Source organism: Mycobacterium sp. VKM Ac-1816D (genome assembly GCF_000416385.1).
Classification (GTDB): Bacteria; Actinomycetota; Actinomycetes; order Mycobacteriales; family Mycobacteriaceae; genus Mycobacterium; species Mycobacterium neoaurum_A.
The window spans coordinates 1-56,164 of record NZ_AOHQ01000132.1 but is presented as its reverse complement, the minus strand read 5'-3'; the positions used below and the strand labels follow the sequence as shown (position 1 = coordinate 56,164).

The following is a 56,164-nucleotide window of genomic DNA, read 5'->3' as shown; positions in this document are numbered from 1 at the left end:
TAACTCGGAATGGGTTGTCCGCCCGCGGTTTTGTGCAGTGTCAGTCGCGACGAGGCGAATCCGACGGCGCCGGCGCGGACGGCCTCCTCGGCCAGCTTGCGCATCATGGCCAGATCCTCGGGGGTGGGAAGCTCACGGTTCACCCCGCGCTTGCCCATCACGTAGACCCGCAACGGGGAGTGCGGCAGGAAGGCGGCGACATCGATATCCCGCTGTCGCGAATCCAGCGCGTCGAGGAACTCGGGGAAGGTCTCCCACGTCCAGGGCAGGCCGTCGACCATGACCACGCCCGGGATGTCCTCGACGCCGGCCATGACGTCGACCAGCGTGTCGTGGTCCTCGGGCCGACACGGCGCGAACCCGACACCGCAGTTGCCCATCACCGCGGTGGTGACACCGTGCGCCGAGGAGGGTGTCATACGGTCGCTCCAGATGGCCTGCCCGTCGTAATGGGTGTGCAGGTCGACGAATCCGGGCGTGACGTGCAATCCGGTGGCATCGATCTCGCGGTCGCCGGGGCCGTCGACGGCACCGATCGCGCGGATGATGCCGTCGGCGATGGCGATGTCCCCGACATAGGGCTCACCGCCCAGCCCGTCGACGATGGTGCCGCCGCGGATGACCAGATCGAATGTCTTCGCGTCGCCCTCATATGTCATACCTCGAATGTACGGTCACCTCGTGATAGATCACTTTGGAATCAACTGCGCGGATTGGGAGCGGTCGAAGGCCTTCTACGACAAGGTGCTCGGCGTGCTGGGGTTCACCCGGCAGATGGATTTCGATGTCGCGATCGGCTACGGCGTCGAGGGCAAGCCCGACTTCTGGATCTCCGATATGAACTCGGGGGAGGCGACGGGCCCGAACCGGGAGACACATATCGCGTTCCAGGCCGCCGACATCGATGCGGTGCGCGCGTTCCACGACGCGGCACTGGAGGCCGGTGCGGAGTCGCTGCACGCACCCCGGCTGTGGCCCGAGTATCACCCCGGTTACTTCGGGGCGTTCGTCCGTGATCCGGACGGCAACAACGTCGAGGCGGTGTTCCACGGTGCCGCTTAGGGCCGTGCTGCCGCGGGTACCTTCCCGCTATGTCTGATGCTGCGAGGGAATTGCTGCGCGACGCCTTCACCCGGCTCATCGAGCATGCCGACGAGGTGACCGACGGGCTGTCCGACGAGGTCTCGTCCTGGCAGCCGGTGCCCGGGGCCAACAGCATCGCATGGCTGGTGTGGCACAGCGCCCGGGGCCAGGATCTGCAGGTGTGCGATATCGCCGGCACCGAGCAGATCTGGATCCGCGACGGGTGGCGGGAACGGTTCGCGCTGGACCTGCCCGGCAACGACATGGGGTACGGGCATACGCCGGATGAGGTGGCCAAGGTGCGCGCCCCGGCCGATCTGCTCGCCGGCTACTACCACGCCGTGCACAAGATGAGTCTGGAGTACATCGCGACCGTCGATGACGCCGAACTGGGCCGCATCGTCGACGACGGGTGGGACCCGCCGGTGACGGCATCAGCGCGACTGGTCAGCATCGTCGACGATTGTGCGCAGCACCTCGGTCAGGCCAAGTACATCCGCGGCACGCTCCGGTCGGACTGAGCCAAACTTGACAGGTGTCAACCCCGGTGCGAGATACGTCACAGCCCGGGGCTAGCATGTGCCTATGACTGCAACAGCAGACCGTTCCGACGTGTCGACCATCCTGAATCCAGCAACCGGTGCGGTCGCAGGCCAGGTGCGCTGGACCAATCCTGCCGACGTACCCCAGATCGCCGCCGGCCTGCGCGAAGCCCAGCAGGGCTGGGAGGCGCGCGGCGCCAAGGGCCGGGCCAAGGTCCTGGCCCGCTACGCCGTATGGCTCGACGAGCATCGTGACGAGATCGAGCGACTGCTGATCGCCGAGACCGGCAAATCGACCACCGATGCCGTCCAGGAAGTGCTGTTGATCAGCATCATCCTGTCCTACTACATCAAGACGGTGGAGAAGGCGATGGCGCCCGATCCCCGTCCCGCGCCGCTGCCCTTCCTGTCGGTCAAGAAGATCGCCGTCCACTACCGGCCCCGGGCTGTCGTGGGCATCATCGCGCCGTGGAACTACCCGGTCGCCAACGCCCTGATGGACGCCGTGGGCGCGCTGGCCGCCGGTTGCGCGGTGCTACTCAAGCCCTCCGAGCGCACGCCGTTGACCGCCGAGGTGCTGCTGCGCGGCTGGATCGACTGCGGCGCCCCCGAGGTGCTGGCACTGGCCCAGGGCGCACGCGAGGTTGCCGAGGCGGTCATCGACTCCTCCGATTACATCCAGTTCACCGGATCGAGCGCCACCGGCGTCAAGGTGATGGAGCGGGCCGCCCGCCGGCTCACCCCGGTCAGCCTGGAACTCGGCGGCAAAGACCCGATGATCGTCCTCGATGATGCCGATATCCCGCTGGCGGCCAACGCCGCGGTGTGGGGGGCGATGTTCAACGCCGGGCAGACCTGCGTCTCGGTGGAGCGGGTGTACGTCATGGACACGGTCTACGACCAGTTCGTCGCGGCGGTCGTCAAGGCCGTGGAGAACCTGAAGATGGGTGCGGGTGCCGGATTCGACTTCGGTGCCCTGATCGACGAGTCGCAGGTCGCCGTCACCGCGCGCCACGTCGACGATGCGCTGGCCAAGGGTGCCAAGGCGCTCACCGGCGGCAAGCGCCCCGAGGGCAAGGGCAGCTTCTACCCGCCGACGGTGCTCGTCGACGTCGACCATTCGATGCTGTGTATGTCCGAGGAAACCTTCGGGCCGACGCTGCCGATCATGAAGGTGTCCTCGGTCGGCGAGGCGGTCCGGCTGGCCAACGACAGCCCCTACGGCCTGAGCGCCTCGGTCTTCTCCAAGGATGTCGAGCGGGCCAAGGATGTCGCCGTCCAGCTGGAGTGCGGTGCGGTCAACGTCAACGACGTGATCTCCAATCTGATGTTGCCGACCGCCCCGATGGGCGGCTGGAAGACCTCGGGCATCGGCGCGCGGTTCGGCGGTCTCGACGGGGTGCGCAAGTTCTGCCGTCAGGAGACGGTCGTCGTGCCGCGCACCGCGGCGGGGGCGGGTAGCAACTACTACAACCACACCGTCAAGGCGCTGGCCCGCGGCAACAAGCTGATGACCAAGTTCGCCCAGATCCGTCCACGCCGCGAAGCCAAGTAATACCCCTGCTGTTCACCCGGACGTCACCGTCACGTACGTCCGGGTGGATAGCTTCGGCCGGTGACTCTGGATGCCGCCGGCTACGCCGTCCGCGACGATGACGACGACGACCCCGAACTGGTGCTGCTGCCCAGCGGAGACGTCGTCGACACCTGGCGGGAGAACTATCCCTACGACGAGCGGATGAACCGCGCCGAGTACGAGGAGCAGAAGCGGCTGCTGCAGATCGAACTGCTCAAGCTGCAGAAGTGGAGCCAGGCCAACGGCCTGCGGCACGTCATCGTCTTCGAGGGCCGCGACGCCGCAGGCAAGGGTGGCACCATCAAGCGGTTCATGGAACATCTGAATCCGCGCGGTGCCCGGGTGGTCGCCCTGGAGAAACCCACCGAGAAGGAACGCACCCAGTGGTACTTCCAGCGTTATGTCCAGCATCTTCCCGCCGCCGGTGAGATCGTGCTCTTCGACCGGTCGTGGTACAACCGGGCCGGCGTCGAACGGGTGATGGGCTACTGCACACCCAAGCAGCACGCAGAGTTCATCCGGCAGACCCCGCTGTTCGAGCAGATGCTGGTCAACGACGGCATCAGCCTGACCAAGCTGTGGTTCTCGGTGACCCAGAACGAGCAGCGGACCCGGTTCACCATCCGCCAGGTGGACCCGGTCCGGCAGTGGAAGCTCTCACCGACCGATCTGGCATCGCTGGACAAATGGGGCGACTACACCGCGGCCAAGGAGGACATGTTCTCCTGGACGGACACCGAGACCGCACCGTGGACCGTGGTGAAAAGTAACGACAAGAAACGCGCGCGGATCAACGCGATGCGCCATGTGCTGAGTAAGTTCGACTACGACAACAAGGACTACGAGGTGGTCGGCAGGCCCGATCCGCTGATCGTGGGACGCGCGCTATCGGATTGATCGTGAAAGGGGCGGCATGCGTTCTCTGCTGGCCGCTCTGCTCTGGCTCGTGACCACGGCCGGGCTTGCCGTCACACTGCCGGCGCTGTGGGCCCAGCAGCACGTCGTCAGCGAGGACGGCTACGCCGACCTCGCGGCCACGGCGGCCAAGGACAGCGCGCTGCAGCAGCCGATGGCCGCGGAGCTGACCGACCGGATCACGGCAGCCACCGGAACCTCGGGCACCCAGGCGACCTTGATCGGCGCCGCCGCCAACGGCTACACCTCCAGCGACGTGTTCCCCGGACAATTCGGCGCGATCAACCGGGTCGCACACCGCTGGCTGTTCACCAACGACGCGCAGGGCCAGTGGGTGGTGGACCTGTCCCCGATGCTCGACGACGGTTCGATCCGCCAGACGCTGGCCGATTTCGGCGTACAGCCACCGCAGGATCTGCAGGTCGCGATCACCGAGGACGCCTCCGGCGGACTGCGTCCCGGACAGCTGCGCCCCGCCGCGGTGTGGGGGCCATGGGCGAGCATCGGGGTGGCGGTGCTGACCGGGGTGTTCGCGTTGCTCACGCTGGCCGCGTCACGTCGGCGCGGCAAGATGCTTGGTGCGCTGGGGGTTTCGGGCCTGCTGGTCGGTGCGGCCGGCTGGGCGGGTATCGAGATCGGCCGCCGTTACGTCGCCGACGCGCTGGACCGCACCACCGGCAACATCCGTGAGATCGCCGAGGTCATGGTCGAGCACGCCATCTCGAGCATGCACGTCTGGCTCAATCTCACGCTGACCATCAGCGGCGGCGTCGTGATCATCGGCGTCATCGTGTCCCTGCTCAGCGGGCTCGGTGGAGCTCGTCGGGAAGAGGTGCCGGTCAACCGGAAGCGGTGACGCTCACCGGCGTCCGCGGGGGCGGCACGCGCTTGCCCGTTCGTGGTTCGGCCAGACCGGCGCCCACCTCCAGGTCATACAGTGCCGGTTCGATCAGATCGGCCATCTTGTGGATGTCCGCCGCCACCTCCGGGGTGGTGATGAACCCGAAATCGACCGAGTCGCAGTAACTGAAGCACGTGACGTTGAGCGCCACATCGAACAGCAGCGGCCCCAGTGGCATCAGGCTCTCCACCCGTGCTCCCGCCAGATACAGCGGAAACGGCGGTCCCGGCACATTGCTGATCACCACGTTCATCGGTGCGATAGAACTGCCGATCCCGCTGGCCGCATACGCCCGTGATGCCAGTGCCAGCAGGCCGGGTGGCGTCGTCTCGGTGTAGCCCATGATCTGGTTGGCGGTCAGCGCCTTGGCCATCTCCTTGGCGCCCTGGGTGTAGGCGTAGATCTTCTTGATGCGTTCGGCCGGGTCGGCGATATCGCTGGCCAGGACGACGGTCATCGCCGACACCTGGTTGCCCACGGCGTTGTCGGCATCGGTGCGGGTGGACACCGGCACCTGGGATACCAGCGACTTGTCCGGTAGCTCGTCGCGCTCCTTGAGATAGTCGCGCATCGCCCCGGAAACCAGGGCGAGGACGACATCGTTGAGCTTGACCCCGTAGGCCTCCTTGACCTTCTTCACCCGGTCCAGTGGCACCCGGGCCCCGGCCACCCGTCGGTGCGGCGAGATCGGGGCGTTGAATCGGACTGTCGGAGAATCGAAATAGCGTGGCGGCTTGTTGTCGATGTTGCGCACCGCGATCTGTTGGCGCACCGTCTGTTCGATCAGGCGGGCGATCCGGTATGGCGTCTTCACGCCGATGTTGATCAGATCGTTGATCAGCTGCAGTTCGGGTCGCGGCAGCCGCTTGCCGACCAGGGAACGATCCACGTCGACGGCCGGCGGGCGGGGCTCAGGCGTGACGTCGAAGAGGATCTCGGTCAGACCCGCACCGGAGACGCCGTCGACGACGGAGTGGTGCATCTTGGTGATGATCGCGACGCGGCCGTCGCGAAGACCCTCGATCCACCACAGTTCCCACAGCGGCTTGGACCGGTCGAGCTTGTAGGACATCAGTCGCCCGGCGAGCTCGTCGAATTCCTTACGGCCACCGGGCGCGGGCACCGCGATCCGCCGGATGTGGAAATCGATATCCAGGTCGTCGTCCTCGACGAACCATGGCCGGTCCAATCCCATCGGGGATCCGGTCACGCGCCAGCGCAGCTGCGGCAACTCTGGCAACCGGCTGGCGACCAGATCGCGGACCCGCTCGAAGGTGAAATCCGGTGCGTCCGTTGGATCGCACACTGCACAGGCGCCGATATGCATATGCCAACCGTTCGTTTCAGCGAACCAGAAGGCTGCATCGACGCTGGATAGGCGGCTCATGGGCATCAGCGTACGGAAGCGCTGCGCTTCGCGGATACGTTATGCCTCAGAGCGGCGGGTGATCGCCTCGGTGATCCCGAGCGCGATGAGGATGTCGGCGACGGTGACGACCAGCCCGGCCCAGTACATCCACTTGATCGTGGCATCGGGTTGGGCGGCGAAGTAGACGAACAGGAAGATCGGCCCGACGATGCCACACACCAGCGTCATCGCCTGGATGACGAGGTAGCGCTTGAATACCGCGAGCCCGGACACCGGCGTCAGCCTAGCGCCGACGCCTATGTAGTCGCATACGGGCTGCGTCGTGTTTGCCGTAACCGGGGTTGCGCGATCCTCGCCGGTGGCCCCACAGGTAGCACCACAGCGGGATACCGGCGCCCGCCAGCGAGGCGACCGCAGCGATGCGGAAGGCCAGGCGGTGGCCGCGGGCGTACGGGAAACCGCGGGAACCGTCATCGAGGCCGAGGAACACCGCGAAGCCCGCCCCGATCGCCACGAGCACGAATGACGCGGGCTGCCAACCGGTTGCGATCAATGCGAGGGCCGTCAAGCATGATCCCGCGGCCATCAGGAACCAGGTGTAGGCCGCGGAGTGGCGACCGTCGTAGGTCTCGGATTCTTTGGGCGAGGAGAGATCTGGTTCCTCACCGTCGGGTGGGTCGGGGCGCGCGTGCCGTACTTCGGCGGAGTAGACGCGGCCACCGACCTTGATGAACGGCGTCTCGGCGTAGGCGTAACCGATGGCGACCACGATGCCGAAGATCGTGGAGCCGATGACGTAATGCCAGCCCATCGGGACCATCGAGAGGGCCACACAGCTGACGGCGATGTAGGCACACGTCCAGTACACGGCGCGAGCCATGGATCGGCGTTTGACGCAGTCGGCGAAGATCGCAGCTGCTGCGGCGACAAACGCGCCGATCAGAGCGATCTCCGCCCAGTCGTCAACCGTCATCGTCGGTCAACGACCGATGGTCTGCCACAGATAGCGGTAGATCAGCGCCGAGCGGAATGCCGCCTGCGAGTTGTCCGCCGCGCCGCCATGGCCGCCGTCGATGTTCTCGTAGTAGCTCACCGGGTGCCGGGCCTCTTCCAGCGCCGCGGTCATCTTGCGTGCATGCCCCGGATGCACGCGGTCATCGCGGGTCGACGTGGTGATCAGGATCGGTGGGTACGTCCGATCAGCCGAGATGTTCTGGTAGGGCGAGTATTTGGAGATGAACTCCCAGTCCTCGGGATCATCGGGATTGCCGTACTCGGCCATCCAGGAGGCACCGGCCAACAACAGGTGGAAGCGCTTCATGTCCAGCAGCGGGACACTGCAGACCAGGGCGCCGAAACGATCCGGGTAACGGGTCAGCATGATGCCCATCAGCAATCCGCCGTTGCTGCCGCCTTGAGCGCCGAGGCGATCCACCGTGGTGATCCCGCGCGCGACCAGATCGCCGGCCACCGCCGCGAAGTCCTCGTCGACCAGGTGCCGGCCCTCGCGCATGGCCTGGGTATGCCAGCCCGGTCCGTACTCACCGCCGCCGCGGATGTTGGCCAGCGCGTAGGTGCCGCCGCGGGCGAGCCACAACCGGCCGAGCACGCCGTCGTATCCGGGTGTGCGCGACACCTCGAATCCGCCGTACCCGCCGAGCAGCGTCGGCCCGGTCGCGCCGGGACGGCCGACCACGAAGTACGGAATCGAGGTGCCATCAGCCGACGTGGCGAAGTGTTGGCTGACCTGCAGTCCGGTGGTGTCGAAGAATCCGGGCGCCGCCTTGATCGGGCGGACCGGCCCGTCGGCCGTGCCGTGCAGCAACTGCGATGGTGTCAGGAAACCGCTTGAGTCCAGGAAGATCTCGTCACCATCGGAGTCCGCGCCTGCGATGACGGTGTTGGTGTTGGGTGGCACGCCGGCCAGGTCGACCGCGGTCCACGTCCCCGGCGTGACGATCTGCACGTGGCTGGCCACATCGGCCAGCGTGACGAGCACCAGCTTGTCGCGGGTCCACGAATACTGGTGCAGGCTGGTGCGCTCGTCGGGCTCGAAGACCACCGTGAGATTCTTTGTGCCGGAGACGAACTCGTCGTAATCGGCGGCCAGCAGTGAGCCGGCCCGGTAGTTGTCCCAGTCGGTGCGCAGCTCGATGAGCAGCCAGTCGCGATGCACCGACAGCGAGGCATCGGTCGGCGCGTCGAAGCGCACCAGCTGCTCGCCGCGCAGCTCGTAGATCTCGTCGTTGAAGAAATCGACCGCGCGGCTGATCAACGTCCGCTGGTAGCCGGGTGTGCGGTCCACCGATGCCGCGACGATGACGTCGGTCCGCTCGCCGGCATAGACCTGGGCCGCATCGGCCAACGGGGTACCGCGTCGCCACCGCTTGACCAGCCGTGCGTAACCCGAGTCGGTCAACGAGCCTTCGCCGAAATCGGTGCCGACCAGCAGGGTGTCCTCGTCCTCCCAGCTGATCTGGGTCTTGGCCTCCGGCAGCTCGAAACCGCCGGAGACGAATGCACGTGTGCGCATGTCGAATTCGCGTACGACGACGGCGTCGGCCCCACCCCGGGACAGGCTTATCAGGGCCAGGCTGTGGTCGGGTTCGATGACATCGGCGCCGGCCCACACCCAGTTGGTGTCGTCGGCGCGGGCGAGCTCGTCCACGTCGATGACGACGTCCCAGTCCGGCTGCTCGGTGCGATAACTCTCCAGCGTCGTGCGCCGCCACAACCCGCGCGGATTGGTCTCGTCCCGCCAGAAGTTGTAGAGATACTCGCCACGCCGGCGGACGTAGGGGATGCGGGCATCGGTGTCGAGGACCTCGAGGGCCTCGGCGCGCATCGCCTCGAACTCGTCACCACCCAGCTGTGCCAGCGTGGGTTCGTTGTGGCTGCGAACCCAGTCCAGGGCCGCGTCGCCGGTGACGTCTTCGAGCCACAGGTACGGATCGGCGGGGGAGTCGGCAGAAGTCACACAGACATTCATACCCTGCGCGTAGCCTTGGAATATGACCAGCCGAGCCCTCATCACCGCGCCGGCCGCCGATCTGCTGGCCACCCTGCAGAACCAGCACGGGGCGTTGATGTTTCACCAGTCCGGCGGCTGCTGTGACGGTTCGTCGCCGATGTGCTACCCCGAAGGCGATTTCATCGTCGGCGATCGCGACATCCTGCTGGCCGTGCTCGATGTCGGGAGCGGGGTGCCGGTCTGGATCTCGGGTCCACAGTTCGACGTCTGGAAGCACACCCAGTTGATCATCGACGTGGTGCCCGGCCGTGGCAGCGGATTCAGTCTGGAGTCCCCGGAGGGTAAGCGCTTCCTGAGCCGTGGGCGGGTGTTCAGCGACTCCGAACTCGCCGAGTTGGCCGACCGGCCGCCGATCACCGGTGCCCGCTACGAAGCGGGCGCACGCCCCGACGACGGGCAGACCCGGATCGTGGCCGAAGCGGCCGAGGCTTGCCCGGTGCCCGCAGCTCCACGCTGAACTGCCTCTGACGACCGATCAGATCGTGGTGACGCGCCCGTCAGCCGGCGCGCTTGTGCAGGGTGAACTGCACGACATCGGTCTGGCGTTTGCGGAATGTCTCGGCGCAGCCGGTGAGGTACTTCATGTACCGGTCGTAGACCTCTTCGGACTGGATCTCGATGGCCTGCTCGCGGTGGGCGGCGAGCGCCTGTGCCCATCGGTCCAGCGTCAGCGCATAGTGCGGCTGCAGTGACTGCCGACGGGTCAGCGTGAAGCCGCCGGCCGCCGAGACCTCCTCGACCATCTCGACCGACGGCAGCCGACCGCCGGGAAATATCTCGGTGATGATGAATTTCACGAACCGCGCGAGTTCGAAGGTGACGGGGATGCCCTCTTCTTTTGCTTTCGCCGGGTTGAACGCGCAGATGGTGTGCAGCAACATGACGCCGTCGTCGGGCAGGGCCTCATGGGTCATCCGGAAGAAATCCGGGTAGCGGTCGAAGCCGAAGTGCTCGAACGCCCCGATGGACACGATGCGGTCGACGGGTTCGTTGAACTGCTCCCAGCCCTGCAATAGGACGCGTCGCTCGCGGGTGGAGTCCATGGCATCGAAGCTGGCCTGCACGTGTTCGGCCTGGTTCTTGGACAGCGTCAGGCCGATGACGTTGACGTCGTACTTCTCGACGGCGCGGCGCATGGTCGCGCCCCAGCCGCAGCCGATATCGAGCAGCGTCATGCCCGGCTCCAGACCCAATTTGCCGAGCGCGAGATCGATCTTGGCGAGCTGGGCCTCTTCCAGCGTCATGTCATCGCGCTCGAAGTACGCGCAGCTGTAGGTCTGCGTGGGATCGAGGAAAAGCCGGAAAAACTCGTCGGACAGGTCGTAGTGGGCCTGGACGTCGGCGAAGTGCGGGGTCAGATCCTTGGGCATGAACTGCCTTCCTGGCCGCCCGAGCGGCGGTGACGTATGGGGTAGGCGGGCCGTCGGCTCAGCCTTTCGAACCCTTTTCGAGGGTGAACTGCACGACGTCGATCTGGCCGTTGCGGAACAGGTCGGCGCAGCCGGTGAGGTACTTCATGTACCGGTCGTAGACCTCTTGGGACTGGATCGCGATGGCCTCCTCGCGGCGCGGTTCCAGCGCTTCGGCCCAGTGATCCAGGGTGATGGCGTAGTGCTGCTGCAGGGAATGCTCGCGGGTCAGGGCGAAGCCTGCGTCGGTGGCGTACTGCTGCACCATCTCGCTGGTGGGCAGCCGACCGCCCGGGAAAATCTCATCGGAGATGAACTTCGCGAAACGGACCCCATCCATCGTCAACGGGATGCCCTTCTCCTGCACGGCCTCGCGGCTGAAGTTGCAGATGCTGTGCAGCATCATCACACCATCGGCGGGCAGTGCCTGGTGGGTCATCCGGAAAAAGTCCTGGTAGCGGTCGAAACCGAAGTGCTCGAACGCCCCGATCGAGACGATCCGGTCCACCGGCTCGCTGAACTGCTCCCAGCCCTGCAGCATCACGCGTCGCTCGCGGGTGGAGTCCATGGCGTCGAAGCTGCGTTGCACGTGTTCGGCCTGGTTTTTGGACAGCGTCAGGCCGATGACGTTGACGTCGTATTTCTCGACGGCGCGGCGCAGCGTGGCGCCCCACCCGCAACCGATATCGAGCAGCGTCATGCCCGGCTGGAGGCCGAGTTTGCCGAGGGAAAGGTCGATCTTTGCGTACTGGGCCTCTTCCAGTGTCATGTCCTGGCGCTCGAAGTACGCGCAGCTGTAGGTCTGCGTGGGGTCGAGGAACAACCGGAAAAAGTCGTCTGACAAGTCGTAATGTGCCTGGACGTCCTCAAAATGGGGGGTCATGTTCTTGGCCATGGGATCCAACTTCCTGGTCGAAGAGCGGCACATCTCAAGGTATTCGGTACAGCCCGAGACCCGGATGGGTTTTTGCTCGACTGAACGTACCCATCTTGCCTGGCACCCAATCGCGGTCGCCATTCGACCCGATGGGCAACGGCGATAAGCTGGTGCTCGTGACCCATTATGACGTCGTCGTACTCGGAGCCGGCCCGGGCGGATACGTGGCTGCCATCCGCGCCGCCCAGCTCGGTCTCAACACCGCGATCATCGAACCGAAGTATTGGGGTGGTGTCTGTCTGAACGTCGGGTGCATCCCGTCGAAGGCGCTGCTGCGCAACGCCGAGCTGGCTCACATCTTCACCAAGGAGGCCAAGACCTTCGGCATCAGCGGGGAGGCGAGCTTCGATTTCGGGGCCGCCTTGGATCGCAGCCGGAAGGTCGCCGACGGCCGCGTGGCCGGTGTGCACTTCCTGATGAAGAAGAACAAGATCACCGAGATCCACGGCTACGGCAAGTTCACCGATGCCAACAGCATCACCGTCGATCTCAACGAGGGCGGTACCGAGCAGGTCACCTTCGACAACGCGATCATTGCCACCGGCTCGTCGGTGCGTCTGGTGCCGGGCACCTCGTTGTCCGAGAATGTCGTCACCTACGAGAAGCAGATCATGACCCGCGAGCTGCCCTCGTCGATCATCATCGCCGGCGCCGGTGCCATCGGCATGGAGTTCGCCTACGTGATGAAGAACTACGGCGTCGATGTCACCATCGTCGAGTTCCTGCCGCGCGCGCTGCCCAACGAGGACGCCGAGGTCTCCAAGGAGATCGAGAAGCAGTACAAGAAGCTGGGTGTGAAGATCCTGACCGGCACCAAGGTCGAGTCCATCACCGATTCTGGCGACGAGGTCACCGTCACCGTCAGCAAGGACGGCAAGACCGAGGACCTCAAGGCCGACAAGGTGCTCCAAGCCATCGGCTTCGCCCCCAACATCGAGGGCTACGGACTGGAGAACACCGGGGTCGCGCTCACCGAGCGCAAGGCCATCGACATCGACGACCACATGCGCACGAGCGTGCCGCACATCTACGCGATCGGCGATGTCACCAGCAAGCTGCAGCTCGCCCACGTCGCCGAGGCCCAGGGCGTGGTGGCCGCCGAGACCATCGGTGGCGCCGAGACGCTGACGCTCGGCGACTACCGGATGATGCCGCGCGCCACCTTCTGCCAGCCGCAGGTGGCCAGCTTCGGCCTCACCGAAGAACAAGCGCGGGCCGAGGGCTACGACGTGAAGGTCGCGAAGTTCCCCTTCACCGCCAACGGCAAGGCCCACGGCCTGGCCGATCCGACCGGCTTCGTCAAGCTGATCGCCGATACCAAGTACGGGGAGCTGATCGGTGGGCACCTCATCGGACCCGATGTGTCCGAACTGTTGCCCGAGCTGACGCTGGCCCAGAAGTGGGACCTGACCGTCAACGAGCTGACCCGCAACGTGCACACCCACCCGACGCTGTCGGAGGCACTGCAGGAAGCCATCCACGGCCTGGCCGGCCACATGATCAACTTCTGACGGGGAGCGCGTGCCGACCAGGGCAGTGATCGTCTCCGCCATCGGCGGTCTGGTGCTCGGCCACATCCTGTGGCTGGTGGCCATCTCGCTGGCGATCAACACCAGCGATGTCCCGTTCTGGGTGCTCGTCGTGTCCGGTGTGATCACCGTGCTGGCGGGTGTCATCGCCGCCCTGGGGTGGCGGGCCCACCAACGCAAGGACCGGGTCGCCACGGCGTTCCTGTGGTCGGTTCCCGTCGCGCCGATGTTGCTGACGCTGACAGTTCTGGCCGTCACGTACTTGTAGACGTTTGCTTTCGGTAAGAATGACCCCGTGGGGGATGGCGCGCGGGGGGACCTACTTCTTCAATGGTGGCGTCAGCGTGACGACTACGAGTGGCGGATCGAGTTCCTGCGTAGCCAGGGGATGCTCCCGGTTCTGCGCTACCTGATCGCCGGCATCGGCGCGGTCCTGGGCCTCCTCGGTGCGATCAACGTGTTTTTTCCGCCGGTCAACGACACGACACTGATCCGGGCCGGGTGGGCGGTGGTGTCGATCGGCTCGCTGGCATGGTCGGCGCGCTGGGCGCTGCGCCCCTGGCCCAGCGAACGTGTCTCGGCGCTGCTGGTCGCCTATGTGGACGTCATCATGACGCTGTCGGCGTTGTTGTTCGGTGACGCCAACCTGGCGATGTCGGGCATCCCGATCCTGCTGTGCGCGGGTGGGTACGTCGTCTTCTTCCACGGGCCGAAGCTGCACGTCGCCCACATTCTCTGGTGCGTGGTTTCGGTGTTGGGCATCGCGGTGTGGATGGTGCTGAGCTCTGACGGTTACGGCTTGCAGGTCGCCGTGTCACGTTCGGTGATCGCGCTGGCGGTCACGGTGTGCATATTGCCCGCGCTGCAGTTCGGGTTCTGGCTGCTGCAGAGCAGCTCCATCCAGTCGGTGACCGACCCGTTGACCGAACTGACCAATCGGCGCGGCCTCGATGCCGCGGTGCGCCGCCTCAACGACTCGGCGGCACCTGATACCGATCTGTGCGCGCTGCTGATCGACGTCGACGGTTTCAAGGCGGTCAACGACGATCTCGGCCATGTCGTCGGCGACCAGGTGTTGATCCGCACGGCCCGCCGTATTCGGGCCAGTGTCTGCCCGCACGCGGTGGTGGTGCGCTGGGGCGGGGAAGAGTTCTTGGTGGTGGACCGCATCATGGCCGACCAGGCGCCCTGGGTCGCCGAACGGATCCGAGCCTCGGTGGCCGTGCCCGACGAGCCGCGGGTGACCGTCAGCGTCGGCGTGGCCGTGTGCACCGAGCCGGTCTCCGGGCTCGACGGTGTGATCCCGGCCGCGGACCGGGCGATGTACGAGGCGAAGGCGCTCGGCGGTGACTGCGTGGTGATGGCCGAGAAGGCCCACTAATCGGGGAAGTCCAGGGGGATGCGCAGCGTCTCCATGGTCGCGGCCAGCGCGTCGTACTGGCCGGCCAGCGTGCAGAACTCGATGATCTGCGCGCGGTCGTAGATCTTCGACAGCGCGCTCCAGGTCTCGGGGGACATCGACCGGGTGACGACGAACTCGTCGGTGGCGGCGATGAGCACCCGCTGGTGCGGGGTCAGGCCATCGGCGTCGGGACCCTCGAAGATCGCGGCCTGCACATCGGCCTTGAGGCCGCGGCTGCGCGCCAGCCGCCGGTGTTGCTGCAGTTCGTACTCGCAGTTGCGCAGGTGCCCGACCCGCAGGATCACCAGCTCGGCATCCTTGCGATCCAGCTTGCCCGCATAGAGCAGATACCCGGAGAACGGCAGCCAGGCCAGGAACAACAACCGATGCTGGCCGAGCACGTTGAACAGGTGGAATTTGGGGGCCCTGATGCCGCGCGCGCCGATCTTGGCGATCGCCCAGTTCAACGGGCCGAGCTCACGGAATCCGCCGGGCGGGATACGGGCAGGTGCGGTATCGGCGCTCACGCACCCGAGTCTAGGTAGTGCGCACCAGATACGGGGACACCGTGCTGCGGTGCTCGTCGAGGTCGAGCGCCTTACCGAGGGCGGGAAAGGCGCGTTGGGTGCAGTTGTCGCGTTCGCAGACCCGGCAGCCGGCGCCGATCGGAGTGGCCGTGACCCGATCTCCCGCTAGGTCCAGCCCCTCGGAGTAGACCAGCCGGTGCGCGTGGCGCAGCTCGCAGCCCAGGCCTATCGCGAACGTCTTCCCGGGCTGGCCGTAACGGGCTGCGCGGCGTTCGACGGTGCGTGCCACCCACATGTAGTTGCGGCCGTCGGGCATCTGGGCGATCTGGACCAGGATCTTGCCCGGGTTGGCGAAGGTCTCGTAGACGTTCCACAGCGGACATGTGCCGCCGCTGGACGAGAAGTGGAAACCGGTGGCCGACTGTCGCTTGGACATGTTGCCCGCCCGGTCGACGCGCACGAATGACAGTGGAACGCCGCGCATATCGGGCCGCTGCAATGTCGAGAGCCGGTGTGCGACGGTCTCATAGGACACCGCGTAGTGCGCCGAGAGGCGCTCGACGTCGTAGCGGAATTTGCCCGCGATCTCGTGAAATTGTCTGTACGGCAGCACGATTGCCGCGGCGAAGTAGTTCGCCAGTCCCAGCCGGGCCAGGGTGCGCGACTCGTCGCTGGTGAAATGGCCGTCCTCGACCAGCTTGTCGATCAGATCGCCGAACTCCAGGTAACCCAGTTCGGCGGCCAGCTTGAAGACGAACTGTCCGCCGGACAGGTGGTCACCGACCTGCAGGATGCGGGTCTGTGGGTCGTATCGGTGCAACACGTTGTCGCCGAGATCGGTGCGCCGCACGATGCGCACGCCGTGCACGCGGGTCAGCCGGTCGGAGAGCTCGCGGGTCAGCTCGGCCCGGTGCATGCGCATCCGGATGGTCAGATCTTCTGCGGCGGTGTCGAGTTCGTGCAGGTAATTCTGCCGTTGGTAGAAGTAGTCGCGGACTTCCTCGTGCGGCATGGTGATCGCGCCGGAGCCGGATTCCGACGTGCTGAACCGGCCCTCGGTGGCGGCGGCCAGCTGGGTGGTGGTGAGCCGGTACCGCTGGTGCAGGTTGACCATCGCCCGCGCGATGGCCGGGTGGGCGCTGACCACATCGGCGAGTTCGCCGGCATCGATGTCGATGTCCACATCGCGGTCCAGGGTGACCTCGCGAAGCTCGGCGACCAGCCGGGTGTCGTCCTGGGATGCGAAGAACCCGGCATCCACGCCGAACACCTCGGTGATGCGCAGGAGCACCGACACTGTCAGCGGCCGGACGTCGTGCTCGATCTGGTTGAGGTAGCTGGGGGAGATGTCGAGCATCTGTGCCAACGCAGCCTGGCTGAAGCCCCGTTCCCGCCGCAGCTGACGGATCCGGGATCCGACGAAGGTCTTTGCCACCCGTCCAGGGTAATGACTTGCAAAGGTTGGCTTTGCATTCTTCGCAGGCCATATTGGAGGAATGACCGGCTTGGCCAAGACCATGATGCCCGTGCCCGACCCGCACCCCGATGTGTTCGACACCCAGTGGCCGCTGCGGGTCGCCGACGTGGACCGGACCGGTCGCCTGAAGTTCGATGCCGCCACCCGGCACATCCAGGACATCGGTTCCGATCAGCTGCGGGAGATGGGCTACGAGGAGACCCACCCGCTGTGGATCGTGCGGCGCACCATGATCGACCTGATCAGGCCGATCGAGTTCAAGGACATGCTGCGGTTACGGCGCTGGTGTTCGGGCACGTCGAATCGGTGGTGCGAGATGCGGGTCCGCATCGACGGCCGCAAGGGCGGACTCATGGAATCCGAGGCGTTCTGGATCAACATCAACGCCGATACGCAGGGACCGGCGCGGATCTCCGATGACTTCCTGTCCGGTCTGCGCCGGACCACCGATGTGGACCGGCTCCGGTGGAAGGCCTACCTGAAGGCCGGTGCCCGTGCGGACGCCGAGGAGATCCGGCCGTATCCGGTTCGCGTCAGCGATATCGACATCTTCGACCATATGAACAACTCGGTGTACTGGAGCGTCGTCGAGGACTTCCTCGGCACTCGGCCGGAGCTGCTGGAAAGGCCGCTGCGGGTGACCATCGAGCACGATCTGCCGGTGGCGCTCGGCGACGACCTGGAGATCATCCGGCACACCCACCCCGCGGGTTCGACGGATCGGTTCGGTCCGGATCTTGCCGACCGGACTGTTACAACGCTCACATATGCCGTCGGCGACGAGACCAAAGCGGTCGCGGCGATCTTCAATCGGTGACTCCCACCTTTTAACAGTACGGACGTACTGACCAGCGCAAACCCCCTACCCGTCGGTAGGTTCTGAACCGGTAAAGCGGGGTCACCGATTCGCAAAATTAGCAAAATGGCTGAGCGCATTGGACGAAGTTGGCAAGCGAAACGGGTGGACCTGGGCATATGGCGTGAGGCATGCTCGAAGCATCAGCTCAGTGGAAATCGCTGCAGCGTTAACAAATCGAGTTGCCGAAATCGATAGGAGCAACCATGTCCACCGTTGGCACGCCGAAGAGCCCGGAGCAGATCCAGCACGATTGGGACCACAACCCCCGCTGGAAGGGCATCACCCGCACCTACACCCCCAAGGACGTCGTCGCACTGCAGGGCACGGTCGTCGAAGAGGCGACGCTGGCCCGCCGTGGCGCCGAGGTGCTGTGGGAGCAGCTCCACAACATGGATTTCGTCAACTCGCTCGGCGCGCTGACCGGCAACATGGCCGTGCAGCAGGTGCGTGCCGGCCTGAAGGCCATCTACCTGTCCGGGTGGCAGGTCGCCGGTGACGCGAACCTCTCCGGTCACACCTACCCCGACCAGAGCCTCTACCCGGCCAACTCGGTGCCGCAGGTCATCCGCCGCATCAACAACGCGCTGCTGCGTGCCGACGAGATCGCCAAGGTCGAGGGTGACACCTCGGTCGAGAACTGGCTGGCCCCGATCGTCGCCGACGGCGAAGCTGGCTTCGGCGGTGCGCTGAACGTCTACGAGCTGCAGAAGGCCATGATCGCCGCGGGTGTCGCCGGTTCGCACTGGGAGGACCAGTTGGCCTCGGAGAAGAAGTGCGGCCACCTCGGTGGCAAGGTGCTCATCCCCACCCAGCAGCACATCCGGACCCTGACCTCGGCCCGCCTCGCGGCGGACGTGGCCGACGTGCCGACCGTGGTCATCGCCCGTACCGATGCCGAGGCCGCCACCCTGATCACCTCCGATGTCGACGAGCGCGACCAGCCGTTCATCACCGGCGAGCGCACCGCCGAAGGCTTCTACCGCGTGAAGAACGGCCTGGAGCCCTGCATCGCCCGCGCCAAGGCCTACGCCCCGTACTCCGATCTGATCTGGATGGAGACCGGCACCCCGGACCTGGAGCTGGCCAAGAAGTTCGCCGAGGGCGTCAAGAGCGAGTTCCCGGACCAGATGCTGGCCTACAACTGCTCGCCGTCGTTCAACTGGAAGCAGCACCTCGACGACGACACGATCGCCAAGTTCCAGAAGGAACTGGGTGCGATGGGCTTCAAGTTCCAGTTCATCACCCTCGCCGGCTTCCACGCCCTGAACTACTCGATGTTCGATCTGGCCTACGGCTACGCCCGCAACCAGATGAGCGCCTATGTCGAGCTGCAGGAGCGCGAGTTCGCCGCCGAAGAGCGTGGTTACACCGCCACCAAGCACCAGCGCGAGGTCGGCGCCGGCTACTTCGACCGGATCGCCACCACCGTGGACCCGACCAGCTCGACCACCGCGCTGGCAGGTTCGACCGAAGAGGGCCAGTTCCACTGAGCTTGCGAAGTGGAACCGACAACCTGAGCCACTAAGCCTTCGCAATCAGGGGTTGATAGCGTCAGGCCCCGTCCGTGCATCGCGGGCGGGGCCTGACGGCTGTCCGGAGTCAAGGAGAATCAGTTGAGCATCGAACGGGTGGGTGTCATCGGCGCCGGGCAGATGGGCGCCGGGATCGCCGAGGTGTGCGCGAAGGCCGGAGCCCAGGTGCTGGTCTTCGAGCCCAACGACGATCTGATCGCTGCCGGCCGCACGCGGCTCACCGCGTCGCTGGACCGGGCCGCGGCCAAGGGCAAGCTCAGCGAGGCCGATCGTGACGCGGCCATCGCGAGGTTGGCGTTCACCACCAGCCTGGCCGATATGGCCGACCGCCAGCTGACCATCGAGGCGATCGTCGAGGACGAGAACGTCAAGGCGAAGGTCTTCGCCGAGCTCGACCAGGTCATCACCGACCCCGATGCCGTGCTGGCGTCGAACACCTCCAGCATTCCGATCATGAAGATCGCTGCGGCGACGCAGAATCCGCAGCGGGTGCTGGGCCTGCACTTCTTCAACCCGGTGCCGGTGTTGCCGTTGGTCGAGTTGATCTCGACGCTGGTGACCGACGAGGCCGCCGCGGCGCGGGCCGAGGACTTCGCCGCCAACGTGCTGGGCAAGCAGGTGGTGCGGTGTTCGGACCGATCAGGATTTGTCGTCAATGCGCTGCTGGTGCCGTTCCTGCTGTCGGCGGTCCGCATGGTCGAGTCCGGGTTCGCCACCATCGAGGATGTCGACACCGCTGTCGTCGGCGGGCTGTCGCACCCGATGGGCCCACTGCGGTTGTCCGACCTGGTCGGACTCGACACCCTGAAGCTGATCGCGGACAAGATGTTCGAGGAGTTCAAGGAGCCGCTGTACGCCCCGCCGCCGTTGCTGCTGCGCATGGTCGAGGCCGGTCACCTCGGCAAGAAATCGGGTAAGGGCTTTTATAGTTACTGAGCTTGGCTAACGATCTGGCCGGGCCGCATGGGGTAAAGTCGTCGAATGCGATGCGGGGGCCGCTGAATCGTGAGCGCCTGCCAACGTCATTTCTGATCAACACCAGGGGTTGTGTTCGTATGTCGAAGGTTGAGTCCGGTCTGGAGCCGTATTACGAGGAGTCGCAGTCCATCTACGACATCTCCAACGACTTCTTCGCGCTGTTCCTCGGACCCACGATGGGCTATACCTGCGGCTATTACGAGCGCGAGGACATGACCCTCGACGAGTCGCAGAACGCCAAGTTCGACCTGGCGCTGGGCAAATTGGGGCTGGAGCCGGGGATGACCCTGCTCGACATCGGCTGCGGCTGGGGCGGTGCGCTGGAACGAGCGCTCATCAACTACGACGTCAACGTCATCGGCATCACGCTGAGCAAGGCGCAGTCCGATTACGCCCGTGCCCGGCTGGCCAAGGTCGAGACCACGCGCAATGTCGAGATCCGGCTGCAGGGCTGGGAAGAGTTCAACGAGCCCGTCGATCGCATCGTCTCCATCGGCGCGTTCGAAGCCTTCAAGGCCGAGCGTTACCCGCTGTTCTTCCAACGTGCCTACGACATCCTGCCCGCTGATGGCCGGATGCTGCTGCACACGATCTTGGCCCACACCCAGGAGTTCTTCCGCACCAACGGCATCAAGGTCACGCTCAGCGACCTGAAGTTCATGAAGTTCATCGGTGAGGAGATCTTCCCGGGCGGCCAGCTGCCCGCTGTCGAGGACATCGAGAAGCTGGCCGCCGATACCGGCTTCGACCTGCAGCGCATCCACCTGCTGCAGCCGCACTACGCCCGCACGCTGGACATGTGGGCGGCCAACCTGGAGGCGGCCAAGGACCAGGCGATCGCCATGCAGGGCCAGGAGGTCTACGACCGGTACATGAAGTACCTGGTCGGGTGCGCCGACTTCTTCCGCCGGGGTATCACCAACATCGGGCAGTTCACGCTCGTCAAGTAGACCCATTCGGGCGTCGAGACTACGGTTTCTGGCGTCGAACCGGCTACTAAGCGCCACAAACCGTAGTGTCGGCGCGAGGGTCAGGCAGATGCCAACCGCTTCTTCTCGGCCTCGACGTCGAACTCGGCGGGCGGCCAGCTCAGGTCCAGGCTCTTGAGCGCCTCGATCAGCAGTTCCAGGACCGCCAGCCGGCTGTACCACTTCCGGTTGCACGGCACGATGTGCCACGGGGCGTAGTCGGTGGACGTCTTGTCCAGCATCGCCTGGTACGCCTCCTGATACAGCGGCCATTTCAGCCGCTCGTCGACATCGGCGGGGTTGTACTTCCAGTACTTGTCCGGTCGCTCGAGCCGGTCGGTCAGCCGCTGCTTCTGCTCGTCGAGCGAGACGAACATCGCCACCTTGACGATGGTGGTGCCGGTGTCGACGAGTTCGCGCTCGAAGGCGTTGATCTCGTCGTAGCGCGCACCCCAGACGTCCGGCGGCACCAGATTGTGCACCCGCACGATCAGGACGTCCTCGTAATGTGACCGGTCGAAGACGCCGATGTGCCCGGCCGACGGCAACGCCTTGTTGATCCGCCACAGGTAATGGTGCGAGAGCTCCTCGGGCGTCGGCTTGCCGAAGCTGGTGTACTGGATGCCTTGTGGATTACCTGCTCCCACAACGTGTTTGACGATACCGCCCTTGCCTGCGGTGTCCATGCCCTGCAACACCAGCAGCACCGACCGGTGGTCACCGCTGCGGCTGTTGGCGTAGAGCATCTCCTGCAGACCGGCGAACCGCTCACCGCGCTCGGCGGCCAGGGCCGGGGCGTCGGACTTGGACCCGGTGAACCCCGGGGTGGCCTCGGCGTTGATCTCGGAGACCTTGTCCCCGGGGCGGAATTTCAGATGGGTGTGGGGTTCGTGGCTCCACAGCTTCGACAGTTCGGAGGTGTTGTCCTGGCTCACAACGTCTCAGTCAAGCAGGTGTGGCGGCAGCGCGGGGGACGGATGGGCCTGGGCGTTGAACTTCTCCAGCGATCCGCCGACCTCGACGATGCCGCGCAGCGCGCTCCAGGACAGCATCGTCAGGTAGTCGATCAGCTGGTCGGCGGTCATCCGCTGGTTGGACATCCAGGAGTGGGTGGCCAGCTGCACCCCACCGACGATGTGGAACGCCCACGGCTCGACCCCGCCGGTATCCATGCCTGCCGCCTGCATCCGGCGGCGCAGCATCACCGCCAGCATCCTGGCGATGATCTGCTCGGAATCGTTGATCGCCTTGGTGCGCGCCGACGAGTTGTTGGACATGACGAATCGGTAGGGCTCGGGTTCGGAGGCCACCGTGTCGACATAGACCCGGGTGATCTCGCGGACCAGTTCGTAGCCGTCCAGATCGGTCGACAGCGCGGCGGCCATGTTGGGGATCAGGGTGGTCTGGGCGAAGCGCATCATGACCGCGGTCGTCAGATCGTTCTTGTCGACGAAGTAGCGGTAGAGCACGGTTTTCGACACACCGATCTCCGCGGCGATCTCGTCCATGCTCACGTTGGCGCCACGACGGCGGATGGCCTCCAGCGTGCCGTCGACGAGCTCATTGCGCCGTTCGACTTTGTGCTGATGCCAGCGTCGTTTGCGGCCGTCTGTCTTCACCGCCGCGGAGCCCTGCTGTGCCACCGTCGAGAGTTCCATTCCGTTCACTAGGTCGCCTTGATACTACGGTGGACGAGCCGGCTGCGCGTTGGCGGATGATGGGGGAGTGGTGCAGAGAAGTTTTGCTGAGTCGCTGGCCGGTGCCGATTCGGTTGCCGACGAACAACGCAGGCTGGCGTTGCGCCGGATGAAGGTCGTGGCGACGGGTTTTCTCGTCGGCGCCACCGTGGTGTTCCTGGCGTGCACGTGGCTGCAGTCGCGCGGTGACGCGGCGCCGTGGGTGGGTTATGTGCGGGCCGCGGCGGAGGCGGGCATGGTCGGCGCGTTGGCCGACTGGTTCGCGGTGACCGCGCTGTTCAAGCACCCGCTGGGTATCCCGATTCCGCACACCGCGATCATCAAACGCAAGAAGGACCAACTCGGCGAGGGGCTCGGCGCCTTCGTCCGGGAGAACTTCATGTCACCCGACGTGATCGCCACCAAGTTGCGTGACGCGGACGTCGCCTCGCGCACCGGCAAGTGGCTGGCCGACGAGCGCAACGCCGAGCGGGTTGCTGCCGAGGTCGCGACGGTGCTGCGGGTGCTGGTGGAGATGCTGCGTGACGAGGATGTCCAGCAGGTGCTGGACCGGATGATCGTCAAGCGCATCGCCGAGCCCCAGTGGGGTCCGCCGATCGGCCGGGTGCTGACCAGCCTGCTCGACGAGGGGCGCCAGGAGGCGCTGCTGCAGCTGCTGGCCGACCGCGCCTTCCAATGGTCGCTGAACTCCGGCGAGGTGATCGAGCGGGTGATCGAGCGGGATTCCCCGACCTGGTCGCCGCGCTGGGTGGACCATCTGGTCGGCGACCGCATCCATCGCGAGTTGATGGACTTCACCGACAAGGTGCGCCGCGACCCCAACCATGAGTTGCGCCGCTCGGCCACCAAGTTCCTCTTCGAGTTCGCCGGCGACCTGCAGAACGACGCCGCCACCATCCAGCGGGCCGAGAACGTCAAGGAACAGATCATGGCCCGCGACGAGGTCGCGCGCGCCGCCGAGACCGCGTGGACGACGGCCAAGCGGATCCTGCTCGAATCGGTGGAGGATCCGTCCTCGGCGTTGCGCGGCCGGGTGGCCGACACTGTGGTCCGGATCGGGGAGTCGCTGCGCGATGACGCCGACCTGCGGACCAAGGTCGACGCCTGGATCGTGCGGGGTGCCCAGCACCTCGTTTCGCAATATGGGACGGAGATCACAGCGATCATCACCGAGACGATCGAGCGCTGGGATGCCGACGAGGCGAGCCGCCGAATCGAGCTCCATGTGGGCCGTGACCTGCAGTTCATCCGTATCAACGGCACCGTGGTCGGGTCGTTGGCAGGGCTGGCCATCTACACCGCCGCCCAGGTCCTCTTCTGAGACTGCTAGCAGACTGCTTGCAATAGTTAGCACCTCGTGCCACCGTGGAATACGTCAGCCAAAAGCTACGGATGAAGGAGGCACCATGACGCAGGACGACAACCTCGCCGGCGTCGTGGCAACCGCTGCGCACGACATCGGCAGCTACATCAGAACTCAACGCGAGGCGGCGCAGGTATCGGTGCGCCAACTCGCCGAGAAGGCCGGGGTCAGCAATCCCTACCTCAGCCAGATCGAGCGGGGACTGCGGAAACCGTCGGCTGATGTGCTCAACCAGATCGCCAAGGCACTCCGGGTCTCCGCCGAGGTGCTCTACATCCAAGCCGGGATGCTCGAACCCAGCGAGGGCAACAAAGTGCGCGATGCCATCGTCACCGATACCGCCATCACCGAGCGGCAGAAGCAGGTGCTGCTCGACATCTACACATCGTTCTGTCAGCAGAACGAAGCGGAAGCCGAGGCCGCGCAGAAGGCCGACGCCGAGGCCGAGACCGACCATCTCGACACCGAAGACGCCGCACCGGCGCAACCGTCCACTGTCTGAAAGGAATCGTCATGACCGAGAAGAATCAGCCCACCATCGAAGATCTCAAGGCCCCGCTGCTGGCCGCGGTCGGCGCCGCCGACCTGGCACTGGCCAAGGTCAACGAGATCGTCGAGACCCTGCGCGACCGCGCCGGTGACGCCCGCTCCGACGCCGAGACCCGCGTCGAGGAAGGCCGCGCCCGGCTCAACAAGCTCCAGGAAGAGCTGCCGTCGCAGTTCGACGAGCTGCGCGACAAGCTGACCTCCGAGGAGCTGCGCAAGCTTGCCGACAAGTACGCCGACGAGGCGCAGAGCCAGTACAACAAGCTGGTCGAGCGCGGTGAGGCCGCCCTGGAGCGCCTGCGCAACCAGCCGGCGCTGGAAGAGGCCGCCTCGCGCGTCGAAGAGGTCACCGACCAGGCTGTCGAGCTGACCCAGGATGCGCTGGGCACCGTCGCCAGCCAGACCCGCGCGGTCGGTGAGCGCGCCGCCAAGCTGGTCGGCGTCGAGCTGCCCAAGCGCGCCGAGGCCGCCGAGCCCGCCAAGGCCGCCCCGGCCAAGAAGGCTCCGGCCAAGAAGGCCACCCCTGCCACCGCCGCCAAGAAGGCCGCCGCTCCGGCCGCCAAGAAGGCTCCGGCCAAGAAGGTCACCCAGAAGTAGGTTCGCCAACAAGGTGGCACCCGCATAGGCTGCAAGTGTGATGCTTGCAAACCTGGCGGGTGCCATTCTTTTTGCCCTGGGCATTGTCGTTGCGCTGGTGGGCCTCTACGCGTTCATCCACGCCGCGATGCAGCGCCCGGACGCCTACACCGCCGCGGGCAAGCTCACCAAGCCGGTGTGGCTGTTGATCCTCGGCGCGGGAGTGCTGTTGAGCCTGCTGATCAGCGGCGGGTTCGGTGCCGCGATCGGCGCTTGCGCCGCCGGTGTGTATCTGGTCGACGTGCGGCCCAAACTGCTGGAGATCCAGGGAAAGTCGCGCTGAACCGATGCGTCACCGCGATATCGCAGCCGTCGTCCTCTGCTCGGCGGGGCTGCTGCTGGCCGGCCCGGCGGCCATCTCGACCGCCGAGACCGAACCGGCCTATATCGATCACACCGAATGGGTGCAGTGGGGCGACCTGAAGAGCCTGCGCGTGTATCCCACGGCCCTCGGCCGCTCGCAGGCCGCGATTCCCGGTACCCAGGCCCAGCAGAACCAGGCCTGGTCGCAGGTGCTGTCGCTGGCCCCGGAGGCCGATATCCCAGGTATGCAGTCCCAGTTCAACTGCCACTGGCAGTTCGCCGAGTTCGTCGAGCCCGGTAAGACGAGCTGGAATCTGGAGCCGTGGCGGCCCGTCGTCAGCGACGCCGAACTCGTTGCCGCCGGCTGTAATCCCGGCGGCACCGAAGAACCGTTCTAGCTAGGGCAATCCGGCGAAACACGGGTCGCCGCCGGCGCCGCTGCGGCCCGGGGGCATGACACCGTTGCGGGTGGAGAACTTCGCGACCACGCCGGTATCGGTGACCTCGACGCTGTCGGCGTGGATGCCCATCGGGTAGTTCTCGGTCATCTGCTTGAGGAACGCGTCCAGCGCAGGCTGGACGCTCTCACGCGGGAGCACGAAGCCCAGGCCGGTCAGGCGCTCGACGGTCAGCGTCAGCTCCTGGTTACGCACCACGGGCTTGGCGACGATGCTGCCCAGCGTGCCCTGCAGTTCCACGGTCCCGTCGGCGGGGTTGGTGGTCACACCGTTGACGAAGCTGCCGACCAGCGGAACGGCGTTTTGGATGGTGCGCTTGATGCCATCGGTCGACCACGTGATGGTGGCGTCCAGCGCGCCCACGGTGCCCGGTGACTCGGGGTTTCCGGTGACCCGGACATCGTTGATGACGATCTCGGCCTTCATCCCCTCGGCTTCACGGATGCGGTTGCCCGCCGTGGTCGCGGTGATGTTGTTGTAGTTCTTGGCGAAGTGCTGCAGCAGGAACGGCCGGGGGCCGAACGATACGTCGACGTTGTCCTGCACGACGCAGGAGGTGACCCGCGAGACGGTGTCGTCGGCGATCTTGCGTGCGATCAGCTCGGCGCCGACGACGCCGGCCAGCGCCAGGGCGGCGACGATCACCACCACCAGCACGATCGACAGCGGATCCCGGAAGAGCTTCGTGAACTTGTTCGAGCTCGACGGCGGGGACGGTGGCGGGCTCGAGGGGGGAGTCGATATCGGGGTCGATGTGGACGTCGACACCGTCGGTTCGGCGGGCGCTGCTGCCGGCGCTTCGGACGGCGGCGGGTTCACACCGTCGGTGGGGCGGGCCCAGGGATCGGTCACGCAGTCGATTGTGCCTTAGCGAACCGGACGCGGTTAACCAGCACCGCGATGGCGTCCCGGGCCTTCGCGGCGGCGGCAAGGTCGATATCGGTGACCACCAGCTGCGGATCGGCCTCGGCGGCGGCGATGATCTCGCCGGTCGCCGAGGCGACCAGGCTGCCCCCGACACCGGTCGGGCCCAGTGCGGCGATCTCATTGCCGGGGTAGGCCTGCCCGACGGCCGCCACGATGCCGGTGGTGTCGATGGCCCTGGCCCGGGCCAGCAAGGTCCACTGGTCGAGCTTGCCCGGGCCGGTGCCCCACGACGCGTGCACCGTGATGAGCTGTGCACCGCGATCGGCGAGCTCGAGGTAGAGCTCGGGAAAGCGGATGTCGTAGCACAGTGTCAGCCCGACGCCCACGCCGTCGACGTCGATGACGGTGGGCTGTGAGCCGGGGGCGACGGTCGCGGATTCGGTGAAGCCGAACGCGTCGTAGAGGTGGATCTTGTCGTAGTGCGCGTCGACGCCCGCACCGACGGCCAGCAGGGTGTTGGTGACCCGGCCGGCGGGCGCTTCGTCGGCCGGGCGGAACATGCCGGCCACGACGGTGATGCCGGTGCGCGCGGCGATCCGGCGCACCCCGTCGGCCCAGCGGCCGTCCAGCGGTTCGGCCACCGGCCCCAGTGGCACCCCGAACCGGCACATGGTCGCCTCCGGGAACAACACCAACCGGGCACCGGCCTCGGCGGCCTCGGCGGCGTACCGGTCGACCAGCTCGAGATTGGCCGCCGGGTCGGTACCGGACCGGATCTGAGCCAGGGCAATCCGCATGGGCTCGAGGCTAGCCGTGCCCGGCGACGGTCGCCCACGGCACCGAGAGCACCCCGTCGCGCAGTCGTCTCCGCGGCGGGTCCACGGCGAAACCCTCGGCGCGCAATTGTTCGAGCATCGCCCGCCAGCGCACTCGCGGGCCGAACACCCCGTGCCCGGCCGCGCCGGCCCAGGCCCGGTCGGCGGCCGCCAGCAGGGCGTGGACCGGTTGCCCGTCGACATTGCGGTGGATGAGGATCTTGGGCAGTCGCTCGGCCAGATCCGACGGCCTGTCGATATCGAACGGATCGCACGCCAGGGTCAGGCTGAGCGGCCCGTCGGCGTCCAGGAGCACCCAGCAGCAGCGCCGCCCGAGCTCGTCGCAGGTGCCGTCGACCAGCAGGCCGCCCGGAGCCAGCCGCCGGCACAGCTGCGCCCAGGCCGGCTCGACCTGCTCGACCGGATACTGGCGCAGCACGTTGAACGCGCGCACCAGTACCGGACGCAACCCGGCAAGCTCGAACCCGCCGAGCCCGAATTGCACTGCGGCCGTGGCCGATCGCTGAGCGATGCGCACCCGCTCCGGGTGGATCTCCAGGCCCGTCACCTGCACGTCGGCGCGCACCGTCTGCAATCGCGCGGCCAACTCCAGCGTCGTGATGGGCAGTGCGCCGTAGCCGAGATCCACCACCAGCGGGTCGGTGGCGGCGTGCAGGGCGGCCCGCACCCGCGGCGAATGCACGAGCCAGCGGTCGCTGCGGCGCAGCCGGTTGTACCCCGTGGTGCCACGCGTCGGCGAGCCGACGGGTTTGCCCTGTGGCGAGCCGACGGGTTTGCCCTGTGGCGAGCCGACGGGTTTGTTCAGCTGCGGTCCCTGACCCACGTCTCGGTGAACTCCTGCTCCAGACGGACCATCTCGGCCAGTTGGCCACCGATGAAGCCCTCGATCTTGCCGCCCACCAACGGGATGCGCACCTCGGTCACGACACGGACGTCCAGCTGGGCACCGTCGGCGCTGTCACGCAATGCGGCCTTCCCGGTGACCCGTACCGGTGCACCGGGCACCGTACCGGTGATGGTGCCCGAGGTCCGCCCGTCGACGATCGGTGCCCACGATTCGGTGCGCACCAGTGTCAGGTCGCCGGAATGGAGTTGGCTGACGAAGCCGGGCAGGCGGTGGAACCGCACGATCTGCGTGGTGCCGATGTCCAGGCCGCCGTCGGGGCGGGTGGCCAGCTCGTCGAGGTTGACCGCGTCGCAACCGGACTTCTCCAGCCGCTCGAGCCAGTACGTCCGGTCGGTGAAGGCCTCGAACAACTCCGTGACGCTGCATCCGTACGCGGCCGCCATGTCATGGGTACGCGGCATAGTCGGCACGCTACCGTTAGCGTCCGTGGTCAGTCCGACTTTCGCCGGTGCGGCGGTTGCCGAGAACGTCGCCATCGCCCCGTGGACGACATTGCGCGTCGGTCCGGTGGCGCGGCGTCTGATCACCTGCGATAGCACCGAACAGCTGATCGCCACGCTGACGGCGCTACCGGTCTCCGAGGATGTGCTGGTGCTGGCCGGTGGATCCAATGTTGTCCTCGCCGACGATCTCACCGGACTGACGGTGGTCCGGATCGCCACCACCGGCATCTCGGTGGACGGTGCGGTGCTGCGGGCCGAGGCGGGCGCGCTGTGGGACGACGTCGTGGTGGCCGCGCTGGCGCACGGTCTCGGTGGCCTGGAGTGCCTGTCGGGTATCCCCGGATCCGCCGGGGCCACCCCCGTCCAGAACGTGGGCGCCTATGGCGCGGAGGTGGCCGACACCATCTCCCGGGTGCGGATCCTGGACCGCCGGACGGGGCTGACCGAATGGGTGGGTCCGCACCGGCTGGAGTTCGGTTACCGGCACAGCGTGCTGAAGCACCAGTCGGCCGTCATCGTCGCCGAAGTCGAGTTCACCCTCAACGCCGACGGTCTGTCCGCGCCGATGCGCTACGGCGAACTGGCCGCCCGCCTCGGCGCCGAGCCGGGGCAGCGGGTCGAGCCGGACCGGGTGCGCGCGGCGGTGCTGCAGCTGCGTGCCGCCAAGGGCATGGTGCTCGACGAGGACGACCATGACACCTGGAGCGTCGGATCGTTCTTCACCAATCCGGTCGTCACCGAGCAGGCCTACGAGCGGCTGCGGGACGCCCTCGACCGGCCGGTTCCGCACTATCCGGCCCCCGACGGGGTCAAGCTGGCCGCCGGCTGGCTCGTCGAGCAGGCCGGTTTCGGCAAGGGATATCCCGGCGACGATGGGCTCGCGCGGTTGTCCACCAAGCATGCGCTGGCCCTGACCAACCGCGGCGGCGCCGGCACCGCCGATGTCCTGGCCCTGGCCAGGGCCGTTCGGGATGGTGTCCGCGCACGATTCGGGATCGAACTCACACCCGAGCCCGTACTGGTCGGCTGCGTGCTCTAGGTACTCTTGGTCCACGTGAGACCCCCCGCCGAGTCCGAGAACGCGCCGCTGAGCCGGCGTCGTGCGCTCGCATTGATGGGCTTGGGCGGTGCCGGACTGCTGGCGGCCTGCGCCGGTAAGCCCGCCGGAACTTCCCAAGCCGAGGAATCCGCCGCCGCCAAGGCGCCTACCGTCACGCTGACCCCGGACGATGCGGCCACCGACATCACCCCGACGTCGCCAGCCGGAGTGGTCGTCAGCGACGGCTGGTTCCAGAAGATCGCCCTGACCAATGCCAACGGCAAGGTGGTCGCCGGCAAACTCAACCGCGACCGCACCGAATTCACCGTCTCCGAACCGCTGGGCTACGGGGCCGAATACACCTGGTCCGGTTCGGTGGTCGGCCAGGACGGCCAGGCGGTACCCGTCACCGGCGGCTTCCGCACGGTGAACCCGCAGACCACCGTCAACGGTCAGTTCCAGTTGTCCGACGGTCAGACCGTCGGCGTCGCGGCGCCGATCATCCTGCAGTTCGACGCGGCGATCGCCGACGAGCACCGCGCGGACGTGGAGAAGGCGCTCAAGGTCACCACCACCCCGGCGGTGGAGGGCAGTTGGGCCTGGCTACCGGATGAGGCCGGTGGTTCGCGGGTGCACTGGCGGACCAAGGATTACTACCCGACCGGCACCACCGTGCATGTGGACGCCGACCTCTACGGGGTGAAGTTCGGGCCGCAGGCCTACGGCGCGGCCGACTCGACGCTGGACTTCACCATCGGGCGTCGCCAGGTGGTCAAGGCCGAGGCCTCCAGCCACCGCATCCAGGTGCTCGACGGTGCGGGCGCGGTCATCATGGACTTCCCGTGCAGCTACGGCGAGGGCGACCTGGACCGCAACGTCACGCGCAGCGGTATCCACGTGGTCACCGAGAAGTACGAGGACTTCTACATGACCAACCCGGCCGCGGGTTACGCCAACGTGCGGGAACGCTTCGCGGTGCGCATCTCCAACAACGGCGAGTTCATCCACGCCAACCCGGCCAGCTCGGGCGCCCAGGGCAACAGCAACGTCACCAACGGGTGCATCAACCTCTCGCTGACGGATGCCGAACAGTACTTCCAGACCGCGATGTACGGCGACCCGGTCGAGGTGACCGGCACCCGCATCGACCTGTCCTACGCCGATGGTGACATCTGGGACTGGGCGGTGCCGTGGAGCGAGTGGCAGGCCATGTCGGCGCTGAGCAAGGACAGCCCGCCCTCGGGCATTCCGGTGACCGCTCCGGTCACCCCGAGCGGCGCGCCGACGCCGTCGGGAACCCCGACCTCGACTCCGACATCGACCTCGACTTCGACCGCGGCGCCGACGACGGCGGGCCGTTAGGTCCGGCGATTGATCCGGGAGCCGGTCGCGCCGGTCACCTGATCGCGCGGGCGCACCACGATCAGGTCCAGGTCGACGTGTGACGGCCGGCTGGCGACGAACCCGATGACCTCGGCGATGTCCTCGGCGACCAGCGGGGTCACCCCGGCGTACACCTTCTCGGCGCGGCCCTCGTCACCGTCGAAGCGGTTCAGTGAGAAGTCGGTCTTGACCATGCCCGGCGCAACTTCGGTGAGCCGCACGGGTTTTCCGAACAGCTCGCTGCGCAGGGTGCGGTGCAGCACGCCCTGGGCGTGCTTGGCCGAGGTGTAGCCCGATCCGTTGTCGTAGGTCTCCAGGGCGGCGATCGAGGTGACGGTGACGATGAGCCCGTCACCGGAGTCGATCAGCTTTCCCAGCAGCGCCTTGGTGACCTGCAGGGTGCCCAGCACGTTGGACTCCCACATCCAGCGCCAGTGCTCGATATCGGCCTCGGCCACCGACTCCAGGCCGCGGGCGCCGCCGGCGTTGTTGACGAGCACGTCGACGCGATCCAGCCGCTCGGCCAGCGACGCGACCGCGGCCGGGTCAGTGACGTCCGCCACAATCGCGGTGCCGTCGATCTCGGCGGCCAGCGCCCGGATGGGGGCCTCGCGGCGGGCCACGCAGACCACGTGAAAACCAAGGGAGGCAAGGGTTTTGGCGGTCGCTTCACCAATGCCGGCACTGGCGCCGGTGACCACCGCGACGCGGCGCTTGTCGGTTGAGGTCGTCATGGTGACAACACTAGGCCGCGGTATCCACCCGTCGCGCGGGAGGCGATCCCCGTGTTACCTTGACGCCGTGATCTCGATCAGCCAGGCGAGCCGTCTCGCCGTGCGGAGTGCGTGTTGTTGTTGCGCACCCGCCGCGCCCTGCTGACCCGAGGACCTCGTTCGTCCCGCTGAGTCGCCGGTGTGGCAGAAGCCCACCCCTTCCACGACCCAGCCCAGAGGACACCCATCGTGAGCACCGCCACCGTTGTTCGTCAGACCCCCGCCGCCCACGCCAAGCGCGCCCTGCTGGCCCGCCATCACATCGTCGCGCCGTCACTCAAGGTCGCCGAGGTGGCCGCGGCATCGGTCTTCGGTGCCGCCCGGCAGCGCGGACCGATCGCCCGTGACGCGATCGCCCGGGTCACCGGCCTGAGCATCGCCACGGTGAACCGCCAGGTCACCGCCCTGCTCGACGCCGGTGTGCTGCGTGAGCGGGCCGATCTCGCGGTGTCCGGGGCGATCGGCCGTCCCCGGATCCCGGTCGAGGTGAACCACGAGCCGTTTCTGACCCTCGGCCTGCACATCGGCGCCAAGACCACCAGCATCGTCGCCACCGATCTGTTCGGCCGCACCCTCGATGTCGTCGAGACGCCTACCCCGCGCGGCAGCCAGAGCGCGGCGCTGGCCGCACTGGCCGGCAGCGCGAGCCGCTACCTGAGCCGCTGGCATCGGCGCCGCCCGCTGTGGGTCGGTGTCGCCAGCGGCGGCGTGGTAGACAGCACCTCGGGGTATCTCGACCACCCGCGGTTGGGCTGGGCCGAGGCGCCCGTCGGGCCGGTGCTTGCCGAGACGCTCGGGCTGCCGGTCTCGGTCGCCTCGCACGTGGACGCGATGGCCGGTGCCGAACTGCTGCTCGCCGTGCGCCGCCCGAACACGCAGGCCGGAACCAGCCTCTACGTGTATGCCAGGGAGACCGTCGGTTACGCGCTGTCCATCGGCGGGCGGGTGCACTCGCCGGCCAGTGGACCGGGCACCATCGCGGCGTTGCCGGTCAGCTCCGAATTGCTCGGTGGCTCAGGGAAACTGGAGTCGACCGTCAGCGACGAGGCGGTCCTCACCGCGGCCAGGGCGCAGCGCATCATCCCGGCCGAGGGCCCCACCTCGACGATGGCGACGCTGCTGCGGGCCGCGCGCGGCGGCCACGAGGGAGCCCGCGCCCTGCTGGCCGAACGGGCCCGCGTGCTCGGCGAGGCGGTGGCCCTGCTGCGCGACATGCTCAACCCCGACGACCTCGTCGTCGGCGGGCAGGCCTTCACCGAATATCCCGAGGGGATGGAACTGGTGGAGCGGGCGTTCGCGGACCGCTCGGTGCTGGGTGCGCGCGATATCCGCGTGACGGCGTTCGGCAACCGGGTGCAGGAGGCCGGTGCCGGTGTGGTTTCCCTCGGCGGCCTCTACGCCGACCCGATCGCCGCGATGCGCCGGGCGCAGCAGCGCCGCAGTGAGGCCGCGGTGCTCGGCGCGTCCTGATCCCGCAGGTTCCGCCGGTTTGCCGCAGGTGTAGACATGAGCTTGTGCGTGTCGTACCCGAGCCGTCCGGACTGACGGAGGCCCGCCGCGTTGCGGTCCTGTCGGTACACACCTCACCGCTGTCACAACCGGGTACCGGCGATGCCGGCGGAATGAACGTCTACGTGCTGCAGACCGCGCTCGAACTGGCCCGCCGGGGCGTCGAGGTGGAGATCTTCACCCGCGCCACGTCCTCCTTGGACGAGCCGGTGGTGCAGGTGGCACCCGGGGTTCTGGTGCGCAACGTGGTGGCCGGCCCGTTCGAGGGACTGGACAAGAACGATCTGCCCACCCAGTTGTGCGCCTTCACCGCGGGGGTGCTGCGCGCCGAGGCCACCCACGAGCCCGGCTATTACGACATCGTCCATTCGCACTACTGGCTGTCCGGCCAAGTGGGGTGGCTGGCATCGGATCGCTGGGCGGTGCCGCTGGTGCATACCGCCCACACGCTGGCCGCGGTCAAGAACGCCGCCCTCGCCGACGGCGACACCCCCGAACCGGTGTTGCGTTCGGTCGGCGAACAACAGGTTGTCGACGAGGCCGACCGGCTGATCGTGAACACCGAAATCGAGGCGCGCCAACTGGTTTCGCTGCACCATGCCGACCCGGCCAGTATCGACGTGGTGCACCCCGGAGTCGACCTGTCGGTGTTCACCCCCGGCTCGCGGCGCCACGCCCGCGCAGCACTGGGCCTGGCCGAGGACGACAAGGTGGTCGCGTTCGTCGGTCGCATCCAGCCGTTGAAGGCACCGGACGTGTTGCTGCGGGCGGCGGCCAAGGTCGCCGACCTGCGGGTGCTGATCGCCGGCGGTCCGTCCGGGTCGGGAATGGACACCCCGAACGGGCTTGTTCGACTGGCCGCCGAGTTGGGTATGACCGATCGCGTGACATTCCTCCCACCCCAATCACGTGACGAATTGGTCGGTATCTACCGCGCTGCCGACATGGTCGCGGTGCCGAGCTACAACGAATCCTTCGGGCTGGTCGCCGTCGAGGCCCAGGCCTGCGGCACCCCGGTGGTGGCCGCCGCCGTCGGCGGTCTGCCGGTGGCAGTGCGCGACGGTGTGACCGGTGCTCTGGTCGACGGCCACGATGCCGGGGACTGGGCGACGGCGTTGCGTTCGGTGCTCGCCGGTGACGCCGATCGGCTCAGCGCGGCCGCCGTGGCGCACGCGGCGACCTTCTCCTGGGCACACACCGTCGACGGGCTGATGGACAGCTACGGCCGCGCCATCACCGACTACCGGTCCCGGCATCCCCGATCGGCGGCGCCGACCCGGCGGACCGGCCGTCGTTTCGCGCTGCGCCGGGGGGTGCGAGCATGAGTGTCACCCGCATCATCGAGGAGACGCTGGCCGCCAACGACCTGGAATACACCCAGCACAAAGGCGTCAAGGGCGGTCTGCCCGGGCTCGTGGTGGCCCTGCCGGGGGAGCGCAGGCTCAAGACCAACACCATCCTGAGCGTCGGCGAGCATTCGGTGCGGGTGGAGGCCTTCGTCTGCCGCCGTCCCGACGAGAACTTCGAGTCTGTCTACAAGTTCCTGCTCAAGCGCAACCGCAGGCTCTACGGGGTGGCCTACACGCTGGACAACCTCGGCGACATCTACCTGGTGGGCTGGATGGCCAACAGTTCGGTGACCGCCGACGAGATCGACCGCGTGCTCGGACAGGTGCTCGAGGCCGTCGACAGTGATTTCAACACCCTGCTGGAGTTGGGCTTCCGATCGTCCATCCAGAAGGAATGGGAGTGGCGGGTGGCCCGCGGCGAATCCCTGAAGAACCTCGAAGCTTTCGAGCACCTCATCGAGGACTGAACGGTCATGGCAAGATTCCAGTCATGCCGACCTTGATCCTGCTGCGCCACGGCGAGAGCGACTGGAACCAGAAGAACCTGTTCACCGGGTGGGTCGATGTCGACCTCACCGACAAGGGCCGGGCCGAGGCGGTGCGCGGCGGCAAGCTGCTCGCCGAACAGGGCGTGCTGCCCGACGTGCTCTACACCTCGCTGCTGCGGCGCGCCATCACCACCGCCAACCTGGCCCTGGACGCGGCCGACCGGCACTGGATCCCGGTGCACCGGGACTGGCGGCTCAACGAGCGGCACTACGGCGCGCTGCAGGGCCTGGACAAGGCCGCCACCAAGGAGAAGTACGGCGAAGAGCAGTTCATGGCGTGGCGGCGCAGCTATGACACCCCGCCGCCGCCGATCGAGAAGGGCAGCGAGTTCAGCCAGGACGCCGACCCGCGGTACGCCGGCATCCCGGGCGGGGCCCCGCTGACCGAATGCCTCGCCGATGTCGTCGAGCGTTTCGTGCCGTACTTCGAGCAGGCCATCGTGCCCGACCTCAAGGCCGGTAAGACGGTGCTGATCGCGGCGCACGGCAACTCGCTGCGCGCCCTGGTGAAGTATCTGGACGGAATGTCCGACGCCGATATCGTGGGCCTGAACATCCCGACCGGCATCCCGCTGCTGTACGAGCTGGACGAAAACCTCAAGCCCACGGTGGCCGGCGGGAAGTACCTGGATCCCGAGGCTGCCGCCGCCGGGGCCGCGGCCGTCGCGGCGCAGGGCGCCAAGTAGCGCGCACCAGGTGAGCGTCAGGTAAACGGCCGCCGAATACTGGTCTTTCTGCGTGTGACTTGTCCCGGTTTGGCCGCTTGCTGCTGGGATGTCGTTCACCTGATGCGTACGATTTTCGCGTGAGTGTCGGTTCCGCGCTGCTGTTGGCGGCAGCGCTGACTGTGCTCGCGCTCGGAATCGGTGTCGCCGTCGGCATGGTGGCGATGCGCAGGATCACCGCCCGCCGGACCGAGCGCGACATCGAAGAAGGCGGTGGGATCACCGTCTCCCAAATGCTCAGCCATATCGCCGCGATGTCCCCGATGGGGATCGTCGTCGTCGACACCTTCCGCGATGTCGTCTACATGAACGACCAGGCCATCGAACTCGGCCTGGTGCGTGACCGGCTGCTCGACGACCGCGCCTGGCAGGCGGTGCAGCGCTGCCTGGCCACCGGCGCCGATGTCGATATCGACCTGTCCCCGCGCAAACGCCAGAAGTCCGGCCGTTCGGGGCTTGCCGTTCGCGGCCACGTGCGATTGCTGGTGGAGGGCGCACATCAGTTCGCGGTGGTGTTCGTCGGAGATCAGTCCGAACAGGCCCGCATGGAGGCCACCCGCCGAGATTTCGTCGCCAACGTCAGCCACGAGCTCAAGACCCCGGTCGGGGCCATGGGTGTGCTCGCCGAGGCCATGATGGCCTCCACCGAGGATCCCGATACCGTGCGCCGGTTCGCCGAGAAGATAATCATCGAATCGGTGCGGCTGGCCGACATGATCGGTGAGCTGATCGAACTGTCCCGGCTGCAGGGCGCCGAACCGCTGCCGGATCTGGAGAGCGTCGACGTCGACGATGTGGTCGCCGAGGCGGTCTCGCGCTACAAGGTGGCCGCCGACAGCGCGCACATCAAAATCACCACCGATGCGCCGACGGGTTTCCGGGTGCTCGGCGACGAGCGGCTGCTGGTCACCGCGATCGCCAACCTGGTGTCCAACGCCATCGCATACTCCCCGGACGGATCGGACGTTTCGATCAGCCGGCGTCGCCGCGGTGACGAGATCGAGATCGCGGTGACCGACCGCGGAATCGGTATCGCCCGCGCCGACCAGGAGCGGGTTTTCGAGCGGTTCTTCCGGGTCGACAAGGCGCGCTCACGCGCCACCGGCGGCACCGGTCTGGGGTTGGCGATCGTCAAGCATGTGGCGGCCAATCACAACGGATCGATTCGGTTGTGGAGTCAGCCGGGCACCGGTTCGACGTTCACCCTGTCGATTCCGGCGATACCCGAGGGCCGTTCGGCCGATGATGAAGAATAAGGAAGGCAGCACTCTGATGACCAGTGTCCTGATCGTGGAAGACTCCCCGGGAGCCCTTGTAGCGAAAGGCACGGCACTCTCATGACCAGTGTCCTGATCGTGGAAGATGAAGAGTCCCTTGCTGATCCGCTGGCATTCTTGTTGCGCAAGGAGGGGTTCGAGGCCACCGTCGTCTCCGACGGCCCCTCGGCACTGGCCGAGTTCGAGCGCGCTGGCGCCGATATCGTCCTGCTGGACCTCATGCTGCCCGGAATGAGCGGCACCGACGTCTGTAAGCAACTGCGGTCGCGGTCCAGCGTGCCGGTCATCATGGTGACCGCGCGGGACAGCGAGATCGACAAGGTCGTCGGCCTGGAACTCGGTGCCGACGACTACGTCACCAAGCCCTACTCGGCCCGTGAGTTGATCGCCCGCATCCGCGCGGTGCTGCGCCGTGGCGCGGACAACGACGATGCCGGTATCGCCGACGGTGTGCTGGAGGCCGGCCCGGTACGGATGGACGTCGAGCGCCATGTCGTCAGCGTCAACGGCGAGCAGATCACGTTGCCGCTCAAGGAGTTCGACCTGCTCGAGTATCTGATGCGCAACAGCGGACGGGTACTGACCCGGGGGCAGCTGATCGACCGGGTCTGGGGTGCCGATTATGTCGGCGACACCAAGACCCTGGACGTCCACGTCAAGCGACTGCGCTCGAAGATCGAGTCCGACCCCGCCAGCCCGGTGCACCTGGTGACCGTCCGTGGCCTCGGCTACAAGCTGGAGGGCTGAGCCGCTGCGACCGGTCCTACTCGGCGGCGCGGGTCGCCGGGTGCACGGCGATCAGCCCGAGCTGTCCTCGGCGCCGGCACATCGCGGCCAGCTCGGCGTAGGCCTTCTCGCCGAGCAGTTCGGTCAGTTCGGGAGCGTAGGACTGCCAGACCGGCTTGGCGCCGACATGGGCCGCCGGATCCCCGGTGCAGTACCAGTGCAGGTCGGCACCGCCCTCGCCCCAACCCCGCCGGTCGTATTCCGTGATGACGGTCTTGAGGATCTCCGAACCGTCCGGCCGGGTCACCCAGTCCTGGGTGCGGCGGATCGGTAACTGCCAGCAGACCTCGGGCTTCATCGTCAGCGGTTCGACACCCAATTTGAGCGCCTTGGAGTGCAGGGCGCAGCCGATCCCACCGGCGAAGCCCGGCCGATTGAGGAATATGCAGGCGCCCTTGTACTTTCGCGTCCGCTGGTTGGGTTTGCCGTCGTACTCGTCGTCTTCGAGATAGCCCTTGCGGCCCAGCCCCTTGCTGCGGAACTGCCAGTCCTCGTCGGTCAACTTCGTGACGGCATCGTCGAGCATGGCGCGGTCGTCGTCATCGGAGAGGAAGGCGCCGTGCGAGCAGCAGCCGTCGTCGGGGCGGCCCGCCACCGTGCCCTGGCAGGCGGGCGTGCCGAAAACGCATGTCCAGCGCGATAACAACCACGTCATGTCCGCACTGATCACGTGGTTGGAGTCCTCGGGGTCGTAGAACTCGACCCACTCGCGCGCGAAGTCGAGGTCGACTTCGCCACCCACTCCTCCGAGTTGCCTACCGCCGACGGGTGACGTCTTCACAGTTGTCAACGGTAAACCCACTAACCTTGGTCGCGTGCGATTGGGCGTGCTGGATGTGGGCAGCAATACGGTTCATCTGTTGGTCGTCGACGCCCGCCGTGGTGGACACCCGACACCGATGAGTTCCACCAAGGCCGCGCTGCGGTTGGCCGAGGCGATCGATTCGACCGGCAAACTGACCCGCAAGGGTGCGGACAAACTCGTCAGCACGGTCGACGAGTTCGCCAAGATCGCCACCAGTTCGGGATGTTCGGAGTTGATGGCCTTCGCCACCTCGGCGGTGCGTGATGCCACCAACTCCGAGGCGGTGCTTGCCAGGGTGCAGGCCGAGGCCGGGGTGTCGCTGCGCGTGCTCAGCGGTGTCGACGAGTCGCGACTGACGTTCCTGGCGGTGCGCCGGTGGTATGGCTGGAGTGCCGGGCGCATCATCAACATCGATATCGGCGGAGGCTCGTTGGAGTTGTCCAGCGGTGTCGACGAGGAGCCCGATGTGGCGCTGTCGCTGCCGCTGGGCGCGGGGCGGATGACCAGGGAGTGGCTGGCCGAGGACCCGCCGGGCCGCCGCCGGGTGGCGATGCTGCGCGACTGGCTGTCCACCGAGCTCTCCGAGGCGGGATCGGTGATCCAGTCGGCGGGCACACCCGACCTGGCGGTCGCCACATCCAAGACGTTCCGGTCGTTGGCGCGGCTCACCGGCGCGGCGCCGTCGGGGGCGGGGCCGCGGGTCAAGCGGACTCTGACGGCGAGCGGTCTGCGCCAGCTGATCGCTTTCATCTCTAGGATGACAACGGCCGACCGAGCCGAGTTGGAGGGGGTGAGTGCCGAGCGGGCGCCACAGATCGTGGCGGGGGCGCTGGTTGCCGAGGCGAGTATGAAGGCCTTGGGTGTCGAAACGGTGGAGATCTGTCCCTGGGCGTTGCGGGAGGGCCTGATCCTGCGCAAACTCGACAGTGAAGCCGACGGAACCGCCCTGGTCGAGACCATCCCAGCCACTCCCGAGGGCAAAAGACGATGACTGATACCAACAGCAACGCAGACAACACGTCGACGCGACCCATTTCCGTCGCCGAGCTGCTCGCCAAGAACGGGTCGATCGGCGCACCTGCGCCCGGTGGGCGTCGCCGTCGCCGCCGTGGCAATGCCGACGCGGTGACCGTCGCCGAGCTGACCGGGGAGATCCCGATCGTCTCGATGACCGACGAGCCCCCCGCCCCGGCGCCGCCTGTCGACGATCCGGTCCTCGACGAGCCGGAAGCCGAGGCTCCGACGGCCGAGGAGACCGCCGTCGACGCGCCCGTCCTCGACGAGCCGGAAGCCGAACCCCTCGGGGACTCGGAGGCCGAACCCGACGTCGAACCCGAGGCCGAACCAGAACCGGATGCCGACGAGACCGCCGCGGTCGACGTGGCGGCCACGGATTACGACGCGCACCTGCAGCAGCGCGAGGCCGAGCCCGAGCCGGTGGCCTTCCAACCCCGCCGCCGCGCGCACGGCTTCTCCCGGCGTGCCGTCGAAGCCGAGTCGACCGATACGGCGGCCGCAGAGGCGATGAGCCCGGACCCGCTGCTCGACGACGACGTCGACGGTAACGACCATGTCGACGGCGCGGCCGACCGGCTGTCCTATCTGAAGTCGCCCTCGGACACCCTGTTCGGCGGCGATTCCGTGGCCGACGAGGCGACCCGGCGCACCCGGACTCCGGGCCCGGAGGACATCGATCTGAAAAGCGGCGACCTTGATCGCAGCGATCTCGACGACACCGAGCTGCTGTTGGTCGGCGACACCGGCGAGCAGCACGAGGGCTCCGCTTTCATGCGCGGTCTGTGGGTCGTCGTGCAGAGTGTGCTGGCCGTCGCGCTCGGTGCCGGGTTGTTCATCGCCTTCGACCAGCTGTGGAAGTGGAACAACATCGTCGCGCTGGCCCTGTCGGTGCTGGTGATCCTCGGCCTGGTCGTGGGGGTGCGGGTGGTCCGCAAGACCGAGGACATCGCCAGCACGTTGATCGCCGTCGCGGTGGGTGCCATGGTCACCCTCGGCCCGCTGGCGTTGCTGCAATCCACCTGATGACGAGCTAGTGCGCCCCGCGATCAAGGTCGGGTTGTCGACGGCCTCGGTGTACCCGCTGCGCACGGAGGCGGCGTTCGAGCACGCCGCCCGCCTGGGCTACGACGGGGTCGAGCTGATGGTGTGGGCCGAGGCGGTCAGCCAGGACATCGACGCCATCGAGGCCATGTCGCAGCGGTACGGCATCCCGGTGCTCTCGGTGCACGCACCGTGCCTGCTGATCTCGCAGCGGGTCTGGGGCGCCAACCCGATCGCCAAGCTGGAGCGCAGCGTGCGCGCCGCCGAACAGCTCGGTGCCCAGACCGTCGTGGTGCACCCGCCGTTTCGCTGGCAGCGCCGGTACGCCGAGGGTTTCAGCGCGCAGGTCGCAGCCTTGGAGGCCGGCAGCGACGTGCTGGTCGCCGTGGAGAACATGTTCCCGTTCCGCGCCGACCGGTTCTGGGGCACCGGCAAACCGTCGATCGAGCGGATGCGTCGGCGCGGCGGCGATCCCGGCCCGGCGATCTCGGCGTTCGCACCGTCCTATGACCCGCTCGACGGTGGTCACGCGCACTACACGCTGGATCTCTCGCACAGCGCCACCGCAGGCACCGATGCGCTGGAGTTGGCGCGCCGGATGGGTGACGGCCTGGTGCACCTGCACCTCTGCGACGGCAGTGGGGCATCCACCGACGAACACCTCGTCCCGGGCCGCGGCAATCAGCCCGCCGCGCAGATCTGCAGGCAGCTGGCGACGTCGGATTTCACCGGGCACGTCATCCTGGAGGTCACCACCTCGGGGGCGCGCAACGCCGCCGAACGGGATGCGCTGTTGATCGAGTCCCTCCAATTCGCAAGGGAGCACCTGCTGCGATGAGTGTGTTGTTCAGCGATGCCATGCGGCTGGAAACCGCGGGCGACGGGGTCTATACCGGGGCTCTCAACGAGCACTGGACGATCGGGCCGAAGGTGCACGGCGGGGCGATGCTGGCGCTGTGCGCCAACGCCGCGCGCACCGAGATCGGTGTCCCGGGTGTCGAACCGATCGTGGTGTCGGGAAACTTCCTGTGGGCGCCGGACCCGGGGCCGCTGCAGGTGTTCACCGACGTGCGCAAGCGCGGTCGCCGGATCAGTCTGGTCGACGTCGAACTGCGCCAGGGGGAGCGCGTCGCCGTGCGCGCGGCCATCACCCTCGGCGTGCCGGAGGACGACACCGTCCCGCTGCTGTCGACGAACCCGGTGGTCCCGCTGATGACTCCGGAGCCGCCGCCCGGGCTGGAGCCCATCGGGCCCGGACATCCGATGGCCGATGTGGTGCACCTGGCCCACGGCTGCGATATCCGGCCGTCGCTGACCACCATGGCGCCGCGTTCCGACGGAGGCCCGCCGGTGATCGAGTACTGGGTGCGGCCGCGCGGTGCCGCCCCGGACGTCCTGTTCGCCCTGCTGTGCGGTGATGTGTCGGCCCCGGTGACCTTCGGCGTCAACCGCCTGGGTTGGGCGCCCACCGTCCAGCTGACGGCCTTCCTGCGGGCCGTCCCGGTCGACGGCTGGTTGCGGGTGCTGTGCACGACGACCCAGATCGGGCAGGAGTGGTTCGACGAGGACCATGTCGTGGTCGACGCGAGCGGCCGGATCATCGTGCAGAGCCGTCAGCTCGCGTTGGTGCCCGCGTCCTGAGCGAACTCATGTCACGGTCCGTGACATGCTTTCCCGGTGGCGAGAATTGCGATCATCGGCGGAGGAAGTATCGGCGAGGCCCTGCTCTCTGGGTTGTTGAGGGCGGGCCGTCAGGTCAAGGATCTGGTGGTTGCCGAGAAGCATCCCGATCGGGCCCGGCAGTTGTCGGAAACGCATCAGGTGTTGGTGACCTCGGTGGCCGACGCCGTCGAGAATGCGTCCTACGTGATCGTGGCGGTCAAGCCCGGTGATGTCTCCGCGGTGACAGCGGAGATCGCCGAGGCGGTCGCCAAGGCCGACAACGACAGCGACGAGACGGTCTTCGTCAGCGTCGCCGCGGGCGTCAGCACGATCTTCTTCGAGAACAAGCTGCCCGCGGGCTCTCCGGTGGTGCGGGTGATGCCGAATGCGCCGATGGTGGTCGGCGGTGGTGTCAGCGCGGTGGCGGCAGGCAGGTTCGCCACCCCGGAGCAGCTCAAGGAGGTCGCCGCGATCTTCGACACCGTCGGCGATGTGCTGACCGTGACCGAGACGCAGATGGACGCGGTCACCGCGGTGTCGGGTTCGGGCCCGGCGTACTTCTTCCTGATGGTGGAGGCGCTCGTCGACGCAGGTGTGGCGGCCGGGTTGTCACGCGAGGTGTCCACCGAGCTCGTGGTGCACACCATGGCGGGGTCGGCGGCCATGCTGCTGGACCGCCGGGATTCGGCACCGAATGGCGTAATGGACACCTCTGCGACCGCGCTGCGGGCTATCGTGACCTCACCGGGTGGTACCACCGCGGCTGGTCTGCGAGAACTCGAGCGCGGTGGCCTGCGCAGTGCCGTGGCAGATGCCGTGCAAGCGGCCAAAACACGCTCTGAGCAGCTAGGAATTACATCAGAGTAGTTCACCAATTTCGGACTGATTAGCCCACACCCGTCGCAATAACCCCAGTGGCCACGCTATTCTCCTCGTGTATGCACGCGTACGTGCCAGCGGTGGGGAAGCCGCTGGCCCGGCCGTGCCTTATGGATTGGGTTGCGATGACGTCAATGAACGGGCCATCGGCGCGGGATTCCGCTGGCGACGGCCAGCCGAAGGCTCAATTTCTCACCGTCGCAGAGGTCGCCAGCTTGATGCGGGTCAGCAAGATGACCGTGTACCGCCTGGTGCACAACGGTGAACTGCCTGCGGTACGGGTGGGTCGCTCGTTCCGCGTACACGCCAAGGCGGTGCACGACCTCTTGGAGACCTCGTACTTCGACGCCGGCTGATTAGTTCCGGGCCGGGGCACCCGGGTAAGGTGACCCGGTCAGTTCACACATCGGTAGGTAGCGGAGTTCATGGGTTCAGTAATCAAGAAGCGGCGTAAGCGCATGTCGAAGAAGAAGCACCGTAAGCTGCTTCGTCGCACCCGGGTCCAGCGCAGAAAACTCGGTAAGTAGCTTTCGGCTTCGGCCGCTAGGCTGGCCCGATGGATGAGCTTGGTTCCGAACCTAAAGTCGTCCTGGTCACCGGGGCCTGCCGTTTTCTCGGCGGGTACCTGACTGCACGCCTGGCGCAGAACCCCGCGATCGACCATGTCATCGCGGTGGATGCGATAGCACCGAGCAAGGATCTGTTGCGGCGGATGGGGCGCGCCGAATTCGTGCGCGCCGACATCCGCAACCCCTTCATCGCCAAGGTCATCCGCAACGGCAACGTCGACACCGTCGTCCACGCCGCGGCGGCCTCCTACGCGCCGCGCGCCGGTGGACGGGCCACCCTCAAAGAGCTCAACGTGATGGGTGCCATCCAGCTGTTCGCGGCCGCGCAGAAGGCGCCGTCGGTGCGCCGCGTCGTGCTCAAGTCCACCTCCGAGGTGTACGGGTCCAGTTCGCGCGATCCGGTGCGGTTCACCGAGGACGGCAGTGCGCGCCGGCCGCCGACCGATGGTTTCGCACGCGACAGCATCGACATCGAGGGTTATGCCCGGGGGCTGGCCCGTCGACGCCCGGATATCGCGGTGACGATCCTGCGGTTGGCCAACATGATCGGCCCCGCGATGGACACCGCGCTCTCGCGCTTCCTGGCAGGGCCGGTCGTGCCCACGGTGCTGGGCCGTGATGCCCGGCTGCAGCTGCTGCACGAACAGGATGCGCTCGGCGCGCTGGAACGGGCCACCGTCGCGGGCAGGCCCGGCACCTTCAACGTCGGCGCCGACGGCATCATCATGATGAGTCAGGCGATCCGCCGTTCCGGCCGGGTCGCGCTGCCGGTGCCGCGTTCGGCGCTGGCCGTCGTCGACTCACTGCGTCGCGCCACCCGCTACACCGAGCTCGACCGTGAGCAGCTGAACTATGTGAGCTTCGGCCGGGTGATGGATACCGCCAGGATGCGAAACGACCTAGGCTATATCCCGAAGTGGACCACCGCGGAGGCATTCGACGATTACGTGCGGGGACGTGGTCTGACGCCGATCATCGACCCGAACTGGGTACGCTCTGTGGAAGGCCGGGCGGTGGCGCTGGCGCAACGCTGCGGCGGCTTGGGGACGACGTGACGTCGGGTTGGGGAGAGGTTGTCCGGTGGCGGGTGAATCAAAAGCGAAAGTGATTCCGCTGCGCGCGAATTCGGGTCGTTCGACCGCTGCGCGCCGCGCCGCTCAGCGTGCCGACGGTGCGCGCAGGCATCCCTCCCTGCTGTCGGACTCCGACGAACGCGCCTCCGCCGAGGAGATCGCCGCCGTCGTCCGCGAGATCGACGAGCATCGCAACAACGGCGCGGCTGCCGCCCCCGAGGACGTCCCCAACGAGCTGTCGAAGGCCATCTCCGCGATCGCCGATTTCGCCACCCGCCGGATGACCGGTGACTACACCGTCGACGAGTTCGGGTTCGATCCGCACCTCAATGACAACGTCGTATTACCGCTGCTGCGTGGACTTTTCAGGAATTGGTTCCGCGTCGAGGTCAGCGGTATCGAGAACCTGCCGCTGGACGGAGCGGCACTGGTGGTGGCCAATCATGCCGGCGTGCTGCCCTTCGACGGACTGATGGCGTCGGTGGCGGTGCACGATCACCATCCGCGCCAGCGGGCATTGCGGTTGCTGGCGGCCGATCTCGTCTTCGACATGCCCGTGGTGGGTCAGGCGGCCCGCAAGGCCGGCCACACGGTGGCATGCAGCTCCGATGCGCACCGGTTGCTCGCGGCCGGTGAACTCACCGCGGTATTCCCCGAGGGGTTCAAGGGGCTGGGTAAACCCTTCAAGGACCGCTACAAGCTGCAGCGGTTCGGTCGCGGCGGTTTCGTCTCGGCCGCGCTGCGCGCGCAGGTGCCCATCGTCCCGTGCTCGATCGTCGGCTCCGAGGAGATCTACCCCAAGATCGGTGACATCACGTTGCTGGCGCGGCTGCTGGGGCTGCCCTACTTCCCGGTCACGCCGCTGTTCCCGCTGGCCGGTCCGCTGGGTTTGGTGCCATTGCCGTCGAAGTGGCACATCAAGTTCGGCGAGCCGATCTCCACCGACGGCTATGACGAGGGTGCGGCGGATGACCCCATGATCACCTTCGAGCTGACCGACCACGTCCGCGAGACCATCCAGCACACGCTGTATCAGCTGCTGGCGAATCGCCGGAACACCTTCCTGGGCTGAGTAGTTCTCTGCGGCGAGATCGACGTTTCTGCGGTCGCGGACGTCGTCAGAGCGCAAAAACGTCGATCTCACTAAATCGATGGAGCCGTTCAGGCAGCCGCTGCGTCTGATTGAGCATGCGCATCCCATTCGTCGGCGCCGAAGCCGTCGCTTCAGGTGAGTTGACGCCGTTCGCTTTGCGACGCCGGTATCGGCCGATTTACCGGGGGATCTATGTCCCCGCTGAGCATGAGGTGTCGCTGCGCGATCGCATCGTCGGAATCGGATTGGCAGCACCCGACGCCGTCATCGCCGGCGTAGCCGCATCGGCACTCTACGGCGCGAAGTGGGTCGACGCCGATGAGCCCATCGAGGTGGTCATGGGTGGGCGCCGTACCCAGCAGGGGTTGATCGTGCGCAACGACACCCTGCAACCGGATGAGATCGCGACGATCTCGGGAGTCCGGGTCACCACACCGGCACGGACCGCCTTCGACCTGGCGAGGTATCACCCGCGTGATTGGGCAGTGGCTCGCCTGGATGCGCTTGCTCGGGCGCGACGATTCTCGGTCGAGCAGGTCGCGACGATCGCAGAGCGGCATCCGCGGGCGCGGGGGGTGACGCGGCTACGGACGACTCTGCCGTTCGTCGACGGCGGAGCGGAGTCCCCGAAGGAGACATGGTTGCGATTGCTCTTCATCGATGCCGGACTGCCCAGACCCACAACCCAGTTTGTGGTGTACGACGAGGAAGGCCGCTATGTCCGGCGAATCGACATGTGCTGGACGGAGTTCAAGGTCGGCGCTGAATACGACGGACAGCAGCATCTGACGAGCCGGTACGACTATGTGAACGATGTGAAGATCGGGCGGGTGCTGCGCCGGTTGGACTGGCGTATCCAGCACGTCATCAAGGAGGACCGGCCGGCCGAGATCATCTCCGAGGCTCGGACGACTCTCCTGTCGCGGGGGTGGCGCCCGTGAGATCGACGTAGTTGTCGTCGCAGGCTTCCTGAGACCACAAAAATGTCGATCTCAACTCACAACTAGCTGTTCTGGTTGGCGACCATTCGCGCGATCGAGGCATCACGCGCGGCGGCGATCTGGGCGGTGACCTCGTCGGCCTCGCCTTCGTGCTCGGCCTCACCGAGGATCGTGATGACGCTGGTGAGCACCGGGTTGCCGTCGTCGTCGGTGACCTCGGCGCGGACCTCGGTGAGGATGGCGCCGTGCGATTCGATGACCGAATCGAGGTACGAGTCGAACCACAGCTTGTCGCCGGCCTTGATCGGGCGGTGGAAGACCAGCTTCTGATCACGGTGCAGCACCCGCTCCAGGTTCACCGGCACATCGAACTGGTTGAAGATCTCCAGCTGCACCCGGCGCCCGGCGACAGCGATGAACGTCAGCGACGCCACGAGGCTGTCATGACCGTTCTCGGCGGCACCTTCCTCGCTGTGGTGGGCGGGGTGCTCATCCTTCACCGCGGTGGCGAACTCACGGATCTTCTCGCGGCCGACCTCGAAATAGTCGGGGTACCGGTAGTGGGTTCCCACGATCTCTTCGGCAATGCCCATGGCGGGTCAGCCTACCGTGCGGCGGCTCAGTGACCGGCGTCGCGGCGAGAGGCCACCGCGGCCAGGGCCCCGCCGACCGCACCGAGGGCCAATGCCGAGGGCACTCCGATGCGAGCCGCCTTGCGTGCGGTGCGGAAGTCGCGGATCTCCCAGCCGCGTTCGCGGGCCACATCGCGCAGCGCCGCGTCGGGATTGATCGCGACGGCGGTGCCGACCAGCGACAGCATCGGCACGTCGTTGAAGCTGTCCGAATAAGCGGTGCATCGACGCAGGTTGAGGCCCTCGCGGATGGCCAAGGAGCGGACCGCATGGGCCTTGCCCGCGCCATGCAGAATGTCCCCGACGAGCCGGCCGGTGAACACACCGTCGACGGATTCGGCGATGGTGCCCAGCGCCCCGGTCAGGCCGAGGCGGCGGGCGATCGTGTCGGCGAGCTCATAGGGCGTCGCGGTCACCAACCACACCTGCTGGCCGGCATCGAGGTGCATCTGGGCCAGCGCACGGGTACCCGGCCAGATCCGGTCGGCGATGATCTCGTCGTAGATCTGTTCACCGAGCTCGACCAGTTCGGCGGTGGAGCGGCCCTCGATGAACGCCAGCGCCTTCTGCTTGCCCTCGGCGACGTCGTCGCTGTTCTCCTTGCCGGTGAACTGGAACTTGGCCTGCGCGTAGATGATCCCGGCGATATCGCGGTAGGTGAAGTACTTGCGCGCGGCCAGCCCACGGGCGAAGTGCACCAGCGACGATCCGTGCACCAGGGTGTTGTCGACGTCGAAGAACGCCGCCGCGGTCAGGTCCGGCGGTGGCGGCGGAGGCGTGTCGGACACCGTTCAACATTAAGTCACCGGGGGCCGATACTGGTTGCGTGGACCATCAGGTGTTGTTGCTCACACGTGCCGGATGCGGCCTGTGCGCGACGGCGGCCGCGACGCTGGACGCGCTGGCCGCCGAATTGGGCATGCGCTGGGAGTCGGTGGATGTCGACATCGCCGCCGAGGGGGGTCAGCCCGCGTTACGCGCCGAGTACGGCGATCGGCTGCCGGTCGTGCTTCTCGACGGTGTCGAACACAGCTACTGGGAGGTCGACGAAGCGCAGTTACGAAAAGATCTCAGCTAATTTGGTCGCTGCGCTGGTAAAGGCTACTTTGGACCGTGGCCTAGGGCGAGCGACGGGAAGAATCTGGGTGATGATGCCGTGAGCGTACTGCTATTCGGAGTGTCGCACCGCAGTGCGCCGGTTTCCGTTCTGGAGCAGCTCAGTACCGACGAGGCCGACCAGGCCAAGATCGTCGACCAGCTCCTGCAGTCGTCGTTGGTGACCGAGGCCATGGTGCTCTCCACCTGCAACCGGGTGGAGATCTATGCGGTCGTCGACGCCTTCCACGGTGGCCTGTCCGTCATCGGCCAGGTGCTCTCCGAATGCTCCGGTATGGGCCTGAACGACCTCACCAAATATGCCTACGTGCGCTACGCCGAGGCCGCCGTCGAACATCTCTTCTCGGTGACCAGCGGGATGGATTCGCTGGTGGTCGGTGAGCAGCAGGTGCTCGGGCAGGTGCGCCGCGCCTACGCCGCCGCCGAGGCCAATCACAGCGTCGGCCGCACCCTGCACGAGCTGGCCCAGCGTGCCCTGTCCGTCGGTAAGCGGGTGCACACCGAGACCGGTATCGACTCGGCAGGCGCCTCGGTGGTCTCGGTGTCGCTGGAGATGGCCGATCGGCGCATCGGTGGCCTGGCGGGCCGCCGGGCCGTGGTCGTCGGCGCCGGCGCGATGGGTGCCCTGGCCGCCAAACACCTGGTCCGGGCCGGTGTCGAGCGCATCGACGTCGTCAACCGATCGCTGCCGCGTGCCCGCAGGCTGTCCCAGAACATCACCGATCTCGGCGTGGCATCGCATCCGTATCTGCTCGACGATGTCGCCGCGGTCCTGGCCGCCGCCGATGTCGTGGTCAGCAGCACCGGCGCCGTCCGCCCGGTCATGACGCTCGCCGATGTGCACCTCGCGTTGGCCGCCCGTGATGACGATGATCGTCCGCTGGTGATGTGCGATCTGGGCATGCCGCGCGATATCGACATCGCGGTCAACGGGCTGCCCGGCGTCCACGTCATCGACATGGAGCGCATCCAGCGCGAACCGCGGGCCCGCGCGGCGACCTCGGATGCCGAGGCCGCACGCACCATCGTCGCCAATGAGGTCGCCAATTATCTGGCCGGCCAGCGGATGGCCGAGGTCACCCCGACGGTCACCGCGCTGCGCCAGCGCGCCGCCGACGTCGTCGAGGCCGAACTGCTGCGCCTGGACAACCGGCTGCCGGGGCTGGATTCCACGCATCGTGACGAGGTCGCCCGCACTGTCCGCAGGGTCGTCGACAAGCTTCTGCACGCGCCGACCGTGCGGGTCAAGCAGCTCGCCGGGGCGCCCGGTGGGGACAGCTACGCCGAGGCGCTGCGCGAGTTGTTCGAACTCGACCCGCAGGCCGTCGACGCCGTAGCCGGCGGCGAATTGCCGTTGCTCGCATCAGATACCGATACTCAGTGATCCGAATCGGCACCAGGGGCAGCCTGCTGGCCACCACCCAGGCCGGCTTCGTCCGCGACGCGTTGATCGCCAACGGGCACGAGGCCGAACTGGTCATCATCTCCACCGAGGGCGACCGCAATCAGGGCCCGATCGCCGATATCGGCGTCGGGGTGTTCACCGCGGCCCTGCGCGAGGCGCTGGCCGACGGCGAGGTGGACGCCTGCGTGCACTCCTACAAGGATCTCCCGACCGCCCGTGACGAACGGTTCACCATCGCCGCCGTTCCGCCCCGTGAGGACTCCCGGGACGCGCTGGTGGCGCGTGACGGACTGGTGCTCGGCGAGCTCCCGGCGGGCTCGGTGATCGGTACCTCGAGCCCGCGGCGGGCCGCGCAGCTTAAAGCACTGGGTCTCGGTTTGGAAATCCGCCCCCTACGAGGCAACCTAGACACCAGGTTGAACAGGGTAAGCAGCGGTGATCTCGACGGCGTCGTCGTCGCCCGAGCGGGCCTCGCCCGCATCGGACGGCTGGACGTTGTCACCGAGGCTCTGGAACCGGTGCAGATGTTGCCGGCACCGGCTCAGGGGGCGCTCGCGGTCGAATGCCGTGCCGCAGATTCCGACCTCGTCGCGACACTGGCGGAGTTGGAAGACGCCGACACGCGCGCCGCGGTCATCGCTGAACGTGTCCTGCTCGCCGAACTGGAGGCGGGTTGCTCCGCACCGGTGGGTGCCATCGCTGAGGTGGTCGAGTCCATCGATGAGGACGGCCGCGTCTTCGAAGAGCTGTCGCTGCGCGCATGCGTGGCGGCGCTGGACGGATCCGACGTGATCCGTGCGTCCGGCATCGGGACTCCCGAGCGGGCACGAGAGCTGGGGCTCTCGGTGGCCGCGGAGCTGTTCGAACTGGGCGCACGCGACGTGTTGGCAGACGCTGGGAGTGACAGATGACTGGGCACGCAGGTAACCGGGGCCGCAAGATTCGGCCCGGCCGCATCACATTCGTGGGCTCCGGCCCAGGTGATCCGGGCCTGCTGACAACGCGTGCGCGGACCGTGCTCGCCAATGCGGCGACGGTGTTCACCGATCCCGATGTGCCCGAGTCGGTGCTGGCGCTGGTCGGTTCCGAACTGCCGCCGACCTCGGGCCCCGAGCCCGCCGCCACCGAGACGCCCGACGGTGAGACCGTCGCCGCCGTGGTGCCGGGTGGTCCCGATGTGCGACCAGCCCTCGGCGATCCCGCCGAGGTCGCCAAGACGCTGGCCGCCGAGGCGCGTAACGGTCTCGACGTCGTCCGGCTGGTCGCCGGTGACCCGCTGTCGGTGGACGCGGTGATCGCCGAGGTCAATGCGCTGGCACGGACCCAGCTGAACTTCGAGATCGTGCCGGGCCTGCCGGATACCACCGCAGTGCCGACCTATGCCGGTCTGCCGCTGGGCTCGTCGCACACGGTCGCCGATGTGCGTGACCCGAACGTCGACTGGGCTGCGCTGGCCGCCGCCCCCGGACCGCTGATCCTGCACGCGACCGCCGGCCACCTGGCCGACGCCGCCCGCACGCTGGTCGAGTACGGCCTCGCCGAGAACACGCCGGCCGTCATCACCGCGCACGGCACCACCTGCCAGCAGCATTCGGTGGAGACCACGCTGGTCGGCCTCGGCGACAAGGCCATCCTGAACGCGGCCGAGCCCTCCGGTGGCACACCGGGCCCGCTGTCGGGTCCGCTGGTCGTCACGATCGGCAAGACGGTCGCCAACCGCGCGAAGCTGAACTGGTGGGAGAGCCGGGCGCTCTACGGCTGGACCGTGCTGGTGCCGCGCACCAAGGATCAGGCCGGCGAGATGAGTGACCGGCTGGTCACCCACGGCGCACTGCCGGTCGAGGTGCCCACCATCGCCGTCGAGCCGCCGCGTAGCCCGGCCCAGATGGAAAGGGCCGTCAAGGGTTTGGTGGACGGCCGGTTCCAGTGGGTGGTGTTCACCTCCACCAACGCCGTGCGTGCCGTATGGGAGAAGTTCAACGAGTTCGGCCTGGACGCCCGCGCGTTCTCGGGTGTGAAGATCGCCTGTGTCGGCCAGGCCACCGCCGATCGGGTGCGTGCCTTCGGTATCAACCCCGAGCTGGTGCCCGCCGGTGAGCAGTCCTCGCTGGGCCTGCTCGACGAGTTCCCGCCGTATGACGAGATCTTCGACCCGGTGAACCGGGTGCTGCTGCCGCGCGCCGACATCGCCACCGAGACGCTGGCCGAGGGTCTGCGTGAACGCGGTTGGGAGATCGAGGATGTCACGGCCTATCGCACCGTCCGTGCGGCCCCGCCGCCGGCGCACACCCGCGAGATGATCAAGACCGGCGGGTTCGACGCGGTCTGCTTCACCTCCAGCTCGACGGTCCGCAATCTGGTCGGCATCGCGGGTAAACCTCACGCGCGCACCATCGTTGCCTGTATCGGTCCCAAGACCGCCGAGACGGCAGTCGAATTCGGCCTGCGCGTCGATGTGCAGCCGGAGACGGCCGCGGTCGGTCCGCTGGTTGAGGCGCTCGCCGAGCATGCCGCCCGGCTGCGCGCTGAGGGTGCGCTGCCTCCGCCGCGCAAGAAGAGCCGCCGCCGGTAAATGGGTTTCCCCAGACATCGTCCCCGTCGGCTGCGTTCCACGCCGGCGATGCGCAGGCTGGTCGCACAGACGACGCTGGAACCCCGGCACCTGGTGTTGCCGATGTTCGTCGCCGACGGGCTGACCGAGCCGCGGCCGATCAGCTCGATGCCGGGAGTCGTTCAGCACAGCCGTGATTCGTTGCGCCGCGCGGCTGCCGATGCGGTGGCCGCCGGGGTAGGCGGACTGATGTTGTTCGGGGTTCCGCAGGCGCAGGACAAGGATGCCTCCGGCAGCGTCGGGCTCGATCCCGACGGTGTGCTCAATGCCGCGTTGCGTGACCTGACCGCCGACCTCGGCGATGCCACCGTCCTGATGGCCGACACCTGCCTCGACGAGTTCACCGATCACGGTCATTGTGGTGTGCTCGACGCGCACGGGCGCGTCGACAACGATGCAACCAACGAGCAGTATGTGAAACTCGCTGTTGCGCAGGCGCATTCCGGTGCGCACGTGGTTGGGCCGAGCGGCATGATGGACGGCCAGGTCGCCGCGATCCGTGACGGCCTGGACGAGGCGGGGCACGAGGATGTCGCGATCCTCGCGTATGCGGCGAAGTTCGCCTCGGCGTTCTACGGCCCGTTCCGGGAAGCGGTGGATTCCAGCCTGTCCGGGGATCGGCGCACCTACCAACAGGATCCGGGTAATGCACGCGAGGCCGTGCACGAGATCACGTTGGACATCGACGAGGGTGCCGACATGGTGATGGTCAAGCCCGCCATGAGCTATCTCGATGTGGTGGCCGCGGCCGCGGAGATCTCACCGGTGCCCGTCGCGGCCTATCAGATCTCGGGGGAGTACTCGATGATCAGTGCCGCCGCGGCCAACGGCTGGATCGATCTGCGGGCCTCCGCACTGGAATCGCTGACCAGCATCCGCCGGGCTGGCGCCGATATCGTGCTCACCTACTGGGCGGCCGAGGCTGCCGGCTGGTTGAAGTGACCGAGCCTGCGCCTGCCGAGAACGTCCGACCGGAAGACGTGGACACCGGCGTCGGGCTGTGGGCGGCCGCGCTGATCCTGATGGTGCTGGGCTACCTGATCGATCTGTTCACCGCGCCGATCGACGTGGCCTGGTACATCTACGCGGCATCGGTGCTGTTCGTCATCGTGGTCGCCGCGGTGGTCGCCGCCTTCACCTGGCTGCTGCGCTTCGGCTACCGCTGGCCGCGCACGCTGTTGACCGCGGGTGGGCTGACCGCGGTGGTCTACACGGTGACCAGTCTGTTCACCGTCGACCGCAGTGCCGCCGTCGCCGCCTTCGGGTACGCAGCATGCACCATCCTGGGGTCGGTGCTGATTTTGGGCGGGGTGGTGCTGCTGCACCGCAAGGACGCTCACGAATACCTCACCCGCTAGGCTGCCGGGATCATGACCGCACCCTCGTCACCCGCACGTCCCGGCATCGTCAACATCGCATTCTGGTCGGTTCTGGTGGGCTCGGTGTTGTTGCTGTCGGGTGGGTTGCTGGGCCTGAGCGTGGCGGTCAGTGCCGATGACGCGGTGTTCGGCAAGGATGTCTCCCCGGAGACGGTGCAGAATCTGCGGATCCTGCTCGGCGGGCTCAGCGTGTTGTGGGCCGTGGTCGGGATGGCGCTGAGCTTCCTGGCCGGGCGCGCTCGCAACGGCGATCTGCGGTTCCGTCGGTCGGTGGTGGTGATGGCCGTGGCGGTCGTGGTGATGGTGTTCCTGTTGACGCTGCTGGCTCCGTTCACCATCACGCTGCCCACGTTGTTCGGGGTGGTCCCGGTGGCCATCGGTGCCACCCTGTTCATGCGGCCGGCGGCCACGGACTGGTTTCTGGACATGCAATGACCGAGGACGAACCGATCGACCAGGATCTGACCGAGGCACCTGCCGAGCAGGTGCTCTTCCACGAGCCCGGCGGTACCTGGTGGTGGCTGTTGGCCGGCCCGATCGCCGGGCTGGCGATGGCGTTGATCCAGGTGTCCGGTGGTGCCGGATGGGGGCTGGGTGTTCCCGCGGTGTTCTGCATCCTGATCAGTGGTTTCCTTGCGATCCAGATCAAGGCAGCCCGTATCCACACCTCGGTGGAGCTGACGCCGACGACGTTGCGTCAGGGCACCGAGCGGATACCGATCGCCGATATCGTTCAGATCTATCCGGAGCTCAAGCGTGGCGAGAGCGAGAAGTGGCAGACCTACCGCGCCTTCGGTGAGCTCAGTGGGATTCCGCGCGGTCGAACCGGTATCGGTATCAAGTTGACCGATAAGCGGACGGGGCAGGCGTGGGCGCGTAAACACCGCACCCTCCGCACCGCCCTGGTCGGACTGGTCGAGGAGCAGATGCCGTGAGGCGCACCGCGATGATCCAACTGGGTGCTGCGGTGCTTGCCCTCGTCGGTTGCGTACTGAGCTGGTTGGCCTCGCGCTCGGACGCGGAGTTACCGCCGGTTCTGGAGGGTGAGCCGACGGTGGCCACGGTCATCTACTACCCGCCGCTGATCCTGCTGGCGCTGCTGCTCGCCACGGTCGCCGGTGTGCTGACGGTGCTGGGCATCGTCAGATTGCGGGCGTCGCGCGCCTAGAAGTCTGGTTGTCCGCGGGCGTTTTCGAGGGCGACAGCGGCTGCGTTGTGGGTGCGTTCGGCGCTGATGCGGTAGTCACGGTCGTGTTGTCGGGTGCGTTGGCGTCGCGGGATGGCCGGTTCGCGGTCGCGCTCATCGATGAGGGTGATGTGTCGTGTTCTTGGTATCGGGGTGTCGATGGTGTTGTGCGGGAACAGAATCGGCCCCAGTGGCATCGTCACGTATCGATGCCCGGACGGTGCGGTCCATTCGGTGGTGCCGTCGGGGTGGGCGGTGGGGGTCCAGCCGGTTTT

Annotated in this window: 64 protein-coding genes and 1 pseudogene (1 of these 65 cut by a window edge); 45 read left to right on the top strand and 20 right to left on the bottom strand. The window is 67.1% G+C overall.

Annotated features, from left to right (window positions below):
• On the bottom strand, window positions 1–659 hold the beginning of the coding sequence (locus G154_RS11915; protein WP_019513760.1) for an amidohydrolase family protein. The gene continues 1,099 nt to the left of window position 1, outside the view; 659 of the gene's 1,758 nt are visible here — the first part of the coding sequence; it begins with the start codon at window positions 657–659; the stop codon falls past the left edge of the window.
• A gap of 22 nt (window positions 660–681) precedes the next feature.
• Here G154_RS11915 and G154_RS11910 point away from each other — a divergent pair, with 22 nt between their 5' ends.
• From G154_RS11910 to G154_RS11890, 5 genes are all read left to right on the top strand, one after another.
• Window positions 682–1,062, top strand: coding sequence for a VOC family protein (locus G154_RS11910; RefSeq protein ID WP_023985252.1), 381 nt, complete (start codon window positions 682–684; stop codon window positions 1,060–1,062).
• Window positions 1,063–1,091: 29 nt separating this feature from the next.
• The gene (locus G154_RS11905) at window positions 1,092–1,604 is read left to right on the top strand and encodes a mycothiol transferase (RefSeq protein ID WP_023985253.1); all 513 of its coding nucleotides are present in this window, start codon (window positions 1,092–1,094) and stop codon (window positions 1,602–1,604) included.
• 64 nt (window positions 1,605–1,668) lie between these two features.
• Window positions 1,669–3,180 carry an aldehyde dehydrogenase family protein gene (locus G154_RS11900; RefSeq protein ID WP_023985254.1) on the top strand — a complete coding sequence of 504 codons (1,512 nt, stop codon included), beginning with the start codon at window positions 1,669–1,671 and terminating at the stop codon, window positions 3,178–3,180.
• A 60-nt stretch (window positions 3,181–3,240) separates the two neighbouring features.
• Window positions 3,241–4,098, top strand: coding sequence for a polyphosphate kinase 2 (ppk2, locus tag G154_RS11895; RefSeq protein WP_019513764.1), 858 nt, complete (start codon window positions 3,241–3,243; stop codon window positions 4,096–4,098).
• 16 nt (window positions 4,099–4,114) lie between these two features.
• Complete coding sequence (locus tag G154_RS11890; protein ID WP_019513765.1) at window positions 4,115–4,972, top strand: hypothetical protein; 858 nt, start codon at window positions 4,115–4,117, stop codon at window positions 4,970–4,972.
• Here G154_RS11890 and G154_RS11885 read toward each other — a convergent pair.
• From G154_RS11885 to G154_RS11870, 4 genes are read right to left on the bottom strand one after another with little or no spacing between them, the layout of a single operon-like run.
• Complete coding sequence (locus G154_RS11885; protein ID WP_019513766.1) at window positions 4,956–6,404, bottom strand: wax ester/triacylglycerol synthase family O-acyltransferase; 1,449 nt, start codon at window positions 6,402–6,404, stop codon at window positions 4,956–4,958. The genes G154_RS11890 and G154_RS11885 overlap by 17 nt on opposite strands.
• A gap of 39 nt (window positions 6,405–6,443) precedes the next feature.
• A complete protein-coding gene (locus tag G154_RS11880; RefSeq protein WP_019513767.1) occupies window positions 6,444–6,659 on the bottom strand; it encodes a hypothetical protein in 216 nt (71 codons plus the stop codon).
• A gap of 10 nt (window positions 6,660–6,669) precedes the next feature.
• Window positions 6,670–7,359, bottom strand: coding sequence for a hypothetical protein (locus tag G154_RS11875; RefSeq protein ID WP_019513768.1), 690 nt, complete (start codon window positions 7,357–7,359; stop codon window positions 6,670–6,672).
• A gap of 6 nt (window positions 7,360–7,365) precedes the next feature.
• The gene (locus G154_RS11870) at window positions 7,366–9,363 is read right to left on the bottom strand and encodes a prolyl oligopeptidase family protein (protein WP_031601310.1); all 1,998 of its coding nucleotides are present in this window, start codon (window positions 9,361–9,363) and stop codon (window positions 7,366–7,368) included.
• A 34-nt stretch (window positions 9,364–9,397) separates the two neighbouring features.
• Between G154_RS11870 and G154_RS11865 the strand changes: the two genes are divergently transcribed.
• Complete coding sequence (locus G154_RS11865) at window positions 9,398–9,874, top strand: DUF779 domain-containing protein (RefSeq protein WP_019513770.1); 477 nt, start codon at window positions 9,398–9,400, stop codon at window positions 9,872–9,874.
• A 40-nt stretch (window positions 9,875–9,914) separates the two neighbouring features.
• Here the strand turns inward: G154_RS11865 and G154_RS11860 are convergent, their stop codons facing one another.
• Window positions 9,915–10,787 carry a cyclopropane mycolic acid synthase family methyltransferase gene (locus G154_RS11860; protein ID WP_019513771.1) on the bottom strand — a complete coding sequence of 291 codons (873 nt, stop codon included), beginning with the start codon at window positions 10,785–10,787 and terminating at the stop codon, window positions 9,915–9,917.
• Between the two features lie 58 nt (window positions 10,788–10,845).
• Window positions 10,846–11,721, bottom strand: coding sequence for a cyclopropane mycolic acid synthase family methyltransferase (locus G154_RS11855; RefSeq protein ID WP_019513772.1), 876 nt, complete (start codon window positions 11,719–11,721; stop codon window positions 10,846–10,848).
• A gap of 158 nt (window positions 11,722–11,879) precedes the next feature.
• On the opposite strand from G154_RS11855, the gene lpdA reads away from it, so the two are divergent.
• Genes lpdA through G154_RS11840 form a run of 3 tightly spaced genes read left to right on the top strand, consistent with a single transcriptional unit; the run spans window position 11,880 to window position 14,673 of the window.
• Complete coding sequence (gene lpdA / locus G154_RS11850) at window positions 11,880–13,274, top strand: dihydrolipoyl dehydrogenase (RefSeq protein WP_023985256.1); 1,395 nt, start codon at window positions 11,880–11,882, stop codon at window positions 13,272–13,274.
• A 10-nt stretch (window positions 13,275–13,284) separates the two neighbouring features.
• Window positions 13,285–13,560, top strand: a complete 276-nt coding sequence (locus G154_RS11845) for a hypothetical protein (protein ID WP_110806938.1) — start codon at window positions 13,285–13,287, stop codon at window positions 13,558–13,560.
• Between the two features lie 27 nt (window positions 13,561–13,587).
• Window positions 13,588–14,673 (top strand): diguanylate cyclase, encoded by a 1,086-nt coding sequence (locus tag G154_RS11840; protein WP_023985258.1) that lies wholly within the window; start codon window positions 13,588–13,590, stop codon window positions 14,671–14,673.
• Here G154_RS11840 and G154_RS11835 read toward each other — a convergent pair.
• Entirely contained in the window at window positions 14,670–15,221 is a 552-nt protein-coding gene (locus G154_RS11835) for a carboxymuconolactone decarboxylase family protein (RefSeq protein ID WP_019513776.1), read from the bottom strand. The genes G154_RS11840 and G154_RS11835 overlap by 4 nt on opposite strands.
• 10 nt (window positions 15,222–15,231) lie before the next feature.
• On the bottom strand, window positions 15,232–16,656 hold the full coding sequence (gene ramB, locus G154_RS11830; RefSeq protein WP_019513777.1) for an acetate metabolism transcriptional regulator RamB: 1,425 nt from the start codon (window positions 16,654–16,656) through the stop codon (window positions 15,232–15,234).
• 61 nt (window positions 16,657–16,717) lie between these two features.
• On the opposite strand from ramB, the gene G154_RS11825 reads away from it, so the two are divergent.
• The 4 genes from G154_RS11825 (at window position 16,718) to G154_RS11810 (ending at window position 21,017) form a co-directional block, all read left to right on the top strand.
• Window positions 16,718–17,515: an acyl-[acyl-carrier-protein] thioesterase gene (locus G154_RS11825; protein ID WP_019513778.1), complete on the top strand. Its 798-nt coding sequence runs from the start codon at window positions 16,718–16,720 to the stop codon at window positions 17,513–17,515.
• A gap of 245 nt (window positions 17,516–17,760) precedes the next feature.
• On the top strand, window positions 17,761–19,047 hold the full coding sequence (gene aceA, locus G154_RS11820; RefSeq protein WP_019513779.1) for an isocitrate lyase: 1,287 nt from the start codon (window positions 17,761–17,763) through the stop codon (window positions 19,045–19,047).
• Between the two features lie 123 nt (window positions 19,048–19,170).
• A complete protein-coding gene (locus G154_RS11815) occupies window positions 19,171–20,025 on the top strand; it encodes a 3-hydroxybutyryl-CoA dehydrogenase (protein ID WP_023985260.1) in 855 nt (284 codons plus the stop codon).
• Between the two features lie 119 nt (window positions 20,026–20,144).
• On the top strand, window positions 20,145–21,017 hold the full coding sequence (locus tag G154_RS11810) for a cyclopropane mycolic acid synthase family methyltransferase (protein ID WP_019513781.1): 873 nt from the start codon (window positions 20,145–20,147) through the stop codon (window positions 21,015–21,017).
• An 80-nt stretch (window positions 21,018–21,097) separates the two neighbouring features.
• On the opposite strand, the gene G154_RS11805 is transcribed toward G154_RS11810, so the two are convergent.
• Window positions 21,098–21,970, bottom strand: coding sequence for a polyphosphate kinase 2 family protein (locus tag G154_RS11805; protein ID WP_019513782.1), 873 nt, complete (start codon window positions 21,968–21,970; stop codon window positions 21,098–21,100).
• A 6-nt stretch (window positions 21,971–21,976) separates the two neighbouring features.
• On the bottom strand, window positions 21,977–22,678 hold the full coding sequence (locus tag G154_RS11800) for a TetR/AcrR family transcriptional regulator (protein WP_023985261.1): 702 nt from the start codon (window positions 22,676–22,678) through the stop codon (window positions 21,977–21,979).
• An 82-nt stretch (window positions 22,679–22,760) separates the two neighbouring features.
• Between G154_RS11800 and G154_RS11795 the strand changes: the two genes are divergently transcribed.
• The 5 genes from G154_RS11795 to G154_RS11775 all read left to right on the top strand — a co-directional run bounded on the left by G154_RS11795 (window position 22,761) and on the right by G154_RS11775 (window position 25,978).
• A complete protein-coding gene (locus G154_RS11795) occupies window positions 22,761–24,053 on the top strand; it encodes a DUF445 domain-containing protein (RefSeq protein WP_019513784.1) in 1,293 nt (430 codons plus the stop codon).
• Window positions 24,054–24,138: 85 nt separating this feature from the next.
• Complete coding sequence (locus G154_RS11790; RefSeq protein ID WP_019513785.1) at window positions 24,139–24,597, top strand: helix-turn-helix domain-containing protein; 459 nt, start codon at window positions 24,139–24,141, stop codon at window positions 24,595–24,597.
• A gap of 11 nt (window positions 24,598–24,608) precedes the next feature.
• Window positions 24,609–25,238 (top strand): heparin-binding hemagglutinin, encoded by a 630-nt coding sequence (locus tag G154_RS11785; protein WP_019513786.1) that lies wholly within the window; start codon window positions 24,609–24,611, stop codon window positions 25,236–25,238.
• A 40-nt stretch (window positions 25,239–25,278) separates the two neighbouring features.
• Complete coding sequence (locus G154_RS11780) at window positions 25,279–25,560, top strand: DUF2516 family protein (RefSeq protein WP_187697576.1); 282 nt, start codon at window positions 25,279–25,281, stop codon at window positions 25,558–25,560.
• Window positions 25,561–25,564: 4 nt separating this feature from the next.
• On the top strand, window positions 25,565–25,978 hold the full coding sequence (locus tag G154_RS11775) for a DUF2599 domain-containing protein (protein ID WP_019513788.1): 414 nt from the start codon (window positions 25,565–25,567) through the stop codon (window positions 25,976–25,978).
• On the opposite strand, the gene G154_RS11770 is transcribed toward G154_RS11775, so the two are convergent.
• Genes G154_RS11770 through G154_RS11755 form a run of 4 tightly spaced genes read right to left on the bottom strand, consistent with a single transcriptional unit; the run spans window position 25,979 to window position 29,049 of the window.
• Window positions 25,979–26,890 carry a DUF2993 domain-containing protein gene (locus G154_RS11770; RefSeq protein ID WP_019513789.1) on the bottom strand — a complete coding sequence of 304 codons (912 nt, stop codon included), beginning with the start codon at window positions 26,888–26,890 and terminating at the stop codon, window positions 25,979–25,981.
• Window positions 26,887–27,702 carry a carbon-nitrogen hydrolase family protein gene (locus tag G154_RS11765; protein WP_019513790.1) on the bottom strand — a complete coding sequence of 272 codons (816 nt, stop codon included), beginning with the start codon at window positions 27,700–27,702 and terminating at the stop codon, window positions 26,887–26,889. Before G154_RS11765 ends, G154_RS11770 begins: the two co-directional genes overlap by 4 nt.
• A 10-nt stretch (window positions 27,703–27,712) precedes the next feature.
• Window positions 27,713–28,546, bottom strand: coding sequence for a class I SAM-dependent methyltransferase (locus G154_RS11760; protein ID WP_045546427.1), 834 nt, complete (start codon window positions 28,544–28,546; stop codon window positions 27,713–27,715).
• On the bottom strand, window positions 28,543–29,049 hold the full coding sequence (locus G154_RS11755) for a DUF2505 domain-containing protein (RefSeq protein ID WP_023985263.1): 507 nt from the start codon (window positions 29,047–29,049) through the stop codon (window positions 28,543–28,545). Before G154_RS11755 ends, G154_RS11760 begins: the two co-directional genes overlap by 4 nt.
• Window positions 29,050–29,074: 25 nt before the next feature.
• Between G154_RS11755 and G154_RS11750 the strand changes: the two genes are divergently transcribed.
• Together G154_RS11750 and G154_RS11745 are read left to right on the top strand one after the other, a co-directional pair.
• A complete protein-coding gene (locus G154_RS11750; RefSeq protein WP_019513793.1) occupies window positions 29,075–30,130 on the top strand; it encodes a UDP-N-acetylmuramate dehydrogenase in 1,056 nt (351 codons plus the stop codon).
• 75 nt (window positions 30,131–30,205) lie between these two features.
• Window positions 30,206–31,492 carry an Ig-like domain-containing protein gene (locus G154_RS11745; protein WP_045546369.1) on the top strand — a complete coding sequence of 429 codons (1,287 nt, stop codon included), beginning with the start codon at window positions 30,206–30,208 and terminating at the stop codon, window positions 31,490–31,492.
• Here G154_RS11745 and G154_RS11740 read toward each other — a convergent pair.
• A complete protein-coding gene (locus G154_RS11740; RefSeq protein WP_019513795.1) occupies window positions 31,489–32,247 on the bottom strand; it encodes an SDR family oxidoreductase in 759 nt (252 codons plus the stop codon). The genes G154_RS11745 and G154_RS11740 overlap by 4 nt on opposite strands.
• A gap of 282 nt (window positions 32,248–32,529) precedes the next feature.
• Here G154_RS11740 and G154_RS11735 point away from each other — a divergent pair, with 282 nt between their 5' ends.
• The 6 genes from G154_RS11735 (at window position 32,530) to regX (ending at window position 38,441) form a co-directional block, all read left to right on the top strand.
• On the top strand, window positions 32,530–33,756 hold the full coding sequence (locus G154_RS11735; RefSeq protein ID WP_234713053.1) for an ROK family protein: 1,227 nt from the start codon (window positions 32,530–32,532) through the stop codon (window positions 33,754–33,756).
• Between the two features lie 44 nt (window positions 33,757–33,800).
• The gene (gene mshA, locus G154_RS11730) at window positions 33,801–35,120 is read left to right on the top strand and encodes a D-inositol-3-phosphate glycosyltransferase (RefSeq protein WP_019513797.1); all 1,320 of its coding nucleotides are present in this window, start codon (window positions 33,801–33,803) and stop codon (window positions 35,118–35,120) included.
• A complete protein-coding gene (locus tag G154_RS11725; RefSeq protein WP_019513798.1) occupies window positions 35,117–35,611 on the top strand; it encodes a YbjN domain-containing protein in 495 nt (164 codons plus the stop codon). The genes mshA and G154_RS11725 overlap by 4 nt, the downstream gene beginning before the upstream one ends.
• 23 nt (window positions 35,612–35,634) lie before the next feature.
• The gene (locus G154_RS11720) at window positions 35,635–36,378 is read left to right on the top strand and encodes a phosphoglyceromutase (RefSeq protein ID WP_019513799.1); all 744 of its coding nucleotides are present in this window, start codon (window positions 35,635–35,637) and stop codon (window positions 36,376–36,378) included.
• Between the two features lie 119 nt (window positions 36,379–36,497).
• A complete protein-coding gene (locus G154_RS11715) occupies window positions 36,498–37,673 on the top strand; it encodes a cell wall metabolism sensor histidine kinase WalK (RefSeq protein ID WP_019513800.1) in 1,176 nt (391 codons plus the stop codon).
• Window positions 37,674–37,754: 81 nt separating this feature from the next.
• Entirely contained in the window at window positions 37,755–38,441 is a 687-nt protein-coding gene (gene regX, locus G154_RS11710; protein ID WP_019513801.1) for a two-component sensory transduction protein RegX, read from the top strand.
• 16 nt (window positions 38,442–38,457) lie between these two features.
• On the opposite strand, the gene G154_RS11705 is transcribed toward regX, so the two are convergent.
• Entirely contained in the window at window positions 38,458–39,261 is an 804-nt protein-coding gene (locus G154_RS11705) for a hypothetical protein (protein ID WP_234713033.1), read from the bottom strand.
• A gap of 34 nt (window positions 39,262–39,295) precedes the next feature.
• On the opposite strand from G154_RS11705, the gene G154_RS11700 reads away from it, so the two are divergent.
• The 10 genes from G154_RS11700 to G154_RS11660 all read left to right on the top strand — a co-directional run bounded on the left by G154_RS11700 (window position 39,296) and on the right by G154_RS11660 (window position 47,560).
• Window positions 39,296–40,276 (top strand): Ppx/GppA phosphatase family protein, encoded by a 981-nt coding sequence (locus tag G154_RS11700; protein ID WP_023985265.1) that lies wholly within the window; start codon window positions 39,296–39,298, stop codon window positions 40,274–40,276.
• On the top strand, window positions 40,273–41,325 hold the full coding sequence (locus G154_RS11695; RefSeq protein ID WP_019513804.1) for a hypothetical protein: 1,053 nt from the start codon (window positions 40,273–40,275) through the stop codon (window positions 41,323–41,325). Before G154_RS11700 ends, G154_RS11695 begins: the two co-directional genes overlap by 4 nt.
• A 10-nt stretch (window positions 41,326–41,335) precedes the next feature.
• Window positions 41,336–42,181, top strand: coding sequence for a sugar phosphate isomerase/epimerase (locus G154_RS11690; RefSeq protein ID WP_019513805.1), 846 nt, complete (start codon window positions 41,336–41,338; stop codon window positions 42,179–42,181).
• Window positions 42,178–42,984 carry a thioesterase family protein gene (locus tag G154_RS11685; RefSeq protein ID WP_019513806.1) on the top strand — a complete coding sequence of 269 codons (807 nt, stop codon included), beginning with the start codon at window positions 42,178–42,180 and terminating at the stop codon, window positions 42,982–42,984. Before G154_RS11690 ends, G154_RS11685 begins: the two co-directional genes overlap by 4 nt.
• Before the next feature lie 36 nt (window positions 42,985–43,020).
• Window positions 43,021–43,872 carry a pyrroline-5-carboxylate reductase gene (proC, locus tag G154_RS11680; RefSeq protein WP_019513807.1) on the top strand — a complete coding sequence of 284 codons (852 nt, stop codon included), beginning with the start codon at window positions 43,021–43,023 and terminating at the stop codon, window positions 43,870–43,872.
• Between the two features lie 137 nt (window positions 43,873–44,009).
• A complete protein-coding gene (locus tag G154_RS11675) occupies window positions 44,010–44,240 on the top strand; it encodes a cell division/environmental response transcriptional regulator (RefSeq protein ID WP_023985266.1) in 231 nt (76 codons plus the stop codon).
• Between the two features lie 69 nt (window positions 44,241–44,309).
• Window positions 44,310–44,411, top strand: a complete 102-nt coding sequence (locus G154_RS25995; protein ID WP_003402602.1) for an AURKAIP1/COX24 domain-containing protein — start codon at window positions 44,310–44,312, stop codon at window positions 44,409–44,411.
• Window positions 44,412–44,440: 29 nt separating this feature from the next.
• Complete coding sequence (locus tag G154_RS11670; RefSeq protein ID WP_019513809.1) at window positions 44,441–45,508, top strand: SDR family oxidoreductase; 1,068 nt, start codon at window positions 44,441–44,443, stop codon at window positions 45,506–45,508.
• 25 nt (window positions 45,509–45,533) lie between these two features.
• A complete protein-coding gene (locus G154_RS11665; protein ID WP_023985267.1) occupies window positions 45,534–46,598 on the top strand; it encodes a lysophospholipid acyltransferase family protein in 1,065 nt (354 codons plus the stop codon).
• Window positions 46,599–46,714: 116 nt separating this feature from the next.
• Window positions 46,715–47,560, top strand: a complete 846-nt coding sequence (locus tag G154_RS11660) for a type IV toxin-antitoxin system AbiEi family antitoxin (RefSeq protein ID WP_019513811.1) — start codon at window positions 46,715–46,717, stop codon at window positions 47,558–47,560.
• Window positions 47,561–47,622: 62 nt separating this feature from the next.
• On the opposite strand, the gene G154_RS11655 is transcribed toward G154_RS11660, so the two are convergent.
• The gene (locus tag G154_RS11655) at window positions 47,623–48,153 is read right to left on the bottom strand and encodes a MaoC family dehydratase N-terminal domain-containing protein (RefSeq protein WP_019513812.1); all 531 of its coding nucleotides are present in this window, start codon (window positions 48,151–48,153) and stop codon (window positions 47,623–47,625) included.
• A 26-nt stretch (window positions 48,154–48,179) separates the two neighbouring features.
• Window positions 48,180–48,980 (bottom strand): HAD family phosphatase, encoded by an 801-nt coding sequence (locus G154_RS11650; protein ID WP_019513813.1) that lies wholly within the window; start codon window positions 48,978–48,980, stop codon window positions 48,180–48,182.
• A gap of 38 nt (window positions 48,981–49,018) precedes the next feature.
• Here G154_RS11650 and G154_RS11645 point away from each other — a divergent pair, with 38 nt between their 5' ends.
• From G154_RS11645 to G154_RS11605, 9 genes are all read left to right on the top strand, one after another.
• Window positions 49,019–49,270, top strand: coding sequence for a glutaredoxin family protein (locus G154_RS11645; protein ID WP_019513814.1), 252 nt, complete (start codon window positions 49,019–49,021; stop codon window positions 49,268–49,270).
• Window positions 49,271–49,348: 78 nt separating this feature from the next.
• Complete coding sequence (locus tag G154_RS11640; RefSeq protein WP_023985268.1) at window positions 49,349–50,692, top strand: glutamyl-tRNA reductase; 1,344 nt, start codon at window positions 49,349–49,351, stop codon at window positions 50,690–50,692.
• The gene (hemC, locus tag G154_RS11635; protein ID WP_019513816.1) at window positions 50,689–51,624 is read left to right on the top strand and encodes a hydroxymethylbilane synthase; all 936 of its coding nucleotides are present in this window, start codon (window positions 50,689–50,691) and stop codon (window positions 51,622–51,624) included. The genes G154_RS11640 and hemC overlap by 4 nt, the downstream gene beginning before the upstream one ends.
• Window positions 51,621–53,285 (top strand): bifunctional uroporphyrinogen-III C-methyltransferase/uroporphyrinogen-III synthase, encoded by a 1,665-nt coding sequence (locus G154_RS11630; protein WP_023985269.1) that lies wholly within the window; start codon window positions 51,621–51,623, stop codon window positions 53,283–53,285. The genes hemC and G154_RS11630 overlap by 4 nt, the downstream gene beginning before the upstream one ends.
• The gene (hemB, locus tag G154_RS11625; protein WP_023985270.1) at window positions 53,286–54,266 is read left to right on the top strand and encodes a porphobilinogen synthase; all 981 of its coding nucleotides are present in this window, start codon (window positions 53,286–53,288) and stop codon (window positions 54,264–54,266) included. It begins immediately after the preceding gene.
• Window positions 54,263–54,682, top strand: coding sequence for a hypothetical protein (locus tag G154_RS11620; protein WP_019513819.1), 420 nt, complete (start codon window positions 54,263–54,265; stop codon window positions 54,680–54,682). The genes hemB and G154_RS11620 overlap by 4 nt, the downstream gene beginning before the upstream one ends.
• A 12-nt stretch (window positions 54,683–54,694) precedes the next feature.
• Complete coding sequence (locus G154_RS11615) at window positions 54,695–55,138, top strand: hypothetical protein (protein ID WP_019513820.1); 444 nt, start codon at window positions 54,695–54,697, stop codon at window positions 55,136–55,138.
• On the top strand, window positions 55,135–55,638 hold the full coding sequence (locus tag G154_RS11610) for a hypothetical protein (protein WP_019513821.1): 504 nt from the start codon (window positions 55,135–55,137) through the stop codon (window positions 55,636–55,638). The genes G154_RS11615 and G154_RS11610 overlap by 4 nt, the downstream gene beginning before the upstream one ends.
• On the top strand, window positions 55,635–55,871 hold the full coding sequence (locus G154_RS11605) for a hypothetical protein (RefSeq protein ID WP_019513822.1): 237 nt from the start codon (window positions 55,635–55,637) through the stop codon (window positions 55,869–55,871). The genes G154_RS11610 and G154_RS11605 overlap by 4 nt, the downstream gene beginning before the upstream one ends.
• On the opposite strand, the pseudogene G154_RS26800 reads toward G154_RS11605, so the two are convergent.
• Window positions 55,868–56,164: pseudogene (locus G154_RS26800) on the bottom strand (HNH endonuclease); the annotation flags it as partial. The gene G154_RS11605 and the pseudogene G154_RS26800 overlap by 4 nt on opposite strands.

Coding starts and splice junctions, on each gene's coding strand:
- G154_RS11875 (WP_019513768.1), bottom strand. CDS start 7,359: ATGACGGTTGACGACTGGGCGGAGATCGCTCTGATCGGCGCGTTTGTC.
- G154_RS11720 (WP_019513799.1), top strand. CDS start 35,635: ATGCCGACCTTGATCCTGCTGCGCCACGGCGAGAGCGACTGGAACCAG.
- G154_RS11780 (WP_187697576.1), top strand. CDS start 25,279: ATGCTTGCAAACCTGGCGGGTGCCATTCTTTTTGCCCTGGGCATTGTC.
- G154_RS11775 (WP_019513788.1), top strand. CDS start 25,565: ATGCGTCACCGCGATATCGCAGCCGTCGTCCTCTGCTCGGCGGGGCTG.
- G154_RS11675 (WP_023985266.1), top strand. CDS start 44,010: ATGACGTCAATGAACGGGCCATCGGCGCGGGATTCCGCTGGCGACGGC.
- G154_RS11615 (WP_019513820.1), top strand. CDS start 54,695: ATGACCGCACCCTCGTCACCCGCACGTCCCGGCATCGTCAACATCGCA.
- G154_RS11905 (WP_023985253.1), top strand. CDS start 1,092: ATGTCTGATGCTGCGAGGGAATTGCTGCGCGACGCCTTCACCCGGCTC.
- G154_RS11655 (WP_019513812.1), bottom strand. CDS start 48,153: ATGGGCATTGCCGAAGAGATCGTGGGAACCCACTACCGGTACCCCGAC.
- G154_RS11765 (WP_019513790.1), bottom strand. CDS start 27,702: ATGCGGATTGCCCTGGCTCAGATCCGGTCCGGTACCGACCCGGCGGCC.
- G154_RS11900 (WP_023985254.1), top strand. CDS start 1,669: ATGACTGCAACAGCAGACCGTTCCGACGTGTCGACCATCCTGAATCCA.
- aceA (WP_019513779.1), top strand. CDS start 17,761: ATGTCCACCGTTGGCACGCCGAAGAGCCCGGAGCAGATCCAGCACGAT.
- G154_RS11825 (WP_019513778.1), top strand. CDS start 16,718: ATGACCGGCTTGGCCAAGACCATGATGCCCGTGCCCGACCCGCACCCC.
- G154_RS11660 (WP_019513811.1), top strand. CDS start 46,715: ATGCGCATCCCATTCGTCGGCGCCGAAGCCGTCGCTTCAGGTGAGTTG.
- G154_RS11740 (WP_019513795.1), bottom strand. CDS start 32,247: ATGACGACCTCAACCGACAAGCGCCGCGTCGCGGTGGTCACCGGCGCC.
- G154_RS11860 (WP_019513771.1), bottom strand. CDS start 10,787: ATGCCCAAGGATCTGACCCCGCACTTCGCCGACGTCCAGGCCCACTAC.
- G154_RS11685 (WP_019513806.1), top strand. CDS start 42,178: ATGAGTGTGTTGTTCAGCGATGCCATGCGGCTGGAAACCGCGGGCGAC.
- G154_RS11695 (WP_019513804.1), top strand. CDS start 40,273: ATGACTGATACCAACAGCAACGCAGACAACACGTCGACGCGACCCATT.
- G154_RS25995 (WP_003402602.1), top strand. CDS start 44,310: ATGGGTTCAGTAATCAAGAAGCGGCGTAAGCGCATGTCGAAGAAGAAG.
- G154_RS11725 (WP_019513798.1), top strand. CDS start 35,117: ATGAGTGTCACCCGCATCATCGAGGAGACGCTGGCCGCCAACGACCTG.
- G154_RS11630 (WP_023985269.1), top strand. CDS start 51,621: ATGACTGGGCACGCAGGTAACCGGGGCCGCAAGATTCGGCCCGGCCGC.
- regX (WP_019513801.1), top strand. CDS start 37,755: ATGACCAGTGTCCTGATCGTGGAAGATGAAGAGTCCCTTGCTGATCCG.
- G154_RS11790 (WP_019513785.1), top strand. CDS start 24,139: ATGACGCAGGACGACAACCTCGCCGGCGTCGTGGCAACCGCTGCGCAC.
- G154_RS11785 (WP_019513786.1), top strand. CDS start 24,609: ATGACCGAGAAGAATCAGCCCACCATCGAAGATCTCAAGGCCCCGCTG.
- G154_RS11670 (WP_019513809.1), top strand. CDS start 44,441: ATGGATGAGCTTGGTTCCGAACCTAAAGTCGTCCTGGTCACCGGGGCC.
- G154_RS11865 (WP_019513770.1), top strand. CDS start 9,398: ATGACCAGCCGAGCCCTCATCACCGCGCCGGCCGCCGATCTGCTGGCC.
- G154_RS11810 (WP_019513781.1), top strand. CDS start 20,145: ATGTCGAAGGTTGAGTCCGGTCTGGAGCCGTATTACGAGGAGTCGCAG.
- G154_RS11890 (WP_019513765.1), top strand. CDS start 4,115: ATGCGTTCTCTGCTGGCCGCTCTGCTCTGGCTCGTGACCACGGCCGGG.
- G154_RS11855 (WP_019513772.1), bottom strand. CDS start 11,721: ATGGCCAAGAACATGACCCCCCATTTTGAGGACGTCCAGGCACATTAC.
- G154_RS11885 (WP_019513766.1), bottom strand. CDS start 6,404: ATGAGCCGCCTATCCAGCGTCGATGCAGCCTTCTGGTTCGCTGAAACG.
- G154_RS11745 (WP_045546369.1), top strand. CDS start 30,206: ATGGGCTTGGGCGGTGCCGGACTGCTGGCGGCCTGCGCCGGTAAGCCC.
- G154_RS11755 (WP_023985263.1), bottom strand. CDS start 29,049: ATGCCGCGTACCCATGACATGGCGGCCGCGTACGGATGCAGCGTCACG.
- hemB (WP_023985270.1), top strand. CDS start 53,286: ATGGGTTTCCCCAGACATCGTCCCCGTCGGCTGCGTTCCACGCCGGCG.
- G154_RS11610 (WP_019513821.1), top strand. CDS start 55,135: ATGACCGAGGACGAACCGATCGACCAGGATCTGACCGAGGCACCTGCC.